The sequence below is a fragment of the Pseudomonas sp. BN414 genome, from assembly GCF_029871275.1.
Classification (GTDB): domain Bacteria; phylum Pseudomonadota; class Gammaproteobacteria; order Pseudomonadales; family Pseudomonadaceae; genus Metapseudomonas; species Metapseudomonas resinovorans_C.
The window spans coordinates 1-54,187 of sequence record NZ_SSOL01000074.1 but is presented as its reverse complement, the minus strand read 5'-3'; the positions used below and the strand labels follow the sequence as shown (position 1 = coordinate 54,187).

The 54,187-nt window shown below is 64.3% G+C and carries 58 protein-coding genes and 2 pseudogenes (1 of these 60 cut by a window edge); 45 read left to right on the top strand and 15 right to left on the bottom strand.

Annotated elements, in window-relative coordinates; translation table 11 throughout:
- On the top strand, positions 1–411 hold the 3' portion of the coding sequence (locus tag E8E95_RS21650; RefSeq protein WP_280353782.1) for a lysophospholipid acyltransferase family protein. The gene continues 363 nt to the left of window position 1, outside the view; 411 of the gene's 774 nt are visible here — the last part of the coding sequence; its start codon lies beyond the left edge, outside the window; the stop codon is at positions 409–411.
- A 5-nt stretch (positions 412–416) separates the two neighbouring features.
- On the opposite strand, the gene E8E95_RS21645 is transcribed toward E8E95_RS21650, so the two are convergent.
- Both E8E95_RS21645 and E8E95_RS21640 read right to left on the bottom strand, forming a co-directional pair.
- Positions 417–1,298 (bottom strand): universal stress protein, encoded by an 882-nt coding sequence (locus E8E95_RS21645; protein WP_280353781.1) that lies wholly within the window; start codon positions 1,296–1,298, stop codon positions 417–419.
- A gap of 71 nt (positions 1,299–1,369) precedes the next feature.
- Complete coding sequence (locus E8E95_RS21640) at positions 1,370–1,951, bottom strand: ACP phosphodiesterase (protein WP_280353780.1); 582 nt, start codon at positions 1,949–1,951, stop codon at positions 1,370–1,372.
- Between the two features lie 122 nt (positions 1,952–2,073).
- On the opposite strand from E8E95_RS21640, the gene E8E95_RS21635 reads away from it, so the two are divergent.
- From E8E95_RS21635 to E8E95_RS21600, 8 genes are all read left to right on the top strand, one after another.
- Complete coding sequence (locus E8E95_RS21635) at positions 2,074–2,382, top strand: helix-turn-helix transcriptional regulator (RefSeq protein WP_120654746.1); 309 nt, start codon at positions 2,074–2,076, stop codon at positions 2,380–2,382.
- Between the two features lie 45 nt (positions 2,383–2,427).
- Positions 2,428–3,591, top strand: coding sequence for an MFS transporter (locus E8E95_RS21630; RefSeq protein WP_280353778.1), 1,164 nt, complete (start codon positions 2,428–2,430; stop codon positions 3,589–3,591).
- A 15-nt stretch (positions 3,592–3,606) separates the two neighbouring features.
- Entirely contained in the window at positions 3,607–4,656 is a 1,050-nt protein-coding gene (locus E8E95_RS21625) for an alkene reductase (RefSeq protein ID WP_280353776.1), read from the top strand.
- Between the two features lie 275 nt (positions 4,657–4,931).
- On the top strand, positions 4,932–5,513 hold the full coding sequence (locus tag E8E95_RS21620) for a YceI family protein (protein ID WP_280353775.1): 582 nt from the start codon (positions 4,932–4,934) through the stop codon (positions 5,511–5,513).
- A complete protein-coding gene (locus E8E95_RS21615; protein WP_280354020.1) occupies positions 5,510–6,667 on the top strand; it encodes a phosphatidylserine/phosphatidylglycerophosphate/cardiolipin synthase family protein in 1,158 nt (385 codons plus the stop codon). Before E8E95_RS21620 ends, E8E95_RS21615 begins: the two co-directional genes overlap by 4 nt.
- An 81-nt stretch (positions 6,668–6,748) precedes the next feature.
- Entirely contained in the window at positions 6,749–7,360 is a 612-nt protein-coding gene (locus tag E8E95_RS21610; RefSeq protein WP_280353774.1) for a DUF2846 domain-containing protein, read from the top strand.
- 105 nt (positions 7,361–7,465) lie between these two features.
- Positions 7,466–8,047, top strand: coding sequence for a DJ-1/PfpI family protein (locus tag E8E95_RS21605; RefSeq protein WP_280353773.1), 582 nt, complete (start codon positions 7,466–7,468; stop codon positions 8,045–8,047).
- Between the two features lie 119 nt (positions 8,048–8,166).
- Positions 8,167–8,469: a ribbon-helix-helix domain-containing protein gene (locus E8E95_RS21600; RefSeq protein WP_028628683.1), complete on the top strand. Its 303-nt coding sequence runs from the start codon at positions 8,167–8,169 to the stop codon at positions 8,467–8,469.
- A 4-nt stretch (positions 8,470–8,473) separates the two neighbouring features.
- Here E8E95_RS21600 and E8E95_RS21595 read toward each other — a convergent pair whose 3' ends face one another.
- Positions 8,474–8,872, bottom strand: coding sequence for a nuclear transport factor 2 family protein (locus E8E95_RS21595; RefSeq protein WP_280353771.1), 399 nt, complete (start codon positions 8,870–8,872; stop codon positions 8,474–8,476).
- A gap of 113 nt (positions 8,873–8,985) precedes the next feature.
- Here E8E95_RS21595 and E8E95_RS21590 point away from each other — a divergent pair, with 113 nt between their 5' ends.
- On the top strand, positions 8,986–9,576 hold the full coding sequence (locus tag E8E95_RS21590) for a GNAT family N-acetyltransferase (RefSeq protein ID WP_280353770.1): 591 nt from the start codon (positions 8,986–8,988) through the stop codon (positions 9,574–9,576).
- Entirely contained in the window at positions 9,573–10,451 is an 879-nt protein-coding gene (locus E8E95_RS21585) for a carbon-nitrogen hydrolase family protein (protein WP_280353769.1), read from the top strand. Before E8E95_RS21590 ends, E8E95_RS21585 begins: the two co-directional genes overlap by 4 nt.
- Before the next feature lie 126 nt (positions 10,452–10,577).
- Here E8E95_RS21585 and E8E95_RS21580 read toward each other — a convergent pair whose 3' ends face one another.
- Positions 10,578–12,101: a fumarate hydratase gene (locus E8E95_RS21580; protein WP_077526725.1), complete on the bottom strand. Its 1,524-nt coding sequence runs from the start codon at positions 12,099–12,101 to the stop codon at positions 10,578–10,580.
- Between the two features lie 214 nt (positions 12,102–12,315).
- On the opposite strand from E8E95_RS21580, the gene E8E95_RS21575 reads away from it, so the two are divergent.
- From E8E95_RS21575 to E8E95_RS21565, 3 genes are read left to right on the top strand one after another with little or no spacing between them, the layout of a single operon-like run.
- Positions 12,316–13,443: a GGDEF domain-containing protein gene (locus tag E8E95_RS21575; RefSeq protein ID WP_280353766.1), complete on the top strand. Its 1,128-nt coding sequence runs from the start codon at positions 12,316–12,318 to the stop codon at positions 13,441–13,443.
- A complete protein-coding gene (locus E8E95_RS21570) occupies positions 13,436–14,377 on the top strand; it encodes an iron-sulfur-binding ferredoxin reductase (protein WP_280353764.1) in 942 nt (313 codons plus the stop codon). The genes E8E95_RS21575 and E8E95_RS21570 overlap by 8 nt, the downstream gene beginning before the upstream one ends.
- A 31-nt stretch (positions 14,378–14,408) precedes the next feature.
- On the top strand, positions 14,409–15,182 hold the full coding sequence (locus E8E95_RS21565) for an enoyl-CoA hydratase (RefSeq protein WP_280353762.1): 774 nt from the start codon (positions 14,409–14,411) through the stop codon (positions 15,180–15,182).
- A 188-nt stretch (positions 15,183–15,370) separates the two neighbouring features.
- Here the strand turns inward: E8E95_RS21565 and pyk are convergent, their stop codons facing one another.
- Together pyk and E8E95_RS21555 are read right to left on the bottom strand one after the other, a co-directional pair.
- The gene (gene pyk / locus E8E95_RS21560) at positions 15,371–16,822 is read right to left on the bottom strand and encodes a pyruvate kinase (protein WP_280353760.1); all 1,452 of its coding nucleotides are present in this window, start codon (positions 16,820–16,822) and stop codon (positions 15,371–15,373) included.
- A gap of 110 nt (positions 16,823–16,932) precedes the next feature.
- Positions 16,933–17,736 (bottom strand): tetratricopeptide repeat protein, encoded by an 804-nt coding sequence (locus E8E95_RS21555; protein ID WP_280353759.1) that lies wholly within the window; start codon positions 17,734–17,736, stop codon positions 16,933–16,935.
- Between the two features lie 169 nt (positions 17,737–17,905).
- Here E8E95_RS21555 and E8E95_RS21550 point away from each other — a divergent pair, with 169 nt between their 5' ends.
- The 3 genes from E8E95_RS21550 to E8E95_RS21540 all read left to right on the top strand — a co-directional run bounded on the left by E8E95_RS21550 (position 17,906) and on the right by E8E95_RS21540 (position 19,203).
- Positions 17,906–18,277 (top strand): tetratricopeptide repeat protein, encoded by a 372-nt coding sequence (locus tag E8E95_RS21550; RefSeq protein WP_280353758.1) that lies wholly within the window; start codon positions 17,906–17,908, stop codon positions 18,275–18,277.
- A gap of 83 nt (positions 18,278–18,360) precedes the next feature.
- Positions 18,361–18,783: a DUF4124 domain-containing protein gene (locus E8E95_RS21545; protein ID WP_280353756.1), complete on the top strand. Its 423-nt coding sequence runs from the start codon at positions 18,361–18,363 to the stop codon at positions 18,781–18,783.
- A 60-nt stretch (positions 18,784–18,843) separates the two neighbouring features.
- Positions 18,844–19,203 carry a PilZ domain-containing protein gene (locus E8E95_RS21540; protein ID WP_077526741.1) on the top strand — a complete coding sequence of 120 codons (360 nt, stop codon included), beginning with the start codon at positions 18,844–18,846 and terminating at the stop codon, positions 19,201–19,203.
- Between the two features lie 103 nt (positions 19,204–19,306).
- On the opposite strand, the gene E8E95_RS21535 is transcribed toward E8E95_RS21540, so the two are convergent.
- Positions 19,307–19,810, bottom strand: a complete 504-nt coding sequence (locus E8E95_RS21535) for a L,D-transpeptidase family protein (protein WP_280353754.1) — start codon at positions 19,808–19,810, stop codon at positions 19,307–19,309.
- A 42-nt stretch (positions 19,811–19,852) separates the two neighbouring features.
- Positions 19,853–20,407: an NUDIX hydrolase gene (locus tag E8E95_RS21530; protein WP_280353753.1), complete on the bottom strand. Its 555-nt coding sequence runs from the start codon at positions 20,405–20,407 to the stop codon at positions 19,853–19,855.
- A 169-nt stretch (positions 20,408–20,576) separates the two neighbouring features.
- Between E8E95_RS21530 and E8E95_RS21525 the strand changes: the two genes are divergently transcribed.
- From E8E95_RS21525 to E8E95_RS21505, 5 genes are read left to right on the top strand one after another with little or no spacing between them, the layout of a single operon-like run.
- Positions 20,577–21,179: a CoA pyrophosphatase gene (locus E8E95_RS21525; RefSeq protein WP_179060381.1), complete on the top strand. Its 603-nt coding sequence runs from the start codon at positions 20,577–20,579 to the stop codon at positions 21,177–21,179.
- A 21-nt stretch (positions 21,180–21,200) separates the two neighbouring features.
- Entirely contained in the window at positions 21,201–21,725 is a 525-nt protein-coding gene (locus E8E95_RS21520) for a gamma carbonic anhydrase family protein (protein ID WP_280353752.1), read from the top strand.
- Complete coding sequence (locus E8E95_RS21515; protein WP_179060379.1) at positions 21,725–21,934, top strand: DUF1289 domain-containing protein; 210 nt, start codon at positions 21,725–21,727, stop codon at positions 21,932–21,934. The genes E8E95_RS21520 and E8E95_RS21515 overlap by 1 nt, the downstream gene beginning before the upstream one ends.
- A gap of 17 nt (positions 21,935–21,951) precedes the next feature.
- Positions 21,952–23,133, top strand: a complete 1,182-nt coding sequence (gene purT / locus E8E95_RS21510) for a formate-dependent phosphoribosylglycinamide formyltransferase (protein ID WP_280353751.1) — start codon at positions 21,952–21,954, stop codon at positions 23,131–23,133.
- Positions 23,130–23,903: an SGNH/GDSL hydrolase family protein gene (locus tag E8E95_RS21505; RefSeq protein ID WP_280353750.1), complete on the top strand. Its 774-nt coding sequence runs from the start codon at positions 23,130–23,132 to the stop codon at positions 23,901–23,903. The genes purT and E8E95_RS21505 overlap by 4 nt, the downstream gene beginning before the upstream one ends.
- A 58-nt stretch (positions 23,904–23,961) precedes the next feature.
- Here E8E95_RS21505 and E8E95_RS21500 read toward each other — a convergent pair.
- Both E8E95_RS21500 and ccsA read right to left on the bottom strand, forming a co-directional pair.
- Positions 23,962–24,642 (bottom strand): annotated as a pseudogene (locus E8E95_RS21500) (transporter associated domain-containing protein); the annotation flags it as partial.
- A gap of 151 nt (positions 24,643–24,793) precedes the next feature.
- Positions 24,794–25,594: a cytochrome c biogenesis protein CcsA gene (gene ccsA / locus E8E95_RS21495; RefSeq protein WP_179060375.1), complete on the bottom strand. Its 801-nt coding sequence runs from the start codon at positions 25,592–25,594 to the stop codon at positions 24,794–24,796.
- Positions 25,595–25,750: 156 nt separating this feature from the next.
- On the opposite strand from ccsA, the gene ffh reads away from it, so the two are divergent.
- From ffh to E8E95_RS21465, 6 genes are all read left to right on the top strand, one after another.
- Positions 25,751–27,124, top strand: a complete 1,374-nt coding sequence (gene ffh, locus E8E95_RS21490) for a signal recognition particle protein (RefSeq protein WP_280353747.1) — start codon at positions 25,751–25,753, stop codon at positions 27,122–27,124.
- Between the two features lie 136 nt (positions 27,125–27,260).
- Positions 27,261–27,512, top strand: a complete 252-nt coding sequence (rpsP, locus tag E8E95_RS21485; RefSeq protein WP_069085410.1) for a 30S ribosomal protein S16 — start codon at positions 27,261–27,263, stop codon at positions 27,510–27,512.
- Positions 27,513–27,520: 8 nt separating this feature from the next.
- Positions 27,521–28,057 carry a ribosome maturation factor RimM gene (gene rimM / locus E8E95_RS21480; protein ID WP_280353745.1) on the top strand — a complete coding sequence of 179 codons (537 nt, stop codon included), beginning with the start codon at positions 27,521–27,523 and terminating at the stop codon, positions 28,055–28,057.
- Between the two features lie 9 nt (positions 28,058–28,066).
- Positions 28,067–28,819 (top strand): tRNA (guanosine(37)-N1)-methyltransferase TrmD, encoded by a 753-nt coding sequence (gene trmD / locus E8E95_RS21475; protein WP_077526760.1) that lies wholly within the window; start codon positions 28,067–28,069, stop codon positions 28,817–28,819.
- Between the two features lie 44 nt (positions 28,820–28,863).
- Positions 28,864–29,214, top strand: coding sequence for a 50S ribosomal protein L19 (gene rplS, locus E8E95_RS21470; RefSeq protein ID WP_003451517.1), 351 nt, complete (start codon positions 28,864–28,866; stop codon positions 29,212–29,214).
- A gap of 194 nt (positions 29,215–29,408) precedes the next feature.
- Positions 29,409–29,837 (top strand): acyl-CoA thioesterase, encoded by a 429-nt coding sequence (locus E8E95_RS21465; protein ID WP_280353742.1) that lies wholly within the window; start codon positions 29,409–29,411, stop codon positions 29,835–29,837.
- 45 nt (positions 29,838–29,882) lie between these two features.
- Here the strand turns inward: E8E95_RS21465 and E8E95_RS21460 are convergent, their stop codons facing one another.
- Entirely contained in the window at positions 29,883–30,563 is a 681-nt protein-coding gene (locus tag E8E95_RS21460; RefSeq protein ID WP_280353741.1) for a hypothetical protein, read from the bottom strand.
- Positions 30,564–30,658: 95 nt separating this feature from the next.
- Entirely contained in the window at positions 30,659–32,497 is a 1,839-nt protein-coding gene (locus tag E8E95_RS21455) for a sodium:proton antiporter (protein WP_280353740.1), read from the bottom strand.
- A gap of 76 nt (positions 32,498–32,573) precedes the next feature.
- On the opposite strand from E8E95_RS21455, the gene xerD reads away from it, so the two are divergent.
- From xerD to thrC, 4 genes are all read left to right on the top strand, one after another.
- Positions 32,574–33,470 (top strand): site-specific tyrosine recombinase XerD, encoded by an 897-nt coding sequence (gene xerD / locus E8E95_RS21450; protein ID WP_280353739.1) that lies wholly within the window; start codon positions 32,574–32,576, stop codon positions 33,468–33,470.
- A 138-nt stretch (positions 33,471–33,608) separates the two neighbouring features.
- Positions 33,609–34,337, top strand: a complete 729-nt coding sequence (locus E8E95_RS21445; protein WP_280353737.1) for a thioredoxin fold domain-containing protein — start codon at positions 33,609–33,611, stop codon at positions 34,335–34,337.
- Between the two features lie 110 nt (positions 34,338–34,447).
- Complete coding sequence (locus tag E8E95_RS21440) at positions 34,448–35,752, top strand: homoserine dehydrogenase (protein ID WP_077526769.1); 1,305 nt, start codon at positions 34,448–34,450, stop codon at positions 35,750–35,752.
- Between the two features lie 88 nt (positions 35,753–35,840).
- Positions 35,841–37,250, top strand: coding sequence for a threonine synthase (gene thrC / locus E8E95_RS21435; protein WP_280353735.1), 1,410 nt, complete (start codon positions 35,841–35,843; stop codon positions 37,248–37,250).
- 191 nt (positions 37,251–37,441) lie between these two features.
- On the opposite strand, the gene E8E95_RS21430 is transcribed toward thrC, so the two are convergent.
- Positions 37,442–38,641 carry a CaiB/BaiF CoA-transferase family protein gene (locus E8E95_RS21430; RefSeq protein ID WP_280353734.1) on the bottom strand — a complete coding sequence of 400 codons (1,200 nt, stop codon included), beginning with the start codon at positions 38,639–38,641 and terminating at the stop codon, positions 37,442–37,444.
- A gap of 202 nt (positions 38,642–38,843) precedes the next feature.
- Between E8E95_RS21430 and E8E95_RS21425 the strand changes: the two genes are divergently transcribed.
- The 3 genes from E8E95_RS21425 to recJ all read left to right on the top strand — a co-directional run bounded on the left by E8E95_RS21425 (position 38,844) and on the right by recJ (position 42,427).
- Positions 38,844–39,998, top strand: a complete 1,155-nt coding sequence (locus tag E8E95_RS21425; RefSeq protein WP_280353732.1) for a GGDEF domain-containing protein — start codon at positions 38,844–38,846, stop codon at positions 39,996–39,998.
- A 72-nt stretch (positions 39,999–40,070) separates the two neighbouring features.
- The gene (locus E8E95_RS21420; protein WP_280353730.1) at positions 40,071–40,610 is read left to right on the top strand and encodes a YaeQ family protein; all 540 of its coding nucleotides are present in this window, start codon (positions 40,071–40,073) and stop codon (positions 40,608–40,610) included.
- 101 nt (positions 40,611–40,711) lie between these two features.
- Positions 40,712–42,427, top strand: a complete 1,716-nt coding sequence (gene recJ, locus E8E95_RS21415) for a single-stranded-DNA-specific exonuclease RecJ (RefSeq protein ID WP_280353728.1) — start codon at positions 40,712–40,714, stop codon at positions 42,425–42,427.
- An 877-nt stretch (positions 42,428–43,304) separates the two neighbouring features.
- On the opposite strand, the gene E8E95_RS21410 is transcribed toward recJ, so the two are convergent.
- Complete coding sequence (locus tag E8E95_RS21410) at positions 43,305–43,538, bottom strand: hypothetical protein (protein ID WP_280354031.1); 234 nt, start codon at positions 43,536–43,538, stop codon at positions 43,305–43,307.
- Here E8E95_RS21410 and E8E95_RS21405 point away from each other — a divergent pair.
- The 10 genes from E8E95_RS21405 (at position 43,477) to E8E95_RS21360 (ending at position 53,225) form a co-directional block, all read left to right on the top strand.
- A complete protein-coding gene (locus tag E8E95_RS21405) occupies positions 43,477–43,899 on the top strand; it encodes a YciI family protein (protein WP_280353726.1) in 423 nt (140 codons plus the stop codon). The genes E8E95_RS21410 and E8E95_RS21405 overlap by 62 nt on opposite strands.
- Before the next feature lie 28 nt (positions 43,900–43,927).
- Positions 43,928–44,341 carry a VOC family protein gene (locus E8E95_RS21400; protein ID WP_280353724.1) on the top strand — a complete coding sequence of 138 codons (414 nt, stop codon included), beginning with the start codon at positions 43,928–43,930 and terminating at the stop codon, positions 44,339–44,341.
- Between the two features lie 81 nt (positions 44,342–44,422).
- Positions 44,423–46,129 (top strand): SulP family inorganic anion transporter, encoded by a 1,707-nt coding sequence (locus E8E95_RS21395; RefSeq protein ID WP_280353722.1) that lies wholly within the window; start codon positions 44,423–44,425, stop codon positions 46,127–46,129.
- Positions 46,130–46,165: 36 nt separating this feature from the next.
- The gene (locus E8E95_RS21390) at positions 46,166–46,603 is read left to right on the top strand and encodes a nucleoside deaminase (RefSeq protein ID WP_280353720.1); all 438 of its coding nucleotides are present in this window, start codon (positions 46,166–46,168) and stop codon (positions 46,601–46,603) included.
- Positions 46,604–46,923: 320 nt separating this feature from the next.
- On the top strand, positions 46,924–48,039 hold the full coding sequence (locus E8E95_RS21385) for an AI-2E family transporter (RefSeq protein ID WP_280353718.1): 1,116 nt from the start codon (positions 46,924–46,926) through the stop codon (positions 48,037–48,039).
- Positions 48,040–48,060: 21 nt separating this feature from the next.
- Entirely contained in the window at positions 48,061–49,596 is a 1,536-nt protein-coding gene (locus E8E95_RS21380) for an efflux transporter outer membrane subunit (protein ID WP_280353716.1), read from the top strand.
- Entirely contained in the window at positions 49,593–50,720 is a 1,128-nt protein-coding gene (locus E8E95_RS21375; protein ID WP_280353714.1) for an HlyD family secretion protein, read from the top strand. The genes E8E95_RS21380 and E8E95_RS21375 overlap by 4 nt, the downstream gene beginning before the upstream one ends.
- The gene (locus E8E95_RS21370) at positions 50,710–51,741 is read left to right on the top strand and encodes a DUF2955 domain-containing protein (RefSeq protein ID WP_280353712.1); all 1,032 of its coding nucleotides are present in this window, start codon (positions 50,710–50,712) and stop codon (positions 51,739–51,741) included. The genes E8E95_RS21375 and E8E95_RS21370 overlap by 11 nt, the downstream gene beginning before the upstream one ends.
- Positions 51,742–51,753: 12 nt before the next feature.
- The gene (locus E8E95_RS21365; protein ID WP_280353710.1) at positions 51,754–52,203 is read left to right on the top strand and encodes a potassium channel family protein; all 450 of its coding nucleotides are present in this window, start codon (positions 51,754–51,756) and stop codon (positions 52,201–52,203) included.
- A gap of 38 nt (positions 52,204–52,241) precedes the next feature.
- The gene (locus tag E8E95_RS21360) at positions 52,242–53,225 is read left to right on the top strand and encodes a cysteine synthase A (protein ID WP_280353709.1); all 984 of its coding nucleotides are present in this window, start codon (positions 52,242–52,244) and stop codon (positions 53,223–53,225) included.
- Positions 53,226–53,291: 66 nt separating this feature from the next.
- Here the strand turns inward: E8E95_RS21360 and E8E95_RS21355 are convergent.
- Positions 53,292–54,165 (bottom strand): annotated as a pseudogene (locus E8E95_RS21355) (IS3 family transposase).
- Between the last annotated feature and the right edge of the window lie 22 nt (positions 54,166–54,187).

Sequence of the window (54,187 nt, the reverse complement as noted above, 5' to 3'; positions counted from 1 at the left end):
CGTGGGTCAGGGGATAGCGGACTGGTTGGGCAGCAACTCGCCCGTCACCTGGGCGATGGCCGCAACCTGCTGATCTTCCCGGAAGGCACGACCACCGACGGCAGCCTGCTGAAGGCCTTCCACAGTCGCCTGCTGACCAGCGCCGTGGAGACCGGCGTGCCGGTGCAGCCGGTGGCCATCCGTTACCTGCGCGATGGCCAGCGTGACGATGTCGCGCCCTTCATCGGCGAAGACGACCTGCTTTCGCATCTGGTCCGTCTGCTGCGCAGTGACCGGGCGGAGGTGGAAATCCAGCTGCTCGAACCCGTGCCGAGCCAGGGATTGACCCGCACGGTGCTCAGTCAGAAAGCGAAGAGCGCCGTGCAACTGGCGCTCTTCGCAGAGGAGGAAGACGAGGCCTTGGCCGCCTGAGTGGGTCAGGCCTTGTCCTGGTCCGGCCAGCGGATTGGCGGCACCGCGAGGATGTCGCAGTCCAGCTCGCGTATGGCGGCATCGGCGACGCTGCCGATCAGTATCCGCTTCATGCCGGTCAATCCCCGCGTGCCTATCACCAGCAGGTCGACGGGGTCGCGATCCAGCACGCGCCGCAGTGCGGTCATGGGCTGGCCTTCCTCGATCAGGCGCTGATCGATGTGGCCGCCCAGCTCTTCGCGAAGCAGGAACTCATCCAGCGCAGCCGTGGCACGGCGGCGTTCGTCGGCGCCGTAGTCACCCGGGATCGCCCCGACGCCGGCAGAGGCCGCCAGCATCATGGCGCCGCCCAGCGGGTCGAAGGCATGCAGCGCCTTGGCGCCGGTCTTCGGCAACAGACCCAGTGCGTCGGCGGCACGCACCGCCTGGGCGGAAGCCGGGGAGCAGTCCAGGGCCAGCAGGGGCATCAGGTAGTCGTCTTCAGCCGCCTTGTTCACCAGCAGGATCGGTACATGGCTGGTGCGCAGCAGGCGCTCCAGGGTGGTCCCCGTGAAGATGTCGCGCAGTGGGCTCTTGCGGTGGCTGCCGACTACCAGCAGATCGATTTCGGCCCAGCGGGTGCAGTCGGCGATGTGTTTGGCCGGGTCGCCCACTTCCACCCAGATCTCCGGCGCGCGGCCGGCCAGCTCGGTGAAGAAGTCCATCTGCTCGTTCAGATAGCGGCGGACCTGTTCCACTTCCAACTCGATGCGCAATTGCGGCTGGTCGTCATCGACCACGTGCAGGATGAACCAGGGGCAGTTGAACTGATGGGCCAGGCGCGCCGCTCGCCGCAGGGCACGGTCGGAACGGTTGGAAAGGTCGGTCGCGAGCATCAATGCTTTCATCTGGCACCTCCAGTAGCGGATTCCTGTAGGCCCATTCCACTGCAGATGTAAGAAGTTTCCCTTGATGCAGATCAACCGTGGCTTTGCTGGGTTCCTGCGAATTGCTGGAGCTGTGGATAAAACTGCCGGAAGTCATCGCTGAGGGGCAGGTACAGGGCTTCCAGCTCGGCCATGGCGCCGGCCAGCCTTTCGGGGCGGGAAAAGCGTCGCGATATCCCGTTGATGACCAGTTCCAGCGTCTCGAACTCCCGGTAGCTCCCCAGCCAATCCTGCGCGGCCATGCGGGGCGCGATTAGGGCCAGGCGGCCGGGCAGTTCGGGTTCGTCGCCCAGGACCTGGTAGACGTGGTGAGTGAAGGCGTCCAGCGGTTCGGCGGCGTAGAGCTGCCAGTCGCGGGCCAGGCAATGGTCGAAGAAGACATCCAGCAGGATGCCGGCGAATCGCCGCCGCTCGCTGGGAAAGCGCAGCTTGGCCTGGGTAATGAGGGGATGGCTGTCGGTGAAAGCGTCGATGCGCCGGTGCAGGCGGATTCCGGCTTCGATATCCGCTGGCCAACGCCCGGCCAGCGGCCCTTTGACGAAGTCGCCATACAGGCTGCCGAGCAGTTGCGCGGGCTGCGAGCCGCCGAGATGGAGGTGAGCGAGGTAGTTCATTGGCCGAGCTTACCCCAGGCGGTTTTATCATGGCGGTTGATGATGACTATTGGCACAAACAATTCCGTATCGTCTTTTCTCGATATAAAGTTCGTTCCATCTCGATATACGAATCCACGGCCATGAGCACACAGATAGACCTCGACGAAATCATCAAGGCACTCGCCCATCCAGTGCGACGCGAGATGCTGCAGTGGCTCAAGGAACCGGAAAAGTACTTCGTCGAGCAGGACCACCCGTTCGAAATCGGCGTCTGCGCCGGCAAGTTCGACCAGCGCTGCGGGCTGTCCCAGTCCACCGTCTCGACGCACCTGGCGACCTTGCAGCGTGCCGGACTGGTGACCAGCCGCAAGGTGGGCCAATGGAACTTCTTCAAACGCAACGAAGCCGTCATCGCTGAATTTCTTCGCCAGATGAGCGACGAGCTGTAACTGCAGCACCTGCCACAACCCGAAAATCTTCCCAGGAGCAGGCCAATGCCTACTGCGCTTCTCGTCCTCGCCTTGTCCGCTTTTGCGATAGGCACAACCGAATTCGTCATCATGGGCCTGCTGCCCGAGGTGGCCGCCGACCTCGGCGTGTCCATCCCCGGCGCCGGCTGGCTGGTCACCGGTTATGCGCTGGGCGTCGCCATCGGCGCGCCGTTCATGGCGATGCTCACCTCGAAGCTGCCACGCAAGCGCGCCCTGTTGGCGCTGATGGGCGTGTTCATCATCGGTAACCTGCTCTGCGCCATCGCCGCCAACTACGGCCTGCTGATGCTGGCGCGTGTCGTTACCGCGCTCTGCCATGGCGCCTTCTTCGGTATCGGTTCGGTGGTGGCTGCGAGCCTGGTGCCGGCCAACCGCAAGGCTTCCGCCGTCGCCCTGATGTTCACCGGCCTGACCCTGGCCAACGTGCTGGGCGTTCCCCTGGGCACCGCCCTGGGCCAGGTCGCTGGCTGGCGTTCGACCTTCTGGGCCGTGACCCTGATCGGCATCGCTGCGCTGATCGGCCTGTGGCGGGTACTGCCGCGCCAGGACGATGAAGAGGCCACCGACATCCGCGCTGAATTCGCGGCCCTGCGGGGTGCCGGGCTGTGGTTGGCGCTGTCCACCACCGTGCTGTTCTCGGCCGCCGTGTTCTGCATCTTCACCTACGTTGCGCCGCTGCTCGGCGAGGTGACCGGTGTTTCTCCCCGTGGCGTGACCTGGACCCTGTTGCTGATCGGCCTTGGCCTGACGCTGGGTAACGTGATCGGTGGCCGCCTGGCCGACTGGAAACTGGCACAGACCCTGATGGGTGTGTTCGTCGCCCTGGCTGTTGCTTCCAGTGCCCTGACCTGGACCAGCGCCGCGCTGATCCCCACGGAAATCACCCTGTTCCTCTGGGCCACCGCCGCCTTCGCCGCCGTGCCGGCCCTGCAGGTCAACGTGGTGAACTTCGGCAGCGCCGCGCCGAACCTGGTTTCCACCCTGAACATCGGCGCTTTCAACATGGGCAATGCCCTTGGCGCCTGGGTCGGAGGCCTGGTCATCAGCCAGGGCTACGGCCTCACCACAGTTCCCCTGGCCGCTGCCGTGCTGGCGATTCTCGCCCTGATAGCGACCCTGCTCACCTTCAGCAACCGTACTCCCGAGCTGCAAGCGGCTCTCGACTGACCCGAGGTAAACGACATGCCCACGCTCTTCGACCCGATCAAGATCGGCGACCTGGAACTTTCCAACCGCATCATCATGGCGCCGCTGACTCGCTGCCGCGCCGACGAGGGCCGCGTACCCAACGCCCTGATGGCCGAGTACTACACCCAGCGCGCGTCCGCCGGGCTGATCATCAGTGAAGCCACCTCCGTCACGCCCCTGGGCGTTGGCTACCCGGATACCCCCGGTATCTGGTCCGACGAGCAGGTGAAGGGCTGGAGCAACATCACCAAGGCGGTCCACGCCAACGGCGGCAAGATCGTCCTGCAGCTCTGGCACGTTGGCCGTATCTCCGACCCGAGCTATCTGGACGGCGAAGCCCCGGTAGCGCCCAGCGCCATCGCCGCCAAGGGCCACGTCAGCCTGCTGCGTCCGCTGCGTGACTATCAGGTGCCGCGTGCCCTGGAAACCGAAGAGATTGCCGACATAGTCGAGGCCTACCGCATTGGTGCCGAGAACGCCCAGGTCGCCGGTTTCGACGGTGTGGAAATCCACGCTGCCAACGGTTACCTGCTGGACCAGTTCCTCCAGGACGGCACCAACAAGCGCACCGACCAGTACGGCGGTTCCATCGAGAACCGTGCCCGCCTGTTGCTGGAAGTCACCGATGCCGCGATCAAGGTGTGGGGCGCTGGCCGTGTAGGCGTGCACCTGTCGCCGCGTGCCGATCTGCATGACATGGGCGATTCCGATCTGGCCGGCACCTTCGGCTATGTCGCCCGTGAACTGGGCAAGCGTGGCGTGGCCTTCCTCTGCGCTCGCGAGAAGGAAGGCGAGGACAGCCTGACGCCCGCGCTGAAGGAAGCCTTCGGTGGTGTCTTCATCGCCAACGAGCGCTTTACCCGGGATAGCGCCGCTGCCTGGCTGGAAAGCGGCAAGGCCGATGCCGTGGCTTTCGGCGTTCCCTTCATCGCCAACCCCGACCTGCCCGAGCGCCTGCGCCTGGAAGCACCGCTGAACGAGCCGCGCCCGGAACTCTTCTACGCCAAGGGCCCGGTGGGCTACATCGACTACCCGCGCCTGTAACGCACAACCGGCCTTGTAGGGGCGAATTCATTCGCCAAGGACCGCGCAGCGGTCCCGCGAGGGTTTGCCAGAGCGCAGACCTTCGGCCTGCCTGGCGAATGAATTCGCCCCTACAGATGTCTTGCCGAGCCCCAAAATTCGTTTCCTCTGGTAGCTTTGCATCCATTGTCCGTCCGTCGGGACCGCCCCACAGGGGAACCCGGCGGCGATTCGTGTGACCAATGGAGTCCGGCCGAAGTCTTCCGGCCGTCAGCGACATGCCAAAGGAAGCCCGCATGCACAAATCGATACGCCCACTCATTGCCCTGCTCGCCGCGCTGGCGCTGCCGGTTCATGCAAGCTGGTACCTGGACAACGAGTCGTCGCGGATATCCTTCATCTCCACCAAGGCTGGCAGCATCTCCGAGGTGCACCGCTTCCCCACCCTGCACGGCAAGATCGGCAAGGATGGCAAGGCCCACCTGCGCATCGAGCTCGAGTCGGTCAGCACAGGAGTTCCGCTGCGCGATCAGCGCCTGCGTGATCAGTTCTTCGACATCGCCAAGTACCCCGAGGCCGAAGTCAGCGCCCAGCTGGATCTGCGTCCAATCACCGATCTGGCGCCCGGCGCGCAACTGGAGCTGGGCCTGCCGCTCACCGTGAAGATTCGCGACAAGCAGCATCAATACCGCGCAGAACTCTTGGCCACCCGCCTGGACGACCATCGCTTCCAGGTGGTGACCCTGGCGCCGCTGGTGCTTCAGGTGGAGGACTTCGGCCTGACCACTGCACTCGATGGGCTGCGCAAACTCGCCGGCCTGCCCGGCATCAGCCTGTCGGTGCCGGTAGGTGCCGTGCTGATCTTCACGGAGCGCTGATGGGGCAGATCTTCCCCTGGAAGTCCGGCAACCGCCTCGAGTTGCTGATTGACGGCCCTCAGTTCTTTCCGACCATGCTCACCGCCATTGCCCGGGCTGAGTACCAGGTCGCGTTGGAGCTGTACCTGGTGGAAGACGGTCGCTGCAGCGAGGCGCTGGTGGATGCCCTGTGCGTCGCCGCCGTGCGCGGCGTACGCGTGCGTTGCCTGTTCGATGATTTCGGCAGCCTGAAACTTGGCCGCGCGCTTCGTGACCGGCTCAACGATGCCGGGGTGCTGCTGCAGTTCTACAACCCGCTGCGCTGGCGAAGCGGCTTCCGGAACCTGTATCGCGACCATCGCAAGATACTCGTGGTGGATGACCGGCTGGCCTTCGTGGGTGGCACCGGGGCAACCGACGAATTCTGGGACCCGGCCCAGGAGAGCAGCCGCTGGCACGAGGTGATGGTGGCCATCGAAGGGCCGCTGGTGGCGCACTGGCAACTGATCTTCGACTACCAGTGGCTGGCCAACCTCGGCCGCCGCCCGTGGAAGTCGGGAGAGGCGCCGGGGCTGGCACACTTGCCGCCCTATCCGGCGATGGGCGAAGGGCTTGGGCGTCTGGCCTACGCCGATGCCAGTCAGCATCGCGACATCGTCCAGTCACTGGTGCGCAGCATTCGCACGGCGCGCAATCGCGTGTGGCTGGCGACGCCCTACTTCCTGCCGAGCTGGAAGGTTCGCCGTGCCCTGATCAAGGCCGCACGACAGGGGGTCGAGGTACGCCTGCTGCTCACCAGCCGTCACACCGACCACCCGCCGATACGCTTCGCCGGCCAGCGTTACTACCCGCGCCTCCTGCGTGCCGGGGTGCGGATATTCGAATACCAGAAGCGCTTCCTGCACCTGAAGATGGCGCTGGCCGATGACTGGGTCAGCGTCGGTTCCTGCAACTTCGACCACTGGAACCTGCGCTTCAACCTGGAGGCCAACGTCGAGGCGCTGGACCTGAGTTTCACCCAGGCAGTCGATGCCTGCATGCGCCAGGATTTCGCTGATAGCCGCGAGATCACCATGGACGACTGGCATGCCCGGCCCCTGGTCAAACGCCTGCGTCAGCGGCTCTGGGGCTGGCTGGACCGCCTGGTGGTGAACCTGCTCGATCGGCGCCGTTAGCGGGGCGCCGCACTTTCGTCGGGTGCCTGCGAACCGATGCCGGGCTAGGCTTGCTCCACTACAACAAGAGGGAGTGGCTGCATGGGCCGCCGATATCTGCCGATCCTGCTGCTTTGCGCCGTGCTGGGCGGTTGTTCCACCCCCGGTGCGTTCTTCGGTGCAACCCAGGGGCCGGCATTCCAGGCCGTCGCACCGAGTGATGCGGAGCACGCGCTGGTCTACCTGTACCGGCCGCAAAGCCAATGGGCCGACCAGGAACTGGAAGCGCCGGGCCTCTTCCTCAACAACGAACTGATCGGCAGCCTGCCGAGCAACGGTTATCTGGTGCTGGAGTTCGATACCGCCAGCTACAAGCTGGAAATGCGCCGTCCGCTGTTCGGCAGCTACTGGACCCTGTTCGCCGATGGCCCGCTGGACTTCACCCTCATCACCTCGTTCGTCCTGGACGCGGCCGGCGGGCATACGTACTACCTGCGTTACGACGAACTGGACCCGCCGCCGAAGAACAGCGACCAGCCCGGCGCGGGCAATGGGCCGCTGCAACTGGTGGACGAGTCCCTGGGCAGCCAGGAAATCACCGCTACGCGCCAGGTGCAGCCGAGCGAGCGGATCGCCGCCAGCGGCGAGATGGTACGTCCGCAGGAAGGGTTCTGGCGGGGCGTGGGTAAGGCGCTGGACAAGATCGGCATCTGACATTCGGCACGCCTGTAGTAGGGGCCTATTACCCGTGATCGAAGGGCGGCGCGGATAATTGGCTACCTTTGAAGCCTCAGGGCTTCCAATCCAGGAGGATGCGATATGGCCGCGAAGAAGATTCTGATGCTGGTCGGCGACTACGCCGAAGACTACGAAACCATGGTGCCGTTCCAGGCCCTGCTGATGGTCGGTCACACCGTGCACGCCGTGTGCCCGGACAAAATCGCCGGCCAGAGCGTGCGTACCGCCATTCATGATTTCGAAGGCGACCAGACCTACAGCGAGAAACCGGGTCACAACTTCGCCCTCAACTTCGACTTCGCCAAGGTCAAGGCAGAGGACTACGACGCCCTGCTGATCCCGGGCGGTCGTGCGCCGGAATACCTGCGCCTGAACGCCACCGTGCTGGAGCTGGTGAAGGCCTTCGACAAGGCTGGCAAACCCATTGCCGCCGTTTGCCACGGTGCTCAGCTGCTGGCGGCTGCCGGCGTGCTGGAAGGGCGCGAGTGCAGTGCTTATCCGGCCTGCGGTCCGGAAGTCAGGCTTGCGGGTGGCCAGTATGTGGATATCCCGGTCGATGCCGCGCACACCCAGGGCAACCTGGTCACCGCCCCGGCCTGGCCGGCGCATCCTGCGTGGCTGGCGGCGTTCCTCAAGCTGCTCGGGACGAAAATCGAGCCGTGATCGTAGGTTGTGGCTGAGCTGTGCGAAGCCCAACAATCGCGTGTGTTGGGCTTCGCTGCGCTCTGCCACAACCTACCTGGCCCAATTGATCCCGCATCGCCAGAAACAGGAGGCACGCCATGTGCGAGCTGTACGTCAAGGCCGATCCCATCCTCTACGAGTCCCGTTCGCGCTCGCTGCGCATTCGCGGGGTGGTGACCACCCTGCGGCTGGAGAACCAGTTCTGGGACATCCTTCGGGAAATCGCCGAGGTGGATGGCATGACCACCAACCAGCTCATCACCAAGCTCTACGACGAGGTGATGGAATACCGCGGCGAGGTGGTCAACTTCGCCTCGTTCCTGCGGGTGAGCTGCACCCGCTACCTGGCCCAGCGCCGCGCCACGGTTGTCGAGCTGCCGAAGGCGCGCGTGCAGGGCTGAGCCCTCAAACCACCTGTTCGAGCCAGTCGTTCAGGTTGTAATAGTTGGTCACGCGAGCAATCTTGCCGCAGTGGATATGGAAGAAGGCGCCGGCCGGCAGCACATAGGTCTGGCCATTGGCTGGCGGCAGGCCCTCATCGTTGGACAGGTACTGGCCGTGCACCACGAACTCGGCAGCGGCGCGACTGCCGTCGGCGCTCTGCATGACCACGATGTCCGACAGCCGCTCCTTGTAGCAGCGGTTCATCTTGTCCATGAACGCGGCGAAGGCCGCCTTGCCCTGCTGGCGTTCGCCCTGGTTGATGTCGTGCACCACATCCTCGCTGAGCAGGGCGAGGAAGGCTGGCATGTCGCTGGCGTTGAAAGCGGTGTAATAGGCTTGCACCAGTTCGGTAGCGGTCATGGTTGGGTTCCTGTCGCAATGGGGTCATTCGGTCCGTGTCCGGCATGATAGGTTCCTGACCGGAGCCCGACTTAGCCAGGGACGTCATCCACTTCCCCAGAATGACCGATCCGATGCAGATCCGACTTCTCCAGGGCGCAGCCATCGCGCCTCACATCGATGACCTCGCACGCCTTCGCCTGACGGTATTCCGCGAGTTTCCGTACCTCTACGACGGCACGCTGGAGTACGAAGCGCGCTATCTCGCCACCTACGCTGAATCGCCGGAGAGCCTGTTCGTCCTGGCCCTGGATGACGCGCGTGTAGTGGGGGCTTCCACCGGTCTGCCGATGGCGGATGAAACCGAAGAATTCCAGCGACCATTCCGAGAGCAGGGTTGGGACCCGCAGCGCATCTTCTACTTCGGCGAGTCGGTGCTGCAGGCAGAGTACCGGGGCACTGGGCTAGGCGTGCGCTTTTTCACCGAGCGCGAGGCTTATGCACGGCGACTTGGGCGTTTTGCGCATTGCGCCTTCTGCGCGGTGGAACGACCGGCCACTCATCCACGACGGCCGCCGGGCTACCAGCCGCTCAATGAATTCTGGTCGCGGCGTGGCTATCGCCATCACCCGGAATTGCGCACCGAATTCCACTGGCGTGACCTGGATGAAGATGAAGAGTCAGCCAAACCCATGTCCTTCTGGCTCAAGGAGCTCACCCCATGATCAGGATCGCCGCCTGCCAGTACGCCATCGAGCTGCATGAAAGCTGGGAGGCCTACGCCACTCACCTGGAGGGGCTGTGCGCCGAGGCGGCTGCGGCAGGCGCGAAGCTGCTGGTGCTGCCCGAGTACGCCGGCCTGGTGCTGGCCGGTCAGTTGCCGCCGGACGAGCGAGGGGACCTGCAGGCGTCCATCGTCGGTATCCAGCCCCTCCTGCAGGACTGGCGGGCACTGTGTGCCGGCATCGCCGCGAAGCTCGGTGTCTACCTGCAACCCGGCAGCCTGCCGGTACGTGATGCGGATGGGCGATTCCGCAACCGTGCCTGGCTGTTCGGCCCGGGCGGTGAACTGGGCTATCAGGACAAGCTGATCATGACCCGCTTCGAGCGGGAGCAATGGGGCATCGCGGCAGGGGAGGGGCTGAAGGTGTTCGACACGGCCCTGGGGCGACTGGGCATCCTGATCTGCTACGACAACGAGTTCCCCCTGCTGGCGCGCACCCTTGCCGAAGGCGGCGCCGACCTGATCCTCGCCCCCAGTTGCACTGACACCGAAGCCGGCTACAACCGCGTGCGCATCGGTGCCCAGGCACGTGCCCTGGAGAACCAGATCGCCGTCCTCCAGTCGCCTACCGTTGGACTCGCCCCCTGGTCACCGGCGCTGGACGAAAACATCGGCCGTGCCGGCCTCTACGTGCCGCCGGACTACGGCATGCCGAGCAACGGCGTCATCGCCGAAAGCCCCGACCTCTGCCCCGCGTCCAGCCAGTGGCTGATCTGCGACCTGGATCTGGACGAGGTGAGCCGGGTGCGTACGGAAGGGCAGGTGGTCACCCGGCGGGATTGGCCAGAGCAATTCGACCAGGCACAGCTTTTGTAGGTTGGTGCTGAGCCTGCGAAGCCCAACGCAGCGATGTTGGGCTTCGCTCCGCTCTGCCACAACCTACGGGAGCATAAAAAAAGCCCGGCGCATGGCCGGGCTTTTTCATTCAGCGAAGGTGAAGGCTTACTTCACTTCCACCGCCAGGTTCTCGGCGATCTTCTGTTGCCAGATCGCCGGGCCGGTGATGTGCACCGACTCGCCGTTGGTGTCGACGGCGACGGTGACCGGCATGTCCTTCACGTCGAACTCGTAGATGGCTTCCATACCGAGTTCGGCGAAGGCCAGGACCTTGGACTTCTTGATCGCCTGGGCCACCAGGTAGGCGGCGCCGCCGACGGCCATCAGGTAGACGGCCTTGTTGTCCTTGATTGCGTCGATAGCGATCGGACCACGCTCGGACTTGCCGATCATGCCCAGCAGGCCAGTCTGCTCGAGAATCTGGCGAGTGAACTTGTCCATGCGGGTCGCGGTGGTCGGGCCAGCCGGGCCAACCACTTCGTCACCGACCGGATCGACCGGGCCGACGTAGTAGATGAAGCGGCCTTTCAGGTCCACCGGCAGCTCTTCGCCCTTGTTCAGCATGTCGACCATGCGCTTGTGCGCAGCGTCGCGGCCGGTGAGCATCTTGCCGTTGAGCAGGATGGTCTCGCCCGGCTTCCAGCTCTGCACTTCTTCCGGGGTGATCGTGTCGAGGTCGACGCGGCGCGCGGACGGGCCGGCTTCCCAGACGATTTCCGGGTAGGCGTCCAGCGGCGGGGCTTCCAGTTCGGCCGGGCCGGAGCCGTCGAGCACGAAGTGGGCGTGACGGGTAGCGGCGCAGTTGGGGATCATGCAGACCGGCAGCGAGGCGGCGTGGGTCGGGTAGTCCATGATCTTCACGTCGAGTACGGTAGTCAGGCCGCCCAGGCCCTGGGCACCGATGCCCAGCTGGTTGACCTTCTCGAACAGCTCGAGGCGCATTTCCTCGATCTTGTTCTGCGGACCGCGGGCCTTCAGCTCGTGGATGTCGATTTCGTCCATCAGGACTTCCTTCGCCATCACTGCGGCCTTCTCGGCGGTACCGCCGATGCCGATGCCGAGCATGCCCGGCGGGCACCAGCCGGCGCCCATGGTCGGGACGGTCTTCAGTACCCAGTCGACGATGGAGTCGGACGGGTTGAGCATGGCCATCTTCGACTTGTTCTCGGAGCCGCCGCCCTTGGCCGCCACGTCCACTTCCACGGTGTTGCCGGGAACGATGGAGTAGTGGATGACCGCCGGGGTGTTGTCCTTGGTGTTCTTACGGGCGCCCGCCGGGTCGGCCAGGATGGAGGCGCGCAGGACGTTCTCCGGCAGGTTGTAGGCGCGACGCACGCCCTCGTTGATCATGTCGTCCACGCTCATGGTGGCGCCATCCCAGCGCACGTCCATGCCGACGCGGACGAACACGGTGACGATACCGGTGTCCTGGCAGATCGGGCGGTGGCCGGTAGCGCACATGCGCGAGTTGATCAGGATCTGCGCCATGGAATCGCGTGCGGCGGGCGATTCTTCACGCAGATAGGCCTCATGCATGGCCTGGATGAAATCCACGGGATGGTAGTAGGAGATGAACTGCAGGGCGTCGGCGACACTCTGGATCAGATCATCTTGCTTGATCACGGTCATGTGGGCGCTCCTCTTGGAGGGAACATCAGGGAAGCGCCGGACCACGACCCGGCGCGCGAGGCTAAAAAAGGCGCGGCAGTATAGCGCGTGGGGCCAGTCGGGCACAGTCGCCGGTAGTCGACCTTGGTCGGTTGTCGGACAGATCCTACAGGCTAGGAAATTTGTGATCACAGGCGTACATTGAAGGCATGGTGCCATTACGGGAAGGAGCCCCATGAGCCCATCCAGCCAGCGGGTCAGCCATAGAGCCTTGCAGAGTCTGCTGCTGAAGCGCTTCGGTATGGCTGTGGCTACCTACTCGATGGTCCTGCTCTTGTGCTGGGTGGCGATGATCGGTGGCTTGTTCCGGGTTTCTCCGAGCACTGCCCTGATCGGCTCCGGCCTTGTTGCCGCGTCCCAGCTCGCGCTGTTCTGGCTGTTCCTCAGCGGACACAACCTGCGTTTCTCCGACCCCAGCCTGACGGAACCCCAGGTGCTGCTCGCACTGGTCTGGAGCACCTGGCTGATGTCCATGGTCGACAACGCGCGGGGCACCCTGTTGACCGTCTACGTGCTGATCATGATGTTCGGCGTGTTCCAGTTGAAGCCCAGGGTCTTCGCCCGTTGCGCAGCAATCGGCTTCTTCGCGTTCGCGGGCCTCAACCTGTACGAGGCCTACCTGATGCAACTGGCCGACCCGGCCCTGGCGCTGCTGCAGGTTTGCGTACTGTTCGTACTGATGGCCTGGCTGAGCCTGTTCGCCAGTTATGTCCAGGCGCTGCGCCAGCGCATGCGTCAACGCCGCTTCGCCCTGCAGGCGCACCAGGACACCCTGCGTGGAATGATGCGCCAGCTGGAAGACCTGGTCGCCACCGACGAACTGACCGGCCTGTTCAACCGCCGTCATTTCCTGCGCCTGGCCGGCCGCGAACTGGACAGCCTGACGCCGAACCGCCAGCACGGACTGGCATTGATCGACCTCGACCATTTCAAACGCATCAATGATGTTCACGGCCACGCCGCCGGTGACCGGGTGCTGCAGACCTTCGCCGCCGTGGCGCGGGCCTGTCTGCGCGATGGCGACGTGTTGGCACGCTACGGTGGCGAGGAGTTCGTCCTGCTGCTGCCCAACTGCGATGCGGACCGCCTGACCGCCTGCTGCGAGCGCCTGCGTCAGGCCTTCGAGCAGGCTGAGCCGGTGGGCGTGCAGGTGGAACGGTTGAGCCTGTCGGCGGGCATGACTTTGCTGACGGTCGGCGATGATCTGGATGATGCGTTGCAGCGTGCGGATCAGGCACTCTATCGGGCGAAGCGCGGCGGACGTAACCGTTGCGATGCCGCCTGGGAGGGCCTGGGTGCCTGAACTCGAAGTTGCCGGAAAACGTTGGAACGTAGCCCCCGCCAGCAACCTGCTGGACGCTTTGAACGCGGGCGGCTGCAACGTGCCTTTCAGTTGCCGCGCCGGCAGTTGCCACGCTTGCCTGGTGCGCTGCCTGTCCGGTGAACCGGCGGATGCCAGGCCCGAGGCGCTGGACAGTATCCAGCGTGCCGAGGGGTGGCGGCTGTCCTGCCAGTGCCTGGTGGTGCAAGACCTGGTGGTCGAGGTGTTCGACCCGGCGCGCGATGGCGTGGAAGCCGAAATCGTCGGCATCGACTGGCCGGCCCCGGAGGTCCTGCGCCTGCGACTCGTACCTTCGCGGCCGCTACGTTACAGCGCCGGCCAGCATCTCCTGCTGTGGAATGACGAGGGCGTCGCCCGGCCCTATTCCCTGGCCAGCCTGCCGGGTTTTGATGACTTCCTCGAATTCCACCTGGATTGCCGCAAGCCCGGATTGTTCAGCGACAGGGCCCGGCGGCTGGTGCCGGGGGACAAGCTGCGCCTGGGCGAACTCCATGGCGGCGCGCTGCACTATGACCCGGTCTGGGACACCCGGCCGCTGTTGTTCCTTGCCGCAGGCACCGGACTGGCGCCGCTTTGGGGGCTGCTGCGGGACGCGCTGCGGAATCATCATCAGGGCCCTATCCGCATCATTCATCTGGCCCATGACGCCGGCGGACATTATCTGGCCAAATCCCTCGCCGAGCTGGCTGCAAACCATTCCGGGCTTGTCGTCGAACTGATCACGCCGGCCGAGCTGCCAGAGGTTTTGGCGCAATTCCGCCTTGTTTCGCGGCAAACCATCGCCTTACTCTGCGGCCACCCCGCCAGCGTCGAGGAGTTTGCGCGCCGGCTTTATCTGGCCGGCCTGCCCCGCAACCAGTTGCTGGCCGATACCTTCCTGACCCGCGAAACCTGAGCTGCGGGCCAACACCAATCGAGGATTTGCCATGAGTGAGCACATTCTGGTCGAGCGCGAGCAGGGCCTGCTGACGCTGCGCATGAACCGCCCGGACAAGAAGAACGCCCTGACCCGCGCCATGTACAGCGGCATGGCCGAAATACTGGATGCCGCGCGGGACGACGCTGGCGTACGGGCAGTGCTGATCACCGGCAGCGAAGAGTGCTTCACCAGCGGCAACGACATCGTGGACTTTCTGCAGGAACCGCCGAGCGGGATGGACAGCCCGGTGTTCCAGTTCATGCGCGCGCTGTTCGACTTCCCCAAGCCGGTGGTGGCGGCGGTAAGTGGTCCGGCGGTAGGTATCGGCACTACCCTGTTGCTGCACTGCGATCTGGTCTATGTGAGCTGCAATGCGAAGCTGAAGATGCCGTTCGTCAGCCTTGGCCTGTGTCCCGAGTTTGGTTCCAGCCTGATCCTGCCGCGCCTGCTTGGTCACGCAAAAGCGGCTGAGCTGCTGCTGTTGGGCGAAGGCTTCACCGGTGAGCAGGCTGCCAACTGGGGTATTGCCAACGCCGCCCTGGAAAATGGTGCTGCGACCCTGGCCCGCGCTCGCGAGGCCGCGCAGCGCTTCCTCGACCTGGCGCCTTCGGCCCTGATCGCGAGCAAGCGCCTGATGCAGGCACCGGGCCGCGAGGAATTGCGTCGGGTGATCTCGGAGGAGGGCGAGCTGTTCAGCCAGCGTCTGCGTTCGCCTGAGGCGGTCGAAGCGCTGTCGGCCTTCACCCAGCGTCGCAAGCCGGATTTCTCGAAGTTCGTGTGACACCAGCTCTTTGATTGTGGGGGCGAATTCATTCGCTAAGGGCAGCTTGCTGCCCCCTTCAACCTTGCAGGACAGGCCTGCGGACTGCTTGGCGAATGAATTCGCCCCTACAAGATTTTTGATCCCCATTTGCGCAAACAAAAAAGCCGCCCCGAAGGGCGGCTTTTTTCGTTCCAGGCCAGGTCAGATCAGACCAGCAGGTCGCCGACGTGGAGGATCTTCATGGTGTTGGTGCCGCCCTGGGTGGTGTAGCTGTCACCCTTGGTCAGGATCACCCAGTCGCCCTTGGTCACCACGCCGCGTTGCAGCAGTTCGTCCACGGCCATCTGGCTGACCTTCTCCGGCGGCAGAGCAGCGGCGTCGAAGGGGATGGTCTCCACGCCACGGAACAGCGCCACGCGGGCCTGGGTTTCGCGGTGCGGGGAGTAGGCGAAGATTGGCACCGAGGAACGGATGCGCGACATGATCAGCGGGGTGTAGCCGCTTTCGGTCAGGCAGATGATGGCCTTGATGCCCGGGAAATGGTTGGCGGTGTACATCGACGCCAGGGCGATGCTTTCGTCGCAGCGGTCGAAGGTCTGGCCGACGCGGTGGTGGGAGCGGCGGGTGTCCGGGTGTTTCTCGGCGCCCTGGCAGATGCGCGCCATGGCCTGTACGGCCTCGACCGGGTATTCGCCGGCGGCGCTTTCGGCCGACAGCATCACGGCGTCGGTGTAGTCGAGCACGGCGTTGGCTACGTCCGAGACCTCGGCGCGGGTCGGCATCGGGCTATGGATCATCGACTCCATCATCTGGGTCGCGGTGATCACGGCTTTGTTGTAGCGGCGGGCGTGCAGGATGATTTTCTTCTGGATACCCACCAGTTCGGCGTCGCCGATTTCCACACCCAGGTCGCCACGGGCCACCATGACGGCGTCGCTGGCGCGGATCAGGCCGTCCAGGGCATCGTCGTCGGCCACGGCTTCGGCGCGTTCGATCTTGGCCACCAGCCAGGCCTTGCCACCGGCTTCGTCGCGCAGGCGGCGGGCCAGTTCCATATCGGCGGCGTCACGGGGGAAGGAAACGGCCAGGTAATCCAGGTCCATTTCCGCAGCCAGTTTGATGTCGGCCTTGTCCTTGGCGGTCAGCGCCGGTGCGGTCAGGCCGCCGCCGCGACGGTTGATGCCCTTGTGGTCGGACAGCGGGCCGCCGATCAGCACGGTGCAGTGGAGCTCGTCAGCGGTGGTGGAGACGACGCGCATCACCACGCGACCGTCGTCCAGCAGCAGCTCGTCGCCGACGCCGCAGTCCTTGATCAGGTCCGGGTAGTCGATGCCCACCACTTCCTGGTTACCGGCATCGCGCGGATGGGTGACGGAGAAGCGGAAGCTGTCGCCTTCCTTCAGTTCGATGCGTTTGTTGGCGAACTTGGCGATGCGGATCTTCGGGCCTTGCAGGTCACCCAGCAGGGCGACGAAGCGACCGTGCTTGGCGGCCAGCTCGCGGACCAGACGGGCGCGTGCCTTGTGTTCTTCGGGGCTGCCGTGGGAGAAGTTCAGGCGGGCGACGTTCAGCCCCGCGATGATCAGTTGCTCCAGGACCTCCGGGGAGTTGCTGGCCGGGCCGAGGGTGGCGACGATTTTGGTGCGGCGGAAAGGCATGCGAAGACTCCATTTTTCAAGCAGAGCGCGAGGCTACTACGCGAGAAAACTGTAGTCATTGTTCCTGTGCACTACCCGCTGAATTGTTTCAGGTGGAGCGCTGGACGGCGCTAGGGGCGGCTCTGGTTGAGGGCCTGATCGAGGTGTTGTGAAGCCTTGCTGGCCAGATTGCTGTTCGGAAACTGCACCAGTAGCCGGCGGAAATAGCCGATCGCCTTGTCGCGACTGGCGTGGGGATTGTCCGGCGCCAGGTACATCAGCCCCAACTGATAGAGCGCCTTCTCCTTGATATCCGGCTGTACGTGGGCATCGGACAACGCCAGCAGGTAGAGCTCTTCGGCTTCGGCCACGCGATCCTTGAGTACGGCGCGACGCGAGAGGAGGGTCATGTCCGGGTCCAGTCCCGGCTTGTAGAGGTCCAGGTTGTTGCTCGGCTTCCAGGTGGCGAGGAGTTCGCGGGAACTCTTCTGCACCGGCTCCCCGGCGCGTTGGCGGATGACCAGGATGCGTGCTTCGGCGCGCTGGGCCGCGCGGCTGCTGGGAAATTCGTCGAGGACGCGTTCCAGGTAGCCCAGGGCCTTGGTGTCGTCCCGTTGTTCGTTGTAGCGGCTCATGTAGATGAGGCCGATCTGGTACAGGGTGATGGCGCGAACGTCGTCGCTGAACTTGTCGTCGCGGTAGCCGACCAGATACAGCTCTTCCGCCTCGGGGCTCTTCGCGTCGCGGATGGCCATGGCGCTGTAGGTCAGCAGATCGCCTTCTTCTTCCACCGCCGCGGCCATTCGCTTGCTCTTCATGGTCTTGTATTCCACCACTTCGTTGGTGGTGACCTGGGCAATGAACAGCGGGGTGGTGGGCGAACAGGCGCCCAACAGCAGACACAGGGCGAGGAGGGCGGGGCGCGTGGAGTGCATGACGGAACCGTGTCCTTGGGCGACGTCCGCAGTCTAGCAGTGGCCGCTTGCCATTCGAGGGGCGCGCCAGCAGGACCAATCGGAGGTTATGCTTCGCTCTTCTCGTTCGCCCAGCGGCCTGAAGAAGTGGCGCTCCCAGCCGATATCCCGTGGGACGGAGGAATTATCCATGCGAACCCTGATCATTCTGACCCTGCTGGCGGCCGTGGGCGGTTGCACCCGCTGGTCCCTCGATCATCACCTGAACAACGCCTATCGCTCTTATGAGAGGGGGAATTGCGAGGACGTGATGCTCGAACTGTCCAAAGCCGAGCGCAAGAGTCGCTCCCGCCAGTACCTGCAGCCGGAAATCTCCTTGCTTCGTGGTCAGTGCCTGGAGCGCCAGAACCTGTTCGTCGATGCGGCACAGACCTACCAGTTCATCATTGCCCGCTATCCCGCCAGCGAGTATGCCTACCGGGCCAAGGCGCGCCTGGAGACCCTGCAGCAGCTCGGCCGCCTCACCGGCAGTTCTGCCAAGGCCAGCGTCGCACCGCTCTGACCCGTAACCCGGCCGTCGGTCGTTGCCAGCTTGAGCTGGGCCCGGCCGGGGCTAAGCTGAGCGTCAATCCGAGGAACGCTGGAATGCGCTACCTGCTGTGCTGTCTGTTGCTGGTTCCGGCGATTGCCGGTGCCGAGATCTATCGCTGGACTGATGCCCAAGGACAGGTGCATTTCAGCGAGACACCCAGGGAGGGTGCCGAGCCGGTCTCGGTGAAGCCCCAGGTAATCGAACGCGATCAGGCGACGCGTGAGCGTGAGGCGCGCACTGAGAAGGTCTTCGATGCGCGCCGCCAGGAACAGGCTGCGGCAGCGGATCGGGCCACGGAAGCGCGGGCGCGGCAACAGAAGGTGTGCAGCAGGTTGCGTTCGCAGCAGGACGATTTGAATCAGGGCGGACCGTTCTACCGGCTCGACGAGCGTGGCGAACGCCAGTACTACACTGATGAACAGATCGAAACCTACCGTCGCAAGCTTGGCGAGAACATCTCACGCGATTGCAATTGAAGGTTGGTCCGGGGTTACAACGAGTTCATACTGAAGTGCCACCAATAGCGATTTGATATCATGCCTACCAAGCGCCATATCGAACGCCATCAGCTGCCTTATTACCTGAAGGTGTTCAATCGAATCACCGACAAGCCCATGGGTTACCTGGGCAATGTTTCCATGGACGGCCTGATGCTGATCAGCCAGCTGCCCATGCTGGTGGGCGCGCGCTTCGATATGCAGTTGAAGATTCCGGGCAAGGATGGGCAGCTGCACTTCATCGATTTCTACGCCACCTGCCAGTGGTGCCACGAGGATGTGACGCCTGGCCACTACGATTCCGGCTTCTCGCTGGTGGCGCCGCCGTCGGAATACGCCGACCTGATTGACGCCCTGCGTTTCTATTTCAGCTTTCGCCCTTTGGCCGCCTCGGCCTGAGTCTGCCTGAAAAAAGGCTTCCAGCCCCGCATCGGGCTTTCTCCGACTTCTGCAGAAGAATGAAAAAAGGCGCCAGATGGCGCCTTTTTCGCAGTAGATCGGTTCACGGGCGGATTTCGATCAGCGTCCCGTCCCTCACCAGGCTCCATATTTCGCGCATGTCCGAGTTCTTCATGGCGATGCAGCCTTCAGTCCAGTCCAGGCTGTGGAAATACCATTCAGGGTATTCCTCATCCAGCGGTGTGCCGTGAATCATGATCATGCCGCCCGGCGTCACGCCCTTGTCCCGGGCCTTCGCTGCATCGCGGGCGTTGGGGTAGGAGATGTGCATGGACAGGTTGAACTTGTCGCTGGTCTTGCGCCAGTCGATCCAGTAGAAGCCTTCGGGCGTGCGCTGGTCCCCTTCGCGCAGCTTCGGGCCAAGTGGTTGCTTGCCGAGCGAGATGCGGTAGGACTTGAGAATGTCGCCGCGATTCATCAGCAATAGTTTGCGCTCCGATTTCACCACCAGGACCTTGTCGATGGATTTATCAACCATCGTCGGCGTGGTGCTCGCCTGGGCGAGAGCGGCAAGGCTCATGGAAAGTACGACTAGCAACCAGCGCATCGGCACAGCAACCCCACAGTGTTCAAGTCAGCAGATTAGTGGTCAGGCTTTTTTGTAGTAGGCCAGCAACGGAGCGAGTGGCTCGTTGCGCACCGGGAAGACCTGCCCGGCGCGGTCGGCGAAGTAGCATTCTAAGGTACGGCCCACGGTCGGAAAAGCCAGCTCCGACCAGGGAATATCCCGTTCGTGGAAGAGACGCACCTCCAGGCTTTCGTCACCGGCGGCGAAGTCCAGGTCCACCAGCTCAGCGCGGAAGAAGGTGTACACCTGACTGATGTGCGGCAGGTCGAACAGCGTATAGAGGCTGAGATTGCGCACTCGCGCGCAGGCTTCTTCGAGCGTTTCGCGGGTGGCGGCCTGTTCCATCGTCTCGCCGTTTTCCATGAAGCCGGCGGGCAGGGTCCAGTAGCCCTTGCGCGGATCGATGGCGCGGCGGCAGAGCAGCACCTGCTCGCCCCAGACCGGCAGGCAGCCGGCGACGATGCGTGGATTCTGGTAGTGGACCGTGTGGCAGCTGTCGCACACGTAGCGCAGGCGGTTATCGCCATCGGGAATGCGCTGGGCGACCGGGGCGCCGCACTGGCTGCAGTATTTCATCGTCGTTCCTCAGGGGCAGGCGCTCATCTTGGCGCGGCACGGTGTTGCACGGCAAGCGGCGTACCGGGCAAACCAAAGATGGTGAATGGTGCGACCTGTCGGCGTGGGACTTGGGCGGCCCGGAGGTTCATGCCATGATGCCCGGCAGTCGAGAAAAACGAGAAAATCCATGCTGGATGACCTGCTCCGTCGTGTGCAGAGCTACTCCCCGAGAACCCTGGAAACCGATCACGACTTCCCTGAAGCGGCGGTGCTGGTGCCCATCACGCGCAGCGACGAGCCCGAGCTTGTCCTGACCCTGCGCGCCAGTGGCCTGTCCACCCATGGTGGCGAGGTGGCCTTTCCCGGCGGTCGTCGCGACCCCGAGGATGCGGACCTGATCCAGACTGCTCTGCGCGAGGCGGAGGAAGAAGTCGGCCTGCCGCCAGGCTTGGTGGAAGTCATCGGCCCGTTGAGCCCGCTGGTTTCCCGCCACGGCATCAAGGTCACCCCGTATGTCGGGCTGGTCCCGGACTTCGTCCAGTACAAGGCCAACGACGGTGAGATCGACTCGGTCTTCAGCGTGCCGCTGGCGTTCTTCCGCGACGATCCGCGGCAGGTGACCCACCGCATCGATTACCTCGGCCGTAGTTGGTACGTCCCCAGCTATCAGTACGGCGAATACAAGATCTGGGGCCTGACGGCGATCATGGTCATCGAGCTGGTCAACCTGGTCTATGACGCCGACATCGATATGACCCGCGCCCCCGCGAGCTTCATAAAACTCAAATAAGCCCCGTTCGAGGAGCGCCTGATGAAATACCGCCTTGGAACCGCCCAGGTCGAAACCCATCCCGACAGCTGGGCCGCGCCCACAGCCACCCTGGTAGGCAAGGTGCGCCTGGATGCCGGTGCCAGCGTCTGGTTTGGCGCCGTACTGCGCGGCGATAACGAGCTGATCCACATCGGTGAGAACAGCAACGTCCAGGACGGCACCGTGATGCATACCGACATGGGCTATCCGCTGAACATCGGCCGGTCCGTCACCATCGGCCACAACGCCATGCTGCACGGTTGCTCGGTGGGCGACTTCAGCCTCATCGGCATCAATGCCGTGGTGCTCAACGGCGCGAAGATCGGCAAGTACTGCATCATCGGCGCCAATGCACTGATTCCCGAAGGCAAGGAGATCCCCGACGGCTCGCTGGTCATGGGCTCTCCCGGCAAGGTGGTGCGTGAGCTGACCGAGCAACAGAAGAAGATGCTCGAAGCCAGTGCCGCCCACTACGTACACAATGCCCAGCGCTACGCTCGCGACTTGGCCGAGCAGGACGACTGATGGACGCTGAACGCCCCGTCCGCTCCCCCTGCGTGCAGGTCTGTGTGCTGGACGACCATGACATCTGCGGTGGTTGCCAGCGCACCGCCGACGAAATCACCCGCTGGGGCCGCATGGACAATGCCGAACGGCGCGAAGTCCTGGCCCGCTGTTTCGAGCGCGCCAAGGCCAGCGGCCTGTTCATCAGCTCTCCGTCCCAGGCTTCTTGACTCCCCGAGGAAACGACATGCCCCGTATTGGAACCCCCTTGTCGCCCAGCGCGACCCGTGTACTGCTGTGCGGCTCCGGCGAGCTCGGCAAGGAGGTGGTGATCGAACTGCAGCGCCTCGGCTGTGAAGTGATCGCTGTCGACCGCTACGCCGACGCCCCTGCCATGCAGGTGGCGCATCGCAGCCACGTGATCAGCATGCTGGACGGTGCGGCCCTGCGTGCCGTGATCGAGCAGGAGAAGCCGCATTACATCGTGCCGGAGATCGAGGCCATCGCCACCGCGACCCTGGTGGAGCTGGAAGCCGAAGGCTTTACCGTGGTGCCCACTGCCCGCGCAGCCCAGCTGACGATGAACCGGGAAGGCATCCGCCGCCTCGCCGCCGAGGAACTGGGCGTGCCCACCTCGCCCTATCACTTCGCCGATACCTTCGAGGACTACAGCGCGGCGGTGGCCAGTGTCGGCTACCCCTGCGTGGTCAAGCCGATCATGAGCTCCTCCGGCAAAGGCCAGTCGGTGCTCAAGTCCGACGCCGACCTGAAGGCCGCCTGGGACTACGCCCAGGAAGGCGGCCGCGCCGGCAAGGGGCGGGTCATCGTCGAAGGTTTCATCGACTTCGATTACGAAATCACCCTGCTCACTGTGCGCCACATCGGTGGTACCAGCTTCTGCGCGCCTATCGGTCATCGTCAGGTGAAGGGTGACTACCACGAATCCTGGCAGCCCCAGGCGATGAGTCCGAAGGCCCTGGCCGAGTCGGAACGCATTGCCCAGGCGGTGACCGAAGCCCTGGGTGGTCGCGGTCTGTTCGGCGTGGAGCTGTTCATCAAGGGCGACCAGGTGTGGTTCAGCGAGGTTTCGCCGCGCCCCCACGACACCGGCCTGGTGACGCTGATTTCCCAGGACCTCTCCGAATTCGCCCTGCACGCACGAGCCATCCTCGGCCTGCCGATCCCGGCCATCCGCCAGACCGGCCCGTCCGCCTCGGCGGTGATACTGGTCGAAGGCAAGTCCAACCAGGTCAGCTTCGGCAACCTGGGCGCGGCGCTCAGCGAGCCGGATACCGCGCTGCGCCTGTTCGGTAAACCGGAAGTGGACGGTCAGCGCCGTATGGGTGTTGCCCTGGCGCGGGACGAGTCCACCGATCTGGCGCGGGCCAAGGCGACCCGTTCCGCGCAGGCGGTTGACGTCAAGCTGTGATGCGCCTGGCCATGTGGTGCTGGTGGGTTGCCGCGCTGCCGCTGCTACCCCTGGCACTGCCTATGGCCATGCATACCCGCCGTACCGCACTGCGCCTGGCGCCCGCCGCCGGGCCGGAGCGGGGGCTTGCAGGGAGCGAACTGGAAGGCGAGCCCCTGCGACTTCTCTTGATTGGTGAATCCACCGTTGCCGGAGTCGGCGCTTCCTGCCTGGACTTCGCCCTGGCCGGGCAGTTGGCCTCGGCCCTGGCCATGCGCCTGCGGCGCCCTGTGGCCTGGCGTGCCTGCGGCGAGAACGGCATCACGGCGGGCGAGGCCCTGGAGCGGCTCCTGCCGCAGGTAGCGGATGAACCTGTCGACCTGGTGCTGCTGGTCTTCGGCGTCAACGACACCACCCATTTCAGCGCCAGTCGCCGTTGGCAGGAGGCCCTGAAGGGAATGGCGCAGCATTTCGTCGGGCGTGGTGCGCAAGTCGCGCTGGCCGGCGTACCACCGCTGCAACATTTCACTGCATTGCCCTGGCTGCTGCGCCAGTTGCTCGGTTGGCGCGCCAGCTTGCTGGATAGCCAACTGCGGGCGCTGGCGGAGCGTGAGGGGCTTGCCTGCTGTGCCACCCGCCTGGAGATGCGCCCGGAGTTCCTGGCGCTGGATGGCTACCATCCGTCCCCACTGGGCTATCGCGTCTGGGGCGAGTCGCTGGCGGACTGGTTCGTCGCTTCGGTTCAACCGGCCCAGGAGACGGAAGGCCTGGCGCTCGATTTCAGCGCATGAGGCTGGGGCCGCAGTCGCGGTTTTCTTCGGGTTTGGAACGGCCAGCGGATGGTGGCGATCAGGCCTTCGGCGTAAGCCCGGCGCGCCAAGCGAGCACGCGCTGCACACGGTTTTCGCCGGATTGGAGGATTTCCAGGCGATAAGGGCCGACCTTCAGGCACACGCTGGAGTCGGGAATCTGTTCCAGGGCTTCGGTGATCAGGCCATTGAGGGTCTTCGGCCCGTCACAGGGCAGGTGCCAGCCGAGCACGCGATTGAGTTCGCGCAGGTGCAGCGAGCCGTCCAGCTCATAGCGGCCGTCATCGCGGGACTGGATGCCCGGGTTGGGGGCGAAGTCTTCCAGGCTGCCGAACTCACCCACCAGCTCCTGGAAAATGTCTTCCAGACTGACCAGGCCCACCACATCGCCGTACTCGTCGACCACGATGCCAAGGCGGCGCTTCTGCTTCTGGAAATTCACCAGTTGCGTCAGCAGCGGCGTGCTTTCCGGGACGAAATAGGTCTCGCGGCTCACTGCCATCAGCTGCTCGGCGCTGGTCGGACCTTCGGTCAGCAGGCGCGGCAGCTGGCGCAGATGGAGGATGCCTTCGATCTGGTTGATGTCTTCGCGGTACAGCGGCAGGCGGGTGTGGGTGGCGTTCTGCAGCTGAGCAAGGAGTTCGTCCGGCGAAGTGTCCAGGTCGATGCCCTGGATTTCGCTGCGGGGAATCATGATGGAGCTGATGGTGACCTGTTGCAGGGCTTCGGTCACTGCCACTGGCAAGCGTGACTGCGGCTGGATCTCCACGCCATGGCGACGGCGTGTGGTCAGCCAGGCGACCACCGCGCCGGCTACCAGGGAGAGGGTGATTCCAAGGAGGAGGCCGGCGAGCAGTCCGTGCATGGGATGGTCAGACGTGGAGGATGAATTCGCGGACCAGCTTGCTGCCGAAATACGCCAGCATCAACAGGCAAAAGCCTGCCAGGGTCCAGCGGATGGCCTTGTGCCCGCGCCAGCCGAGCTGGTGGCGGCCCCACAGCAGGACCCCGAACACGACCCAGGCGATGCAGGAAAGGATGGTCTTGTGCGCCAGGTGCTGGGCGAACAGGTTGTCCACGAACACCCAGCCGGAGATCAGCGACAGCGACAGCAGGCACCAGCCGGCACTCAGGAAACCGAACAGCAGGCTTTCCATGGTTTGCAGGGCGGGGAAGTTCTTGATCAGCCCGGAAGGGTGCTTGTGCTTGAGCTGATGGTCCTGCAGCAGCAACAGCAGCGCCTGGAACACCGCCATGGTCAGCAGGCCGTAGGCCAGGATCGAAAGCAGGATATGCGCGAGGATGCCTGGTTGCTCATTGATGGCCTGGGACGTGCCGCCCGGTACCAGCGCCGCCGCAAGCACCGTCAGGGCGCCGAGCGGTAACAGCAGGAGCAGCAGGTTCTCGATGGGAATCCGTGCAACCGCCACTATGGTCAGCAGGATCACCGCGGCGGCGATCAGGCTGGCGGCATTGAAGAAGTCCAGATAGAGCCCGGCAGGGGTCAGCAGCTGGAAAAAGAGAGCGGCGCAATGGGCGAGCAGGGCCAGGCCGCTGCCGAGGATCAGCAGGCGTTTGTCCGGCGTGGTGCGCTGGCTGAGGCGAAAGCCCTGGTAGCCAGTGGTGCCCATATAGAGGAATGCAGCCAGGAGGCTGGGCAGCAGAGGGTGCATAAGTCCTTGTAAGGCAAGCCCGAAAGGCAGTGAGTGTGGCATACAAGGCTTGACGGTGAAAGACCGCTGGCGGTGTCGGCAACGCCGACTCTTCGTTATACTCCGCCGCCTGCCGCAAGCTCAGCTGGGGCTCATGAGGGCCCGAAAGGAACGCGCATGTTTGAAAACCTAACCGACCGCCTCTCACAGACGCTGCGCCATGTCACCGGCAAGGCCAAGCTGACCGAGGACAACATCAAGGACACCCTGCGCGAGGTGCGCATGGCCCTGCTCGAAGCCGACGTCGCCCTTCCGGTGGTGAAAGACTTCGTCGCCAAGATCAAGGATCGAGCGGTCGGTACCGAGGTTTCCAAGAGCCTGACCCCGGGTCAGGCCTTCGTGAAGATCGTCCAGGCCGAACTGGTCGAGTTGATGGGCGCCGCCAACGAGGACCTGGCGCTGAACTCGGCGCCGCCGGCGGTGATCCTGATGGCTGGCCTGCAGGGCGCGGGCAAGACTACCACGGTGGGCAAGCTGGCGCGCTTCCTCAAGGAGCGCAAGAAGAAATCCGTGCTGGTGGTTTCCGCGGACGTTTACCGCCCGGCGGCCATCAAGCAACTGGAAACCCTGGCCAACGACATCGGCGTCACCTTCTTCCCCTCCGACATCAGCCAGAAGCCGGTGGCGATCGCCCAGGCGGCGATCCAGGAAGCAAAGCTGAAGTTCATCGACGTCGTGATCGTCGACACCGCGGGTCGCCTGCACGTCGACACCGAGATGATGGACGAGATCAAGCAGGTCCACGCCGTCATCAAACCGGTGGAAACCCTGTTCGTGGTCGACGCCATGACCGGCCAGGACGCCGCCAACACCGCCAAGGCCTTCAACGATGCCCTGCCGCTGACCGGCGTGGTGCTGACCAAGGTCGACGGTGACGCCCGTGGTGGTGCCGCGCTTTCGGTACGCGCCATCACCGGCAAGCCGATCAAATTCCTCGGCATGGGCGAGAAGACCGAAGCCCTCGACCCCTTCCACCCGGATCGTGTCGCCTCGCGCATCCTCGGCATGGGTGACGTGCTCAGCCTGATCGAGCAGGCCGAGCAGAACATGGATCGCGAGAAGGCCGAAAAACTCGCGAAGAAGATCAAGAAAGGCAAAGGCTTCGACCTCGAAGACTTCCGCGACCAACTGCAACAGATGAAGAACATGGGCGGCCTCGGCGGCCTGATGGACAAGCTGCCCATGCTGGGTGGCGTCAACCTGTCGCAGATGGGCAACGCGCAGAACGCCGCGGAAAAACAGTTCAAGCAGATGGAGGCGATCATCAACTCCATGACGCCTGCAGAGCGTCGCGATCCCGATGTGATCAGCGGCTCGCGCAAGCGCCGCATCGCGCTGGGCTCTGGCACCCAGGTGCAGGACGTTGGCCGTCTCATCAAGCAGCACAAGCAGATGCAGAAAATGATGAAGAAGGTCACCGCCAAAGGTGGCATGGCCAAGATGATGCGCGGCATGGGCAGCATGTTCCCCGGCGGCATGCCGAAGATGTGAGTCCAGGCCGCCGATCGGTAGCCGCCAAAAAGAGATTTGCAATCGGCCGCATAATCCTTAGAATATGCGGCCTTTCGGGCCCATGGCCCATGTGTGTGCACAGCTTGAAAAGCACCGACTATAGGAACGAAGTTCAATGGTAACCATCCGTCTTGCCCGTGGCGGCTCCAAGAAGCGCCCCTTCTACCACCTGACCGTGACCAACAGCCGCAATGCGCGCGATGGTCGCTTCGTTGAGCGCGTTGGCTTCTTCAACCCGGTTGCTCAGGGTGCCGAAGTCAAGCTCTCCGTAAATCAGGAGCGCGTCAGCTACTGGCTGAGCCAGGGCGCCCAGCCGTCTGAGCGCGTTGCTCAGCTGCTGAAGGAAGCTGCCAAGGCTGCTGCCTAAGCATCTTTATGAGCACGACGCCGGCCCCCGTCGATGAACTGATCGTTCTCGGCAAGATTTTCTCGGTGCATGGCGTACGTGGCGAGGTGAAGGTCTACTCCTTCACCGATCCGCTGGATAACGTGCTCGATTACCGCCGTTGGACGCTCAAGCGTGACAACGAGGTAAAGCAGGTCGAAGTCGCCAGCGGACGTGTGCACGGCAAGGTCCTGGTAGTAAGGCTGAAAGGGTTGGACGACCGCGAGGTTGCCCGGACCTACGCAGGTTTCGAAATCTGCGTGCCCGTCAGCGAACTGCCGGATCTCGACGATGACGAGTTCTACTGGCACCAGTTGGAAGGTCTCAACGTGATCAACCAGGATGAGCAATTGCTCGGCCGAATCGATCATTTGCTGGAGACCGGTGCCAACGATGTGATGGTGGTCAAGCCCTGCGCTGGCAGCCTTGATGATCGTGAACGCCTGCTGCCCTATACGGAGCAGTGCGTGTTGTCGATCGATCTGGACGCCGGCGAAATGCGGGTGGAATGGGACGTTGATTTCTAAGGGCCTGACATGAAAAGCATGCAGGTCGAAGTTATCAGCATCTTTCCCGAGATGTTCGCTGCCATCAGCGAGTACGGCATCACCAGCCGTGCGGTGAAGCAAGGGCTGCTCAAGCTCAATTGCTGGAATCCGCGGAGCTTCACCGAAGACCGCCACCAGACGGTGGATGACCGGCCCTTCGGCGGTGGCCCCGGCATGGTGATGAAGATCCAGCCCCTGGAACGGGCCCTGGCAGCAGCCAAGGCAGCGACGGGGGAGAAGGCGAAGGTGATCTACCTCTCGCCGCAGGGGCGCAAGCTTGAGCAGGCGGCCGTGCGCGAGCTGGCGAACGAGGAAGCATTGATCCTCATCGCTGGTCGTTACGAAGGCATCGACGAACGCTTCATTGAGGAGCACGTCGATGAGGAATGGTCGATTGGCGACTACGTCCTGTCCGGCGGTGAGCTGCCGGCCATGGTGCTGATCGATGCGGTGACGCGGTTGCTGCCCGGTGCGTTGGGCCACGCGGACTCCGCCGAGGAGGACTCCTTTACGGACGGCCTGCTCGATTGCCCGCATTACACCCGACCGGAGATGTATGCAGGCAAACGTGTTCCCGAGGTGCTGCTCAGCGGCAACCACGAACACATCCGGCGATGGCGTTTGCAGCAGGCGCTTGGGCGCACCTGGGAACGTCGGGTCGATCTTCTGGATTGCCGCTCGCTTTCTGGAGAAGAGAAAAAGCTGCTGGAGGAATATATCCGCCAGCGGAACGATAGTTAACGTATCGATGGCACGCCCAGAAGGCCTGTCTTAGGAGCATAGCGATGACCAACAAAATCATTCAGCAGATCGAAGCTGAACAAATGAACAAAGAGATTCCGGCTTTCGCCCCGGGCGACACCGTAATCGTTCAAGTGAAAGTGAAGGAAGGCGACCGTTCCCGTCTGCAGGCCTTCGAAGGTGTGGTCATCGCCAAGCGTAACCGCGGCCTGAACAGCGCTTTCACCGTGCGCAAGATCTCCAACGGCGTAGGCGTTGAGCGTACCTTCCAGACCTACTCCCCGCTGGTTGACAGCCTGAGCGTCAAGCGCCGCGGCGACGTGCGCAAAGCCAAGCTGTACTACCTCCGCGACCTGTCCGGCAAGGCAGCCCGTATCAAGGAAAAGCTGGCCTAATCGCCGAGCTTTCCCGAAAAAACCCGCCCAGGTTCGCCTCGGCGGGTTTTTTCTTGCCTGCGCGCGGGGGATAATCCGCGCCCCGCTGGCGGCGCCAGTCGGGAGTTTTCCTGCCCATCCGGCAGCGCACAGAAGAACGACAAGAGTCGCAGCACGAGTGGCAGCCACATAGGTTTGATTCAGGTAGTAGTGGCATGACCCCGAGAGAGCACGAAATCGCCCGCCGGACCGAGCTGTCCGAAAGCCGGGTAACCAAGGCGGTATTCCCGCCCAGCACCAACCATCACAACACCCTGTTCGGTGGCAGCGCCCTGGCCTGGATGGACGAAGTGTCCTTCATCGCGGCCACGCGCTTTTGCCGCTTGCCACTGGTGACCGTTTCCACCGACCGAATCGACTTCAAGCATCCGATCCCGGCCGGCTCCATCGTCGAATTGGTTGGGCGCGTGGTGAAGGTGGGCAACACCAGCCTCAAGGTCGAGGTCGAGGTGTTCGTCGAGGACATGTACAGCGCCACCCGCGAGAAGGCCATTACCGGTGTCTTCAGCTTCGTCGCTATCGATGACGAGAAGCGCCCGGTGCAGATCCTGCCGGCGTTTCCCCAGTCGGCCGACGCCGCGTGAATGAAAAAGGCACCCGATGGGTGCCTTTTTCGTTTTCGGCCAGGATCAGTGGCGCATGCTGATCTTCAGTGACGCCTGGGACAGGTCGATGTTGTTCAGGGTCAGGCTGCCGAAGCTCTGGTTCTGCGGCGCGCCGGCAACGCGGATGTTCTCGAAACGCAGTTCGCCGATGGAACTGGGCAACCGCAGGTTCACCGAACCGTCCGAATTGACCACCGAGGTCATCTTGCTGGTGTCGTAGACCACGTCCTTCATCGAGGTTTCGGCATCCAGGCTGTCCAGTACCGGCATCACCAGCTTCGCCAGTTGCTTCACCGCGCCCAGCCCGTCGCCTTGTTCGGCTTGCAGGAACAGCCCCTGCAACACATCGTCCAGACCCTGGGCGCTGACCTTACTCATCTCCAGGTCGGTCAGTGGGCGCAGACCCCGCGGGGTTTCCTGGCGGCTGATGCTGGCGGGCGGCTGCAGACGCTGGATATCGGCGCTGGCCATCTGGAAGGGACTCATCAATGCAGCCACGAGGGTGGCCGCCAGACGCAGATTGCTCTGTTTCTTCAGGGCCTTGGTCAGTTGCTTCTGGGTTAGCAGGCCTTGCGCTATCAGTACTTCACCCAGCCGCATCTTGCTGGTGAGTTGCATCTTGATCGCGGCATCCAGCTGCTGGGAGGTGATCAGACCCTTGGTGATCAGGATCTGCCCCAGGCGGGAGTTCATTTGGTTGGCCATGTTCTGGTACCAGCGGTGGGTGATAGCAAGATGAAATCATCCACGGCCAGCCCGATCCTGTCACCAGACTAAGGATAGGCTGGCCACGCCGCCCGTCAGTGTGTTTGCACCAGAGTGCGATCAGCGGTAACACCGGGTTGCGCTTCAGTTTCGATCAGGGACACGAGCGTCCAGTCTTTTTCGGGAACGAAGTCCGGCGGGTTGCCCGTCAGGTGCACCCAGCCGCGTGGGTCTTGTGCCAGCAGCAAGGTCGCGCGGTTTCCGTGCAGTGCCTGGTATTCCTCCCAGCCAAAAGCGGCAGTCAGGGTGGTGGTGCGAACGTCGGCGCCCTTGGCCAGGTAGCTGGCGAACTGGGGGAAGGTCAGCGCCTGGTTGCCCAGGGGCCGCCCGCGGACCGTTTCGCTGGCGCGGTGTTTCTCACTGCGTCGACTTTCATGGCCGCTGGGCAGGGTGAAGCGACGCTGGGCACTGAAGTCGTGGCGGAAGTGCATGCAGGCCAGGGCGTTGAGTTCACTGGATGGCGACAGGGCCAGCAGGTGACCGAGGCCCACCAGGTCGAGATGCGCCTCGGCATGTTGCGATGTGGGATTGCCGAAGTAGGTGGGCAGGTTGTCCATGCGTGCGGCGCGAATGTTCTCCCAGCTGGAGTCCGTGAGCAGCACGCGGCTGCCCAGGTTCTGCAGCGCCTTGCCGACCTCGCGGGCGACAGGATTCGCGCCGATGATGAGGAAGCCCGACGGGGCCGGTTCGGCAACCTGCAGCAGCCGAGCCAGCGGACGCGCGGTCGCGCTCTGTAATACGACGGTGCCGATGATCACCAGGAAGGTCAGGGGAACCAGCAGCAGCGCCTGCTCGTGACCGGCCTCGATCAGGCGCAGGGAGAAGATGGCCGACACCGCCGCCGCGACTATCCCGCGCGGAGCGATCCACGCCAACAGCGCACGCTCCCGCCAGTTGAGGCTCGACCCCCAGGTGCTGACCACGACATTGAGTGGCCGCGCGATGAACTGGATCACGGCCAGCAACAGCAGGGTCGCCGGCCCCAAGGCGACCAGGGCGGAAAAGTCCAGGCGTGCGGCCAGGAGGATGAACAGCCCGGAAATCAGCAGCACGCTGAGGTTTTCCTTGAAGTGCAGGATCTGCCGCACGTCCACGCCACGCATGTTGGCCAGTCCCATGCCCATGACGGTCACCGCCAGCAGACCCGACTCATGCACCAGCAGGTTGGCGCTGATGAACACGCCGAGCACTGCCGCCAGGGCTGCAAGGTTCTGCAGGTACTCCGGCAGCCAGTGGCGGCGCATCGCCACGCCGAACAGCCATCCACCCGCAGCGCCCAGCAGGCAACCGCAGGCGATGACACTGGCGAAGGTGGAAAGGCTGGCGAGCCAGCCACCGTCTTCGCGGCTGACGATAAAGCTGAATACAACCACGGCCAGCAGTGCGCCGATGGGGTCGATGACGATGCCTTCCCAGCGCAGGATGTTGGCGATCGACGAGCGCGGGCGCACGACCCGCAGCATGGGCACGATGACCGTGGGCCCGGTGACCAGGGTCAGGGTGCCGAACAGCAGCGCCAGTTCCCAGGAGAAATCCAGCAGCCAATGCGTGGCGATTGCGATCACCGCCCATGTCAGCAGCGCGCCGACGGTCACCATGCGCTGCACTACGCTGCCGATTTCGCGCCATTCGGAGAAATGCAGGGTGAGGCTGCCCTCGAACAGGATCAGCGCCACCGACAGGGAAATCAGCGGGAACAGCAGCGGGCCGAACAGCGCCTCCGGGTCCAGCAGGCCGGTCACCGGGCCGGCAAGGATGCCGGCCACCAGCAGGAAGAGAATCGCCGGCAGGCGCAGGCGCCAGGCCAGCCACTGGCTGAACAGCGCTGCCGCGCCGATGCCACCCAGGCCAAGCAGGATGTGGTGTTCGCTCATTTGAAGTCCTTATCGGGGATGAATCGCCTACAGCGCTATGAAAGACTAGCGACTCGTACAGTCAAGGCCGTCATTCATGCCCGCGCTAGACCATCTCCTGATCGACCGATTCCTCGATGCCCTCTGGCTGGAAAAGGGACTTTCCGAACACACCCGTTCGGCCTATCGCAGTGACCTCGCACACTTCAACGGCTGGCTCGACGAGCGCGGCCTGGCGCTGGACAAGGCCGGTCGCGACCTCATCCTCGACCACCTCGCCTGGCGCCTGGAACAGGGCTACAAGGCCCGCTCTACTGCACGTTTCCTCTCCGGCCTGCGCGGTTTTTACCGCTTCCTCCTGCGTGAGAACCTGATCCTTGAGGACCCGACCCTGCAAGTGGACCTGCCGCAACTGGGCCGGCCCCTGCCCAAGTCGCTGTCCGAGGCCGATGTGGAGGCCCTGCTAGAGGCGCCGGAGCTGGACGATCCCATCGGCATGCGCGACCGCGCGATGCTCGAAGTGCTCTACGCCTGTGGCCTGCGCGTCACCGAGCTGGTGAGCCTGACCCTGGAGCAGGTCAACCTGCGCCAGGGCGTGCTCAAGGTCTTCGGCAAGGGCAGCAAGGAACGCCTGGTGCCCCTCGGCGAAGAAGCGATTGCCTGGATCGAGCGCTACCAGCGAGAAGCGCGGCCCTTCCTCCTCGACGGCAAGCCCAGCGACGTGCTTTTCCCCAGCCTGCGTGGCGACCAGATGACCCGCCAGACCTTCTGGCACCGCATCAAGCACCATGCGCGGGTGGCCAGTATCGGCAAGTCGCTGTCGCCGCACACCCTGCGCCATGCCTTCGCCACCCACTTGCTCAACCATGGCGCCGACCTGCGCGTGGTGCAGATGCTGCTCGGCCACAGTGACCTGTCCACCACCCAGATCTACACCCATATCGCCCGCGCCCGACTGCAGGAGCTTCACGCTCGCCACCACCCGAGGGGGTGAGCCGGATCAGGCGACGCATGTGTCGCCCGCACCGGCCAGCCGTCGACGCAATCCGCCGGGCATCAGGCGTCTGCGGGCCCGGCCTTCTGTGGTAGGCTTGAGCCGTTTCCGTACGTCCGCTGCTCGACAGGAGTACCCATGCGCGTGACCCGTCTTATCGCCGGCCTGGCCCTTGGCCTCGCCAGCACCATCAGCCTCGCCGACGACCCGGACCAGGCCATCCGCAAGACCCTCGATGCCCTGGAACTCGGCCTGCCCATCGAGTCCATCGGTGAAAGTCCGATGAGCGGCATCTACCAGGTGCAGCTGAAGGGCGGTCGCATGCTCTACACCAGCGCCGATGGCCAGTACCTGATGCAGGGCTACCTGTACCACGTGCAGAACGGCAAGCCGGTGAACCTCACCGAGCAGGCCGAGAGCCGCTCCATCGCCAAGGAAATCAACGCCATCCCGGCCAGCGAGATGGTGGTGTTCTCGCCGAAGGAGCCAGCCAAGGCGCATATCACCGTGTTCACCGACACCGACTGCGGCTACTGCCAGAAGCTGCACAGCGAAGTGCCGGAGCTGAACCGCCGCGGCATCGAAGTGCGTTACGTCGCGTTCCCGCGCCAGGGTATCGGCAGCCACGGCTACAACAGCCTGGTCAGCGTCTGGTGCAGCAAGGACCGCCAGGAGGCCATGAACAAGGCCAAGTCCCGCGAAGAACTGCCGGCTGCGAAATGCGATAACCCGGTGGCCAAGCAGTTCGAACTGGGCCAGCTGATCGGCGTCAACGGCACCCCGGCCATCGTGCTGGGCAATGGCCAGATGATTCCGGGCTACCAGCCGGCTCCGCAGCTGGCCAAACTGGCCCTCGAAGCCAAGTAATTCGGGCGTCCAGCTTGATTGACCAATAAACAGCCGCTTCGTAAAGTGCGGCTCTTTTCCTCGGCCGGGACACACCCGGCCGTTTTCGCAGTGATGATGGGGAGTTCAGCGTGAAGCCGGTAAAAGTAGGCATCTGTGGCCTTGGGACCGTCGGTGGCGGCACCTTCAACGTACTCAAACGCAACGCCGAGGAGATTGCCCGCCGTGCCGGGCGTGGAATCGAAGTTGCCCAGATTGCCGCTCGTCGTCCCAACCCGAAGTGTGAAACCGGCGCTACCCCCATCACCGCCGACATCTTCGACGTGGCCAACAACCCGGAAATCGACATCGTCATCGAGCTGATCGGTGGTTATACCCTGGCCCGTGAGCTGGTCATGAAGGCCATCGAGAATGGCAAGCACGTGGTCACCGCCAACAAGGCGCTGATCGCCGTGCATGGCAATGAAATCTTCGCCAAGGCCCGCGAGAAGGGCGTCATGGTCGCCTTCGAGGCTGCCGTCGCCGGCGGTATCCCGGTGATCAAGGCGATCCGCGAAGGCCTTGCCGCCAACCGCATCAACTGGCTGGCCGGCATCATCAACGGCACCGGCAACTTCATCCTCACCGAAATGCGTGAGAAGGGCCGTGCCTTCGAGGACGTACTGAAGGAAGCCCAGGCACTGGGCTACGCCGAAGCCGATCCGACCTTCGACGTCGAAGGCATCGATGCCGCCCACAAGCTGACCATCCTCGCGTCCATCGCCTTCGGCATTCCGCTGCAATTCGACAAGGCCTACACCGAAGGCATCTCGAAACTGACCAGCGCCGACGTCAACTACGCCGAGGCCCTGGGCTACCGCATCAAGCACCTGGGCGTGGCGCGTCGCACCGACAGCGGCTTCGAACTGCGCGTGCATCCGACCCTGATCCCGGCCGACCGCCTGATCGCCAACGTCAACGGCGTGATGAACGCCGTGATGGTCAACGGCGACGCCGCTGGCAGCACCCTCTACTACGGCGCTGGCGCCGGCATGGAGGCCACTGCCTCTGCCGTGGTCGCCGACGTGGTGGACGTGGTTCGTGCGCTGACCACCGACCCGGAAAACCATGTGCCGCACCTGGCCTTCCAGCCAGACTCCCTGTCCGACCACCCGATCCTGCCGATCGAAGCCTGCGAAAGCGCCTACTACCTGCGCATCCAGGCCAAGGACCATCCGGGCGTGCTGGCGCAGGTCGCGACCATCCTGTCGGAACGCGGCATCAACATCGAATCCATCATGCAGAAAGAAGTCGAAGAGCAGGACGGCCTGGTGCCGATGATCCTGGTTACCCACCGGGTCGTCGAGGCGCGCGTCAACGACGCCATCGCCGCGCTGGAAGCTCTGGAAGACGTGGTAGGCAGCGTAGTGCGCATCCGCGTCGAGCAACTGAACTAAGCAGCCGCCGGGCCTCGGTGCTGCCGCGAGGGGCGATCCCCCGGTGCGGCGCACCAGCCCCTGCCGCTCGAAACCAAGGTTTTAAGACATGCGCTATATCAGTACCCGCGGCCAGGCACCGGCCCTGAACTTCGAAGACGTGCTGCTGGCTGGCCTGGCCAGTGACGGCGGCCTCTACGTCCCGGAAAACCTGCCGCGCTTCACCCAGGAAGAAATCGCCTCCTGGGCCGGCCTGCCGTATCACGAACTGGCCTTCCGCGTGATGCGCCCGTTCGTAGCCGGCAGCATCAATGACGCCGACTTCAAGAAGATCCTCGAGGAAACCTACGGTGTCTTCGCCCACAACGCCGTGGCGCCGCTGCGCCAGCTGAACGGCAACGAGTGGGTGCTGGAGCTGTTCCATGGCCCGACCCTGGCGTTCAAGGACTTCGCCCTGCAACTGCTGGGTCGCCTGCTCGACCACGTGCTGAGCAAGCGCGGCGAGCGCGTGGTGATCATGGGCGCCACCTCGGGTGACACCGGCTCGGCCGCGATCGAAGGCTGCAAGGCCTGCGAGCACGTCGACATCTTCATCATGCACCCGCACAACCGCGTGTCCGAGGTGCAGCGTCGCCAGATGACCACCATCCTCGGCGAGAACATCCACAACATTGCGGTCGAGGGCAACTTCGACGACTGCCAGGAGATGGTCAAGGCGAGCTTCGCCGACCAGGGCTTCCTCAAGGGCACCCGCCTGGTCGCGGTCAACTCGATCAACTGGGCGCGGATCATGGCCCAGATCGTCTACTACTTCCACGCGGCCCTGCAGCTGGGTGGCCCGGCGCGCTCCATTGCCTTCTCCGTGCCCACCGGCAACTTTGGCGACATCTTCGCCGGCTACCTGGCACGCAACATGGGCCTGCCGATCAGCCAGCTGATCGTCGCCACCAACCGCAACGACATCCTGCACCGCTTCATGAGCGGCAATCAGTACGTCAAGGACACCCTGCACCCGACCCTGTCGCCGTCGATGGACATCATGGTTTCGTCCAACTTCGAGCGCCTGCTGTTCGACCTGCACGGTCGCAACGGCTCGGCCATCGCCAACCTGATGGACACCTTCAAGCAGGGCGGCGGTTTCAGCGTCGAGGAAGACCGCTGGACCGAAGCACGCAAGCTGTTCGACTCCCTGGCCGTGGATGACGCCGCCACCTGCGAAACCATCTCCGAGGTGTACAAGGAGTGCGGCGAGCTGCTGGACCCGCACACCGCGATCGGCGTACGTGCTGCCCGAGAGTGCCGCCGCAGCCTGGCCACCCCGATGGTCATCCTCGGCACCGCCCATCCGGTCAAGTTCCCGGAAGCGGTGGAGAAGGCCGGCGTCGGCCAGGCCCCGGCCCTGCCGCCGCACCTCGCCGACCTGTTCCAGCGCGAGGAACGTTGCACCGTGCTGCCGAACGACCTGAAGCAGATTCAGGCCTTCGTCAGCCAGCATGGCAACCGCGGCAAGCCGCTGTAAGCCATAACGCCTGAAACGAAAAGGCCGGCTCCCGAAAGGGGCCGGCCTTTTTTATTGCCTCACGGAATGGGATGGAAAACCTGTGGGGGCGAATTCATTCGCTGAGCAGGCCGAAGTCCTGCCAATCGGATGTCAGGGGGCAGTTGCGCTGCCCTTAGCGAATGAATTCGCCCCCACAGGAAAAGCGAGGATCAAATCGCCCCATCTCCCTTCAGCGCCGCTACCTGCTCGGTGCTGTAGCCCAGCCCCGCCAGCACTTCGCCGTTGTGCTCGCCCAGTTCCGGGCCGATCCATTCGGTCGAGCCGGGTGTATCGGAGAGCTTGGGGACGATGCCCGGCATCTTGAACGGCTTGCCGTCAGGCAGTTTTGCCGAGAGGAACATCTCGCGGGCGAGGAATTGCGGGTCGGCGAACATGTCCTCGGCGGAGAAAATGCGACTGGCCGGCACTTCGGCGCGGTTCAGCACGGCCAGCACCTCGTCCAGGGGCAGCGATCCCACCCAGCGGTCGATCACCCCGTAGAGTTCATCGCGGCGGGCGTCCCGGCCATCGTTGCTGGCCAGGGTCGGATCGTTGGCCAGGTCCTCGCGGCCGATGCCCAGCATGAAGCGCTTGAAGATGGCATCGCCGTTCGCGCCGATCTGCACATGGCGGCCATCGGCGGCGGTGTGAATGGAGGAGGGGGTGATGCCGGGCATGATGTTGCCGGTGCGTTCACGGATGAAACCGAACACATCGAACTCCGGCACCATGCTTTCCATCATGGCGAACACCGCTTCGTAGAGCGCCACGTCCACCACCTGGCCCTGGCCACCGTTCACCTCACGATGGCGCAGCGCCATGAGTGCGCCGATCACGCCCCAGAGGGCGGCGATGGAGTCGCCGATGGAGATACCGGTACGCACCGGGGGACGATCCTCGAAGCCGGTGATGTAACGCAGTCCGCCCATGGATTCGCCCACCGCGCCGAAGCCCGGCTGGTCCTTGTAGGGACCGGTCTGGCCGAAGCCGGATAGCCGCACCATCACCAGCTTCGGGTTCAGCGCATGGATCACCTCCCAGCCCAGGCCCAGCTTTTCCAGCACGCCGGGGCGGAAGTTCTCGATCAGGATGTCCGCTTCGGCCAGCAGTTTCTTGAGGATTTCCTGGCCTTCAGGGTGCTTCAGGTTCAGCGTCAGCGACTTCTTGTTGCGCGCCTGCACGAACCACCAGAGCGACGTGCCTTCGTACAGCTTGCGCCACTTGCGCAGCGGGTCGCCGCCGTCGGGGGATTCGATCTTGATGACTTCTGCGCCGAATTCCGCGCACAGGCGCGACGCGAAGGGACCGGCGATCAGCGTACCGAGCTCGATAACTTTGAGGCCGGCGAGGGGTTTGGCAGGGGCGTTCATCGGGATGTCCATGGGCCAGGCAATGGCGGCGACTCTACTCCCTCGGGGGTTGTTGCGAACAGTCTGGTTTGCCGCTGGCGCACCCTCCCTGCGCGACTTAAAGTTCTTGGCAGGACCCTGATTCGTGTGCCTCGACCGCCATGCCAGAACGCCCCGCCAGCCGCTGCCACTTGTCGCCCGGAACGTGCCGGGAGGAGGGTGCATGCAACTGAATGTCCCCACGCTGGTGCTTGTGGATATCTACGTCCTCGCGCTGGTGGGCCTGCTCATGCTGCATGCCTGGCGCCGTGGCCGCCGCGAACCGACGCTCGGTTATCTCGCGGCCATGCTGTTGCTAGGTGCCCTGGGAACCGTGCTGGGCAGCTTGCGCGGCATTGGCACGGACTTCGTGCCGCTGGTGCTGGGCAATGTGGTGTTGCACTTCTGCGCGGCCATGAACTGGACCGCCATGCGCGTGTTCGCCGGGCGTCAGCCGCACGTGCCGGGAATCTGTGCCGGCGCGTTGGTGTGGGTGCTGCTCTGTCTCAACCCGGCCTTCTACGAATCCCTGACCGTGCGCATCGCGGTCAGCTCGCTGATCACCGTCTGTTATTGCGGGCTGAGTGCCCACGAGCTCTGGCGCAGTCGCCAGTCGCTGGAAGTGGCCTACATGCCGGCCCTGCTACTGACCGTCTTCCACATGGTGTTCTACAGCGTGCGCATCGTCATCGATCGCGGCATGCCCTTCGATGCGGCCCTGGCCAGCAGCGGCCAGGGCACCAACTTCTTTTCCCTGCTGGTATTCGAGACCCTGCTGTACGCCATCGGTATCGCCTTCGTCACCCTGTCCATGGTCAAGGAACGCGCCGAACTGAAGTTTCGTGCCGCCGCCTATTGCGATCCGCTCACCGGCGTCGGCAACCGGCGCGCCTTCATGACCACCGGCGAATACCTACTGGAGAGCTGCGAGCACCGGCGTGAGCCGGTAGCCCTGTTGCTCTGCGATCTCGACCACTTCAAGCGCCTGAACGACAGCTATGGCCACGCCACCGGCGACGAGGCCCTGGTGGCGTTCACCCGCATCGCCGTCGGCAGCATGCGCAAGCAGGACGTGTTCGGTCGCATCGGTGGCGAGGAATTCGCCTGCCTGCTGGCCGATGCCGACGACGAAGCCGGCGCCCAGGTGGCCGAGCGGATTCGCCGCGAGTTCGCCGAGGTGCCATTCCAGGAGCCGGGAGAGCTCAGCGTCAGCATCGGTATCGTCAGCTCCAGGGACGCCGGCTACGACCTGTTCCGCCTGCTCTCGCTGGCCGACGACGCGCTCTACGCCGCGAAGGACAAGGGCCGCAACCGCATCCAGCGCTATCCCGCCGATTAGCCGGAAGGCTCAGCCAAGGCGGAGGAATCAGGGTAGACTTGCCGCCCTCCGAGAATCACCAAGAAGCCCGCCATGGCCCTCCAAGCGACCCCCTACAAAGTCGACCTCAACCTCACTGACCTCGACCGCAGCGTCTACGAGAACCTGCGCTTCACCGTCGCCAAGCACCCCTCGGAAACCGAGGAACGCCTGGCTGTGCGGTTGATCGCCTACGCGCTGTGGTACCACGAGCAGTTGTCCTTCGGCCGTGGCTTGTCGGACGTGGACGAGCCGGCCCTGTGGGAAAAGAGCCTGGATGACCGCGTCCTGCACTGGATCGAAGTGGGCCAGCCGGATGCCGAGCGCATCACCTGGTGTTCGCGCCGTACCGAGCGCTTCAGCCTGGTGGCCTACGGCAACCTGCGCGTCTGGCAGAACAAGGTGCTGGATGCTGTGCGTAGCCTGAAGAACATCAACGTCGTCGCCGTCGGCCAGGAAGCCCTGGAAGAACTGGCCCGCGACCTGCCGCGCTCGATCAGCTGGAGCTTGATGATCAGCGACGGTGAGCTGTTCATCACCGATGAGCGCGGCCAGCACGAAGTTCCCCTGGAGTGGCTGGCCGGGGAGCGTTGATCGGAAGTCCGGAGGATTTCCGGGGGCAGGGCGCCAAGCCTTTGCCCCAAGGCCCTTTCCCGGGAGGGAGAGGGGAAGTCGATTCACAGATTGGACCTTCCATGCGTATCGAACACCGCGTCCTGCCCGATGTCCTGCCTGACCTGGGCGAGCTGCCCCCGCTGCTGACCCGTCTCTACGCCGCCCGTGGCGTGCAGTCCGTGACGGAGCTGGACAAGAGCCTGGCGCGGTTGATCCCCTACCAGCAGCTCAAGGGCATCGATGCCGCCGTAGAGCTGCTCGTGGAAGCGCTGGAGAAGCGCCAGCGCATCCTCTACGTCGGCGATTTCGATGCCGACGGCGCCACTGCCAGCAGCGTTGGCGTACTTGGCCTGCGCATGCTCGGTGCCTTCCACGTCGATTACCTGGTGCCCAACCGCTTTGAGTACGGCTATGGCCTGACGCCGGAGATCGTTGCCGTCGCGCTGACCCGCCAGCCCGACCTGCTGGTGACGGTGGACAACGGCATCTCCAGCGTCGAAGGCGTGGCCGCCGCCAAGGCCGCCGGGCTCAAGGTACTGGTCACCGACCACCACCTGCCGGGTCCGGAATTGCCGGCGGCGGACGCCATCGTCAACCCCAACCAGCCCGGCTGCGACTTCCCCAGCAAGTCCCTGGCCGGTGTTGGCGTGATCTTCTACGTCCTGATGGCCCTGCGCGCGCGCCTGCGCGAGGTCGACTGGTTCGCTCGCGCCGGCCTCAAGGAACCCAATCTGGGCGACCTGCTCGACCTGGTAGCCCTGGGCAGCGTCGCTGACGTGGTGCCCCTGGATGCCAACAACCGCATCCTCGTGCACCAGGGCCTGGCGCGCATCCGCGCCGGCCGTGCCCGTGCCGGTCTCAAGGCGATCCTCGAAGTCGCCGGCCGCCCGGCAGGACGCATCACCTCCACCGACCTCGGCTTCATCCTCGGCCCGCGCCTCAATGCCGCCGGCCGCCTGGACGACATGAGCCTCGGCATCGAATGCCTGTTGTGCGAAGACGAAGCCCTGGCCCGCGACATGGCCGTGCAACTGGACCAGCTCAACCAGGACCGCAAGGCCATCGAGCAGGGTATGCAGCGCGAGGCGCTGGCCCAGCTGAAGAACCTGCCCATCGAAGACATGCCGTTCGGGCTCTGCGTATTCGAGCCGGACTGGCACCAGGGCGTGATCGGCATCCTCGCCTCGCGTCTGAAGGAGCGTTACCACCGCCCGACCATCGCCTTCGCCGACGCCGGTGACGGCCTGCTCAAGGGCTCGGCGCGCTCAGTGCCCGGCTTCCACATCCGCGACGCGCTGGATGCCGTCGCCGCCCGTCATCCGGGCCTGATCAGCAAGTTCGGGGGCCACGCGATGGCGGCCGGCCTGTCCCTGCCTGTGGAAAACTTCGGCGCCTTCGCCGCCGCCTTCGACGCCGAGACCCGCCGTCAGCTCGATGAAGACGACCTCACTGGCCGCCTGCTCTCCGACGGCCAACTGAGCATCGAGGAATTCCACCTGGAGCTGGCCCGTGCCCTGCGCTTGGCCGGCCCCTGGGGCCAACACTTCCCCGAACCTCTGTTCCACGGCGTCTTCCAGATCGTCCAGCAGCGCCTGGTCGGCGAACGCCACCTGAAGCTGGTACTGAAAAGCGAATGCGGCTCGGTACAACTGGACGGCATCGCCTTTAACATCGACCGCGAGCAATGGCCCAACGCCAGCGTCCGCTGGGCCGAGGTGGCCTACAAGTTGGACGTCAACGAATACCGTGGCCAGGAAAGCGTGCAACTGATGGTCGCCCACATCGCACCGCGCTGATGCGCGCGGCAGCAACCCGTAGGGTGGCGCAGAGCGAAGCGAAGCCCAACAAGGCGCGCGTAGCGTGCCCGGATCGGTTGCGCAGGTCTTTCAGATGTTCCGCGCCTGCCTGACACAGCCCTCTCCCCCGGCCCCCGCTCTGCGCCCCGGCCTGATCGCTTCGCGCTCAGTCGTTCATCGGCACCGGAAGCGGTGCTTCCGAAAGCGTGCCTCTTCACCCCGCAGGCGGGCGAGGGGTGACCCGCGCCGGCGAGGCACACGTAATCCTGAAGCCCATACGGGCCTGAACCTGCGCATCGAAGCGGATGCACGTCCCGTAGGTTGGCGCAGAGCGAAGCGAAGCCCAACAAGGCGCGCGCAGCGTGCCCAGGAGCGGTTGCGCAGGTCTTCCACAACTTCCGCACGGGCCTGATGCAACCCTCTCCCCCGGCCCCTCTCCCAGAGGGCGAGGGGTGACGCGCGCCGGCGCGGTATACGCAATCCTGAAGCCCATACGGGCCTGAACCTGCGCATCGAAGACATCCCGTAGGTTGGCGCAGAGCGAAGCGAAGCCCAACAAGGCGCGCGTAGCGTGCCGGGAGCGGTTGCGCAGGCCTTCCAGAACCTCCGCACGGGCCTGATGCAACCCTCTCCCCCGGCCCCTCTCCCGCAGGCGGGCGAGGGGTGACTCGCGCCGGCTAGGCACACGCAATCCTGAAGGCCCATACGGGCCTGAACCTGCGCATCGCTGACGCCATACGGACGAACCCCCGCATCGAAGCCGCAATGGATGCACATCCCGTAGGTTGGCGCAGAGCGAAGCGAAGCCCAACAAGGCACGCGCAGCGTGCCCAGATCGGTTACGCAGGACTTCCAGGAATTCGCCCCCGTTCACCCGTCACCCCATCCGCGCAACTTCTCCATCCAGGGCTACGCTGATCCAGTCCTGCGTCCCCGCGATTTTTTTTTCGGCCTGCTGTCGATCTCGTCGATCCCCCATCGACCAATAAGCACAGTCAGCAGGCAACACTCGCAGGCTGGCGTTCATGCCACCCAACAGGAGAACAACAATGCGCTTCATGGTGATTGTCAAAGCAACCAAGGAATCGGAAGCGGGCATCATGCCCAGCACGGAACTGCTCACGGCCATGGGCCAGTACAACGAGGAACTGGTCAACGCAGGCGTCCTGCTCTCTGGCGAGGGGCTGCACCCCAGCTCCAGAGGGGCGCGCGTGCAGTTCAAGGGCAAGGACCGCACCGTCATCGATGGCCCCTTCGCGGAAACCAAGGAACTGATTGCCGGCTTCTGGGTGTTCAAGGTCAATTCCCTGGAAGAGTGCATCGAGTGGGTCAAACGCTGCCCCAATCCGATGCTGTCCGACTCCGAAATCGAGATTCGCCAGGTGTTCGAGGCCGAAGACTTCGGCGCGGAATTCACCCCCGAGTTGCGCGAGCAGGAACAACGCGTCTTCGAGAAAGCCAAACAGCAGTGACGGCTGAATAAACGGACAGGAGACCCTCATGAAAATCGATCCCTACCTCACGTTCGATGGCCAGTGCGGACCGGCCTTCCAGTTCTACGCCAAGGTGCTCAATGGCACGCTGGAAGCCTTTCTGAGCTTCGCCGAAAGCCCTGCCAGCGAAGATGTGCCGGAGAACTTCCGCGACAAGATCATGCATGCCCGCCTGGCGGTGGGTGACCAGGTGATCATGGGCTCGGATTGCCCGCCCCAGGTGCCTTTCAAGGGCATCAGCGGCATCAGCGTGTCGATCAATGTCGACCGGATCGTGGAGGCTGAGCGGGTCTTCAATGCCCTGGCCGAGGGTGGCCAGGTTCAGATGCCCCTGGCGCAGACCTTCTGGGCTGCGCGCTTCGGCATGCTGGTGGACCGCTTTGGAGTGCCCTGGATGATCAACTGTGAGAAAGATCATTAATTCTCAAAAGTGATGCGGCGCCGGGGCCATCCCGGCGTTGAGGGCCTAAGCTTCTGGAGTTATCTCAAGCGGACGGCTCGAATGTTCCTGATCGACAGGCTGCGTGATCGCGTCAGCCGTTTCCACTATCGCCGAGAATGGATGCGCCCTGACCTCATGGCGGGCCTGTCGGTGGCCGCGGTACAGATTCCTACCGCCATTGCCTACGCGCAGATCATCGGTTTTCCCGCTCAGGTGGGGCTCTACGCCTGCATCCTGCCGATGCTGATCTACGCCCTGGTAGGCGGCTCCCGGCAATTGATGGTGGGGCCGGATGCAGCCACCGCCGCCATGGTGGCCGCCGCCATCACCCCCTTGGCGGCGGGCGATCCGCAGCGACTGGTGCATCTGTCGATGATCGTCGCGGTGATGGTCGGACTGCTGTCGATCCTGGCCGGTTTCATCCGCGCTGGATTCATCGCCAGCTTTCTCTCGCGGCCGATCCTGGTGGGTTACCTCAATGGCATCGGCCTCAGCCTGCTGGCCGGCCAGCTCGGCAAGCTGCTGGGCTACCAGAGCGAAACCAGCGGCTTCATCGCCGGCCTGCTGGCGATGATTCGAAACCTCGCCGACACCCACCTGCCGACCCTCGCCCTGGGGGCTGCGGCGCTGCTGCTGATGATCGTCCTGCCCCGGCGCTGGCCACGGCTGCCGGTCTCGCTGGTCGCCCTCGTGCTGGCTTCGCTGGCGGCCGCCTTGCTGGGGCTCGACCGGCATGGTGTGGCCCTGCTGGGCGCCGTCCCGGCTGGCTTGCCCGAGCTGAGCTGGCCGCGCACCAGCTACCAGGAACTGCTCGGTCTGCTGCGGGACGCCGCCGGTATCACCATTGTCAGTTTCTGCAGCGCCATGCTCACCGCCCGCAGCTTCGCTGCCCGCCACGGCTACGCCATCGACGCCAACCACGAGTTCATCGCCCTCGGGCTGGCCAACATCGGTGCCGGGGTCTCGCAGTCATTCGTCATCAGCGGCGCGGATTCGCGCACGGCAGTGAACGACCTGGTGGGTGGCAAGACGCAGATGGTCAGCGTCGTGGTGGCGCTGGTGATAGTCGCGGTACTGGTGTTCCTCCATGGTCCGCTGGCCTGGGTGCCCATCGCCGCCCTGGGCGCCGTACTCATGCTCGCCGGCTGGGGACTGATCGACTTCCGCGCGCTCAAGGCCTTCTGGCGCCTCAGCCGCTTCGAGTGCGGGCTCTGCCTGCTGACCACCGTGGGCGTGCTGGGCGTGGGCGTGTTGCCTGGCATCCTGGTCGCGATATCGCTGGCCCTGCTGCGCCTGCTGTATTTCACCTACCGCCCCACCGATGCGCTGCTCGGCTGGGTGGAAGGTGTCGACGGCCAGGTGGAGATGAGTCGTTTTCCACAGGCGACCACCTTGCCGGGCCTGCTGATCTACCGCTTCGACGCGCCGCTGTTGTTCTTCAATGCCGACTACTTCAAGCAGCGCCTGTTGCGCCTGGTAGAGCAGGCGGACCACCCGCGCGCGGTACTGCTCAACGCCGAAACCATGATCAACCTCGATCTGACGGGCCTCGCTACCTTGCGGGAAGTCCAGCAGACGCTGGCAGCTCAGGGCGTCCACTTCGGCTTTGCGCGCCTGTTCGGCCCCACCTATGAATTGCTGCAGCGCTCCGGTGAGTTGGGCGAGCTGAAACCGCCGCTGGTATTCAGCTCGGTACGCGCCGGGATCAATGCCTATCAGGTGTGGCTGGCGAAGCAGCCCTTGCAGGCGCCGCAGCCGCTCACGTAAACAGGCGATTCAACCCACGGAAAACAAGGATCGACCATGGACCCCTTCATGCAAGCCGCCATCGAAGAAGCCCGCCAGGGATTGGCCGAGGGCGGAATCCCCATCGGTTCGGTGATCGTCCACAAGGGGCGCATCATCGGTCGGGGCCACAATCGGCGCATCCAGGAAGGCAGCGCCATCAAGCACGGCGAGATGGACGCCTTCGAGAACGCGGGTCGCCAACCGGCCAGCGTCTACCGCGAAGCGGTGCTCTACACCACCTTGTCGCCCTGCTCGATGTGCAGCGGCGCGATCCTGCTCTACGGCATTCCGAAGGTGATCATCGGCGAGAACCGCACTTTTCTCGGCGAGGAGGAGTTGTTGCGCGCCCGTGGCGTGGAGCTGGACGTGCTGCAGGATGCCGAGTGCGTGAAGCTGATGGAGGACTTCATCGCCGCGCGGCCGGAGCTGTGGAACGAAGACATCGGCGAATAGCCCGCCTGCATTCCCAGGCGTTGGCGCCTACGGGCAGGTTTCGCCAGGGCGCCAGGCCACCTGCCGTGCAGCGGCTATGCTGGTAAGCGCGAGCAATCGCGCAGTACCGACGCCTCTGCGTACAGGCCGCCAGGCTGGCTCTATCTCCGGGCGGTGCAGAAATGACACTCAACGCAGAAAAATGATTTGGATCAGGTTGCGTCGTTGCTCAAGGATTTCTGGTCATAGCGCCCGTCGGATCGCTGCCAAACAAAAGCGCCATGGGCGGGTTTGGACCACCCGGTTGGACTGGCTTTGCACTTAAGCAAAAGGAGAATTCGATGCAACCGACCCCCGCCTCCGAAAGGCTGATTACCCGTGGCCTGCTGGACGTCCTTATCCGCGCCGGGCTCATCGCCATTCTGTCCATCGCCTGCTACGAAATCTTCAGCCCCTTCCTCAACCTGATGCTCTGGGCGTTGATCCTGGCAGTTACCTTCTATCCCCTGCACGGCATGCTCAAGGAAAAGCTGGGCCTGCGTGACGGGCACGCGGCGACCCTGATCGTGGTCGTATCAGTGGGCTTGCTGATGGTGCCGATCTACCTCCTAGGCATGTCGATCGCCGAATCGGTGCAGGGTGCGCTGGAGCTGATCAAAAGCGGTGACTGGCATATCCCCGCGCCGAACGAATCGGTCGCCAGCTGGCCGCTGATTGGCCAGCCGCTGTACGACTTCTGGCAACAAGCCTCGGTCGACCTGACCAGTTTGCTGCAGAAACTCATGCCGCACCTGCGTGGCGTGGGGATGACCCTGCTGGGCAAGCTGGCCGGTGTAGGGGCGGGCTTCCTGCTGTTCATTGGCGCGCTGATCGTCGGCGGCATCCTCATGGCCTACGGCGCCAATGGCACCCGTAGCGCCGTGCAGATCGCCTCGCGCATTTCCGGCCCTGACCGCGGCCCGCAGATCGCCAGCCTGTGCACCGCCACCATCCGCGCGGTGGCCCAGGGCGTGGTCGGCATCGCCTTCATCCAGATGCTGCTGGTCGGCGTCGGCTTCGTGTTGATGGGCATCCCTGGAGCGGGCTTGCTGGCCATCCTCGTACTGTTGCTGGGCATCATGCAGTTGCCCGTGTTGCTGATCACGATTCCGGTCATCGCATACGTCCTGGCCACCGAGGGCGCGACGGCCGGCACCATCATCTTCTCCATCTACATCTTCGTTGCCGGCATGTCCGACAACATCCTCAAACCCCTGCTGCTGGGCCGTGGCGTCAATGTGCCGATGCCGGTGGTGCTGATCGGTGCGCTGGGCGGGATGGTCACCAGCGGCATCATCGGGCTGTTCATCGGGCCCGTCATGCTCGCCGTTGGCTACATGCTGTTCTGGCACTGGGTCGACGACCAGCCGGAGAGCGCGGCGGTGACAACCACTTCAGAAGAAGAAACGACGACCTGACGCTCCGACCGTTCCATGCACATGGTCGGCAGAGCCACCTGGCTGCTCCTCTTCGGAACCCTTGGACTCAGTGGGTGCGTACGGCTGGGGCCGGATTTCCAGACGCCGCGCGAACCCTGGATCGACCAATGGAACAGTCCGGCCATCGAGCAGGCGAGCCTCGATCGCCCGCAGCCGGACTTGCGCCAATGGTGGCAGGTGTTCGACGACCCGGCCCTCGATGCCCTGATCGCCGAAGCTGACGCCTACAACCCGAGCCTGGAGATTGCAGGCCTGCGGGTCATGGAGGCGCGCGCGCAGCTCGGCATCGCCCTGAGCGGCCGGTATCCGCAGGTGCAGCAGGTCAGCGCCGATGCCCTGTACCTGGACCGCAACCAATCCGGAGGCCGAAACCCGCAGGACAGCCATTCCTGGCAATACGGCGCCGGCTTCGACGCGGCCTGGGAGCTGGATTTCTGGGGACGGTTCAGCCGCGCCATCGAGTCCGCCGACGCCGCCTACTTCGCCGCCTATGCCAACTACGAAGACGTGCTGGTGCTGTTGCGCGCCCAGGTGGCGGATACCTACTACTCCCTGCGCACGTTCGAGGCCCGCCTGCGCATCGCCCGTGACAACGCCGAACGGCAGCGGCGCAGCTTCGAGATCACCGAGCGGCGCTTCCGCAGCGGCGACAGCGACGAACTCGACTTCCAGCAAGCCAAGACCCAGTACCTCGGCACTCTGGCCACCATCCCGGACCTGGAAAGCCAGGTGCTGCGAACGCGCAACGCCCTGGCCGTTCTGGTGGGCCGGCCGCCAGGTCCACTGCCGGAACTGCGCGAGCGCGAAGGTCTGATTCCATTGCTGGATCGCGCGGTGCTGCAGGATGTCCCCGCCAACCTGCTGTTGCGTCGGCCGGATGTGCGTGCCGCGGAACTCGCGGTCGCCGCCCAGTCGGCACTCATAGGCGTCTCCGAGGCGGACCTCTATCCCTCCATCACCCTGCTGGGGAGTATCGGCTGGAGCGCGTCGACCCTGGACGGCGCATCCGACAGCCTGGACCTGGTGGCAGGGCCGAGCCTGGTGTGGAACGTGTTCGACCATGGGCGGATCAAGAACGACGTGCGCGTCCAGGATGCGCGCCTGCAACAGCTGATCGAGGCCTACCGAGACGGCGTGCGCCAGGCCGCGCGCGAGGCCGACGACGCCGCCACCGGTTTGATCAAGTCGCTCGAAAGCGAACACATCCGACGCGAGGCTGCCGAGTCGGCGGAGCGCTCGCTGACCCTGGCATTGGCGCAGTACCGCGAAGGCTTCGCGGATTTCCAGCGGGTGCTGGATGCGCAGCGGGAGCTGTTCCAGCAGCAGGACAACTACCTGGTCAGCCGCAGCAACGCGGTGGCCAATCTGATCGGCCTGTACAAGGCCCTGGGCGGGGGCTGGCAGCGCTCGGGACCGTTGATTGACGACGGCACGCGTCAGCAGATGCAACAACGTACCGATTGGGGCGACCTGCTGGACGAGCCTGACGCACCGTCTGACGCACAGCTGCCAATCGAACAAGGTGAACGACCATGACCGATACGCCCCAGGCCAAACCGGAACCGGCCCAGCCCGCTCCCGCAAAAGCGGCGGACGGCGCGACGAAGGGGACCCGCTGGGTCGCCCTGGTGATCATCCTGACGCTGGTCTGGTACCTGCTGGCCGATCGCTTCACGCCCTATACCCAGCAGGCGCGGTTACAGGCGTTCGTGGTGCCGGTGGCGGCTGAAGTGGCGGGGCGGGTCACCAAGGTGCACGTTCGCAACAACAAAGATGTCCAGGTGGGCGAAGTGCTGTTCGAGGTGGACCCGACGAATTACCGGATTGCCGTCGACCGCGCCCGTGCTGACCTGGAAACCGTACGCCGGCAGGTGGGAGCGAGCACCGCCGCCATCGATTCGGCCCTCGCATCCCAGCGGGCCGCTGAGGCCAACGAACTGAAGGCGCGGCAGGATAGCGAACGCCTTGAACGCCTCTACCAGCAGGACCCGGGCACCCTCTCCGTGCGCCGCCTGGAGGGCGCGCGGGCGTCCCGCGAGCAGGCCATCAGCCAGGTAGCGGCCGCGAAGGCCGAAGTGCAGCGTGCGCGTGAGCAGCAGGGCGGCAGCGAAGAGGAGAATGCGCAGTTGCGCAGTGCCGCCACTGCCCTGGAAAAGGCCGAACTGGACCTGGCCAACACCCAGGTTCGGGCACGCTCGGCCGGCCTGATCACCGACTTGCGCACCGACGTCGGGCAGTACGTGGGGGCGGGTAATCCGGTGATGACCCTGATCGCCATCCACGACCTGTGGATAAGCGCCGACTTCACCGAGAACAACCTGGGCCACGTCCAGCCCGGCGCACCGGTAGCGATCGTGCTCGATGCCCTGCCCGGACGGGTTTTCAAAGGGCGCGTTCGCAGCGTCGGCTATGGCGTCAGCGTTGGCCAGGCGCCGGCCCCCGGCAGCTTGCCGTCGGTGGAAAACAGCCGTGACTGGCTGCGTCCCGCCCAGCGTTTCCCGGTCATCGTCGAACTCCTGCCGGGCGAGCTCGACGAACTGCGCGGCCTGCGGGTTGGCGGCCAGGCCGAGGTGATGGCCTTTCCCCGCGAGGGCAACCCCCTCAATCCACTGGGCCGGCTGTTCATCCGCGTGATGAGCTGGCTGTCCTATGCCTACTGAGCACGATCCCCGCAGCCAGCGCGCCCTGCGCCTGGCCAGTGGGACGGCGCTGGGCCTGGCGATCAGCTTCGGCCTGGCCCTGCCGATTCCGTTCCTGACGCCGATATTCGTCATGGTCCTGCTGACCGCCGGCAATCGTCCCTTGCCGCTGAAGGCCGGACCGGGACTGGCGCTGGTGATCATGCTCAGCACCGCCACGGGCCTGCTGCTGATCCCGCTGTTGCGCCATGCGCCGGCGAGCGGGGTGTTGCTGGTCGCGCTCTGCCTGTACCTGTGCTTTCGCTACGGATTGCGCGGTGGAAACCCGCTGGTGGCGCAATTCCTGGTGATCGGCCTGACCATGATCAGCGCCGCCGGCACGGCCGAGTTCGCGTTGGCCCTGACGGTGATCCAGGCGTTGGGCAAGGGCGTGCTGCTCGCTGTGTTGGTGGTTTCGTTCAGTCACATGATTTTTCCCGAACCCGTGCCGCCTCCAGCGCCCCCCGCCCGTCCTTTGCTGGAGGAGGCGGAGGCCGCCTGGGTGGCGGTGCGTGCGGCGCTGGTGGTGCTACCAGCCTTCCTCCTGGCGCTGATCGACCCGACCAGCTACATGCCGCTGATCATGAAGTCGGTCAGCCTCGGCCAGCAGGTGTGCGGTACCAGTGCTCGCACGGCCGGTCGTGAACTGCTGGGCTCGACCCTGCTTGGCGGCGTGCTCTCCATGCTGTTCTGGAGCGCACTGAGCCTCTTTCCGCACCTCTGGATGTTCTTCCTCTGGATGCTGCTGTTCGGCCTGTTGCTGGCCCGCAAGCTCTATCGCCTTAGCCCCACGGCGCAGACGCCGGGCTTCTGGGTCAACACCCTGATCACGCTGATCATCCTCCTTGGCCAGTCGGTGCAGGACAGCGCGGCGGGCAAGGATGTCTACACCGCCTTCGCCATCCGCATGGGGCTGTTCATCGCCGTCACCCTGTATGCCTGCGCGGCGGTCTACCTGATCGACCGGCGCCGTTTTCGCCGGCAACGGCGTTCCACGCCCTGACGAGGTCGTTTCATGTTGCTCAATCTGCTGGTCGGAATCCCCGTGATGCTGCTCTGCCTCGCGCTGCAGGCGTACTTTGTGGCGATCTGCCTGAAGTATTTCGTGCGCTACAAGCTGATCGCGCAGGAGCACGATTCACCCGTGCACAACGCGGTCCACCTGGGCGTGGTAATGCTGTTGATGCTGCTGGGCAACTTCGCCCAGATGGCCATCTGGGCGGCGCTGTTCCACCTGCTCGGCGAGTTCGATGACTTCGCCACTGCGCTCTACCACTCGGGAGTGAACTTCGCGACCCTCGGCTATGGCGATATGGTCATGACACCCGCCTGGCGCCTGCTGGGGCCGCTGGAGGCCGCCAACGGCATTCTCATGTTCGGGGTCTCTACCGCGGTCATGACGGCGTCGGTCTCGGAAATCATCAAGCAGCATATGGCGCGGGTCCGGAAGCACACCGAGGACTAGACTGTATTTGTCCGTCTGCCTTCGCCCGGAGGTGCAGCATGGCGATCCGCGAAGGTTTCATCGGCAGCGTCGGCAACACGCCGTTGCTGCGCCTCGAAAGCCTGAGCAACGAGACCGGTTGCGACATCCTCGCCAAGGCCGAATTTCTCAATCCCGGCGGATCGGTAAAGGACCGCGCCGCCCGCTTCATCATCGAAGATGCGGAGTGCCAGGGCCTGCTGTATCCCGGCGGCACGGTGGTGGAGGGCACCGCCGGCAACACCGGCATCGGCCTGGCGCATATCTGCGCGGCGCGGGGCTATCGCTGCATCATCGTGATTCCCGACAACCAGTCACCGGAGAAGCTCGAGCTGCTGCGCACCCTCGGCGCCGAAGTGCGTCCGGTGCCACCCAAGCCCTACAAGGACCCGGACAACTACCAGAAGATTGCCGGCCGCCTGGCTGCCGAGCTACCCGGTGCGATCTGGGCCAATCAGTTCGACAACACCGCCAATCGCCAGGCCCACTTCGAAACCACAGGCCCGGAAATCTGGGCCGATACGGACGGCCGGCTGGATGCCTTCGTCTGCGCCACCGGCACCGGTGGCACCCTGGCCGGCGTCGCGCGGTTCCTCAAGGCGCAGGACCCGGGGATTCGCATCGTTCTTGCCGACCCCCTGGGCAGTGCGCTGTACAACTGGGTGAAGCACGGCGAACTGGTGGCCGAGGGCAGCTCTATCACCGAAGGCATCGGCACCACCCGCATCACCGCCAACCTTGAAGGCACACCCATAGACGACGCGGTACAGGTGGAAGACCCCGCCTGCGTCGCCATGGTCTATCACCTGCTGCGGGAAGAGGGGCTGTTCGTTGGCGGCTCTTCCGGCATCAACCTCGCCGCCGCCGTGCAGGTGGCCCGCGAGCTGGGGCCAGGGCACCGGGTGGTGACGCTGCTCTGTGATCGCGGTGGGTTGTATGCGGGGCGGTTGTTCAACCCGGCGTGGCTGGTGGAGAAGGGGCTGGCGGGGGCGGCTGGGGTTTAGGCTGCTTACGTATTAAGGCTTTCGGATCAGCTTTGGCACAGGCCTGAGATATTCCCCCTGAAGTGGTCAAGTAAAACTGGACACCGGTTTAGGTCTATCCAGCCAGCGCTTCGCGCTGTGCCGGTGTCTGGTAGCTGTTGTAGCTGTGTGGCCGTCGGTGGTTGTAGTAGTCGGTCAGGTAGCGCAGTACGTCAGCCTCTGCTTCGGCTTGGCTGGCGTAACCCGAAGCCGGTATCCATTCGGATTTTAGGCTCCGGAAGAAACGCTCCATCGGGGCGTTGTCCCAGCAATTGCCGCGACGACTCATGCTCTGGCGGATTCGATGCCGCCAGAGCAATTGTCGAAACTCCTGACTGCTGTAGTGGCTGCCCTGGTCGGAGTGAAACAGCACGCCGCCGGGGCAACCGCGAGCCTCATAGGCCACGCGCAAAGCACGTCCGGTGAGCTGCGAGTCCGGACGATCGGACATTGCCCAACCCACAATCCGCCGCGCATACAGGTCCATGACCGCGGCCAAGTAGATCCAGCGCCCGCCGGCCCAGATGTACGTCACGTCACCGCACCACACCTGATTGGGACCGTGAGTGCGGAACTGTCGGTCCAGCTCGTTCGACGCCTTGGCACTCTCGCCCTCCGCTGGGCGGTAACGGTGTCGACGGCGTTGCGAGCTGAACAACTGGGCCTCCTTCATCAAACGGCCGGCCAGGAATCGACCCACCGCCCAGCCTTCCTGGCGCAAAGCCGCCGCGAGCGTCCGGGCGCCTGCCGAACGCCGACTCTGGACATGCAGCTCCACCAAGCGCTGTCGCAACCTGGCGTGCGGCTGATTACCGCGAGCCGCTGACTTGGCGGCGGCATAGACACTGCTGCGATTGATGCCGAACAGCCGGCACAGCTCTGCCCGTGGATAGTGCTCACCCAATGACTCGACTAAGCGCACTAATCGAGGGCGTCTGACATCA

Excerpts from the sequence above, each read along its gene's own strand:
- E8E95_RS21375 (WP_280353714.1), top strand. The coding sequence starts at position 49,593 with ATGACCGATACGCCCCAGGCCAAACCGGAACCGGCCCAGCCCGCTCCC.
- E8E95_RS21575 (WP_280353766.1), top strand. The coding sequence starts at position 12,316 with ATGAGCCCATCCAGCCAGCGGGTCAGCCATAGAGCCTTGCAGAGTCTG.
- E8E95_RS21555 (WP_280353759.1), bottom strand. The coding sequence starts at position 17,736 with ATGCACTCCACGCGCCCCGCCCTCCTCGCCCTGTGTCTGCTGTTGGGC.
- E8E95_RS21610 (WP_280353774.1), top strand. The coding sequence starts at position 6,749 with ATGGGCCGCCGATATCTGCCGATCCTGCTGCTTTGCGCCGTGCTGGGC.
- pyk (WP_280353760.1), bottom strand. The coding sequence starts at position 16,822 with ATGCCTTTCCGCCGCACCAAAATCGTCGCCACCCTCGGCCCGGCCAGC.
- E8E95_RS21580 (WP_077526725.1), bottom strand. The coding sequence starts at position 12,101 with ATGACCGTGATCAAGCAAGATGATCTGATCCAGAGTGTCGCCGACGCC.
- E8E95_RS21445 (WP_280353737.1), top strand. The coding sequence starts at position 33,609 with ATGCGCGTGACCCGTCTTATCGCCGGCCTGGCCCTTGGCCTCGCCAGC.
- E8E95_RS21635 (WP_120654746.1), top strand. The coding sequence starts at position 2,074 with ATGAGCACACAGATAGACCTCGACGAAATCATCAAGGCACTCGCCCAT.
- E8E95_RS21645 (WP_280353781.1), bottom strand. The coding sequence starts at position 1,298 with ATGAAAGCATTGATGCTCGCGACCGACCTTTCCAACCGTTCCGACCGT.
- E8E95_RS21395 (WP_280353722.1), top strand. The coding sequence starts at position 44,423 with ATGTTCCTGATCGACAGGCTGCGTGATCGCGTCAGCCGTTTCCACTAT.
- E8E95_RS21550 (WP_280353758.1), top strand. The coding sequence starts at position 17,906 with ATGCGAACCCTGATCATTCTGACCCTGCTGGCGGCCGTGGGCGGTTGC.
- rpsP (WP_069085410.1), top strand. The coding sequence starts at position 27,261 with ATGGTAACCATCCGTCTTGCCCGTGGCGGCTCCAAGAAGCGCCCCTTC.
- E8E95_RS21530 (WP_280353753.1), bottom strand. The coding sequence starts at position 20,407 with ATGAAATACTGCAGCCAGTGCGGCGCCCCGGTCGCCCAGCGCATTCCC.
- E8E95_RS21405 (WP_280353726.1), top strand. The coding sequence starts at position 43,477 with ATGCGCTTCATGGTGATTGTCAAAGCAACCAAGGAATCGGAAGCGGGC.
- trmD (WP_077526760.1), top strand. The coding sequence starts at position 28,067 with ATGAAAAGCATGCAGGTCGAAGTTATCAGCATCTTTCCCGAGATGTTC.
- E8E95_RS21380 (WP_280353716.1), top strand. The coding sequence starts at position 48,061 with ATGGTCGGCAGAGCCACCTGGCTGCTCCTCTTCGGAACCCTTGGACTC.
- E8E95_RS21360 (WP_280353709.1), top strand. The coding sequence starts at position 52,242 with ATGGCGATCCGCGAAGGTTTCATCGGCAGCGTCGGCAACACGCCGTTG.
- E8E95_RS21465 (WP_280353742.1), top strand. The coding sequence starts at position 29,409 with ATGACCCCGAGAGAGCACGAAATCGCCCGCCGGACCGAGCTGTCCGAA.
- E8E95_RS21605 (WP_280353773.1), top strand. The coding sequence starts at position 7,466 with ATGGCCGCGAAGAAGATTCTGATGCTGGTCGGCGACTACGCCGAAGAC.
- E8E95_RS21460 (WP_280353741.1), bottom strand. The coding sequence starts at position 30,563 with ATGGCCAACCAAATGAACTCCCGCCTGGGGCAGATCCTGATCACCAAG.
- rplS (WP_003451517.1), top strand. The coding sequence starts at position 28,864 with ATGACCAACAAAATCATTCAGCAGATCGAAGCTGAACAAATGAACAAA.
- E8E95_RS21585 (WP_280353769.1), top strand. The coding sequence starts at position 9,573 with ATGATCAGGATCGCCGCCTGCCAGTACGCCATCGAGCTGCATGAAAGC.
- E8E95_RS21630 (WP_280353778.1), top strand. The coding sequence starts at position 2,428 with ATGCCTACTGCGCTTCTCGTCCTCGCCTTGTCCGCTTTTGCGATAGGC.
- E8E95_RS21390 (WP_280353720.1), top strand. The coding sequence starts at position 46,166 with ATGGACCCCTTCATGCAAGCCGCCATCGAAGAAGCCCGCCAGGGATTG.
- E8E95_RS21590 (WP_280353770.1), top strand. The coding sequence starts at position 8,986 with ATGCAGATCCGACTTCTCCAGGGCGCAGCCATCGCGCCTCACATCGAT.
- thrC (WP_280353735.1), top strand. The coding sequence starts at position 35,841 with ATGCGCTATATCAGTACCCGCGGCCAGGCACCGGCCCTGAACTTCGAA.
- E8E95_RS21520 (WP_280353752.1), top strand. The coding sequence starts at position 21,201 with ATGAAATACCGCCTTGGAACCGCCCAGGTCGAAACCCATCCCGACAGC.
- E8E95_RS21535 (WP_280353754.1), bottom strand. The coding sequence starts at position 19,810 with ATGCGCTGGTTGCTAGTCGTACTTTCCATGAGCCTTGCCGCTCTCGCC.
- rimM (WP_280353745.1), top strand. The coding sequence starts at position 27,521 with ATGAGCACGACGCCGGCCCCCGTCGATGAACTGATCGTTCTCGGCAAG.
- E8E95_RS21625 (WP_280353776.1), top strand. The coding sequence starts at position 3,607 with ATGCCCACGCTCTTCGACCCGATCAAGATCGGCGACCTGGAACTTTCC.
- E8E95_RS21640 (WP_280353780.1), bottom strand. The coding sequence starts at position 1,951 with ATGAACTACCTCGCTCACCTCCATCTCGGCGGCTCGCAGCCCGCGCAA.
- E8E95_RS21545 (WP_280353756.1), top strand. The coding sequence starts at position 18,361 with ATGCGCTACCTGCTGTGCTGTCTGTTGCTGGTTCCGGCGATTGCCGGT.
- E8E95_RS21365 (WP_280353710.1), top strand. The coding sequence starts at position 51,754 with ATGTTGCTCAATCTGCTGGTCGGAATCCCCGTGATGCTGCTCTGCCTC.
- E8E95_RS21515 (WP_179060379.1), top strand. The coding sequence starts at position 21,725 with ATGGACGCTGAACGCCCCGTCCGCTCCCCCTGCGTGCAGGTCTGTGTG.
- xerD (WP_280353739.1), top strand. The coding sequence starts at position 32,574 with ATGCCCGCGCTAGACCATCTCCTGATCGACCGATTCCTCGATGCCCTC.
- ccsA (WP_179060375.1), bottom strand. The coding sequence starts at position 25,594 with ATGCACCCTCTGCTGCCCAGCCTCCTGGCTGCATTCCTCTATATGGGC.
- E8E95_RS21540 (WP_077526741.1), top strand. The coding sequence starts at position 18,844 with ATGCCTACCAAGCGCCATATCGAACGCCATCAGCTGCCTTATTACCTG.
- E8E95_RS21620 (WP_280353775.1), top strand. The coding sequence starts at position 4,932 with ATGCACAAATCGATACGCCCACTCATTGCCCTGCTCGCCGCGCTGGCG.
- E8E95_RS21455 (WP_280353740.1), bottom strand. The coding sequence starts at position 32,497 with ATGAGCGAACACCACATCCTGCTTGGCCTGGGTGGCATCGGCGCGGCA.
- purT (WP_280353751.1), top strand. The coding sequence starts at position 21,952 with ATGCCCCGTATTGGAACCCCCTTGTCGCCCAGCGCGACCCGTGTACTG.
- E8E95_RS21565 (WP_280353762.1), top strand. The coding sequence starts at position 14,409 with ATGAGTGAGCACATTCTGGTCGAGCGCGAGCAGGGCCTGCTGACGCTG.
- E8E95_RS21420 (WP_280353730.1), top strand. The coding sequence starts at position 40,071 with ATGGCCCTCCAAGCGACCCCCTACAAAGTCGACCTCAACCTCACTGAC.
- E8E95_RS21525 (WP_179060381.1), top strand. The coding sequence starts at position 20,577 with ATGCTGGATGACCTGCTCCGTCGTGTGCAGAGCTACTCCCCGAGAACC.
- E8E95_RS21425 (WP_280353732.1), top strand. The coding sequence starts at position 38,844 with ATGCAACTGAATGTCCCCACGCTGGTGCTTGTGGATATCTACGTCCTC.
- E8E95_RS21400 (WP_280353724.1), top strand. The coding sequence starts at position 43,928 with ATGAAAATCGATCCCTACCTCACGTTCGATGGCCAGTGCGGACCGGCC.
- recJ (WP_280353728.1), top strand. The coding sequence starts at position 40,712 with ATGCGTATCGAACACCGCGTCCTGCCCGATGTCCTGCCTGACCTGGGC.
- ffh (WP_280353747.1), top strand. The coding sequence starts at position 25,751 with ATGTTTGAAAACCTAACCGACCGCCTCTCACAGACGCTGCGCCATGTC.
- E8E95_RS21595 (WP_280353771.1), bottom strand. The coding sequence starts at position 8,872 with ATGACCGCTACCGAACTGGTGCAAGCCTATTACACCGCTTTCAACGCC.
- E8E95_RS21600 (WP_028628683.1), top strand. The coding sequence starts at position 8,167 with ATGTGCGAGCTGTACGTCAAGGCCGATCCCATCCTCTACGAGTCCCGT.
- E8E95_RS21430 (WP_280353734.1), bottom strand. The coding sequence starts at position 38,641 with ATGAACGCCCCTGCCAAACCCCTCGCCGGCCTCAAAGTTATCGAGCTC.
- E8E95_RS21370 (WP_280353712.1), top strand. The coding sequence starts at position 50,710 with ATGCCTACTGAGCACGATCCCCGCAGCCAGCGCGCCCTGCGCCTGGCC.
- E8E95_RS21385 (WP_280353718.1), top strand. The coding sequence starts at position 46,924 with ATGCAACCGACCCCCGCCTCCGAAAGGCTGATTACCCGTGGCCTGCTG.